A 56,206-nucleotide genomic window follows, 5' to 3' on the forward strand; every position below is an offset into this window, starting at 1 on the left:
AATGGGTGTGTGACAACCTCATTCTGGCACAACTGATGCCGTAGGGGGCCGTCCACCCCATCAGATAAGCCAAACACTCCGCTGTTGGATGGGCCCCGGCTCTGCAGCGCACCGCCGAAGAGACGCTGCGCTGCGTCCGGGGCACGAGATCGCAGCGTTAGCACACACCTGTGACCAAGCCGTCATTGCGAGCGCAGCGAAGCAATCCAGACTATCTTCGCGGAAAGACTCTGGATTGCTTCGCTGCGCTCGCAATGACGACGGAGAGAGCCAGCCCTATCCCGCCGCGCTTGCGACCTTCGTCTGCTGTGCAGGCACCTCCGTCGTCGCGATCAATCGTTTCAGCTCGGGGATGCAGGAGCCGCAATTGGTGCCGGCCTTGAGCTTGGCGCCGATCTCGGCGGCGGTGCGCGCGCCGCTCGCGATGCTGTCGCAGATGGTGCCGCGGCCGACGCCGAAGCAGGCGCAGACGATGGGACCGGTCGAGGCCGCGCCCTCGCCGGACTTGCCCGACAGCAGCATGCGGCGCTGCTCGTCGGTGACCTGATCGGCCACGAACAGGCTCTTCACCACCTCCCAGTCGCCGGCATCGTGGGCGGGACCGACGAACAGGCAGGTCTCGATGCGGTCGCCTGCGAACGAAGCCGCGCGAAAAACCCCGCCGCCGAAATCGCGATATTCGGCAACGTCCTCGCCGGCGACGCTCTCGAGCCAGGCGGGCCAGCGGGCGAGATCGGCATTGTCGGCGAAAAGATAGCCGAAGCCGCCGCTGACGGTGACGCGCGTCCACAACAGGTTTTGCGGCAGATCGAGCTGCTTGCGCGACAATGCGAAACCGCGGAAGACGAATTCGTAAGGCGCGATCGCGGCCGGCGTCGCCTTGGCTTCCGGCTGTCCCGAGAACGGATCGGTGAACGGTGCTACCATCGCCCCGACGCGGCCGTGCGAGGCGTTCATCGCGCTCCAGTGGATCGGCACGAACAGGGTGCCGCGCTGCTGCCGCTCACTGACGACGACCTTCAGGATGCACTGGCCGTAATCGGTGGTGATGCGGGCATAGCCGTCATGCGCGATGCCGTACTTGCCGGCGTCGTCGGGATGGATCTCGACGAACGGCTCGGGCAGATGCGCGCCCAGCCGCTGGCTCAGCCCGGTGCGCGTCATGGTGTGCCACTGGTCGCGGATGCGTCCGGTGTTGAGCCTCAGGGGACGCGACGGGCCGGTCTCGCCGCGCAGCACCGGCACCTCCGGCGCAATGAAGCGGCCCTTGCCGTCATTGGTGAAGAAGCCGCCTTGCGCGAAGAAGCGCTCGCCGGGCATCCCGCCTTCGCGCACCGGCCACTGCACCGGCTTCAGCGCATCGAACCCTTCGTCCGACAGCGAGGTCAGCGCGCCGATGTCGAAATCGCGGCTGCCATTGTTCTCGAAGGCCGAGAGCGCGGCGTGCTCGCGGAAGATGTCGGCGGCCGATTTGTAATTGAAACTGTCGCCGAAGCCGAGGCGCTTTGCGGTCTCGCTCAGGATCCACCAATCGGGACGCGCCTCGCCCGGCGCCGGCAGGAACGCGCGCTGGCGCGAGATGCGCCGCTCGGAATTGGTCACCGTGCCCGACTTCTCGCCCCAGGCCAGCGCCGGCAGCAGCACGTGCGGGCCGGCCTCGACCGTGTCGTTGGAGAGCACGTTCTCGGAGACGACGAACAGCTCGAGCTTCTTCAGGGCATCGCGCACCATGTCGGCATCGGGCAACGATACCGCGGGGTTGGTGCCCATCACCCAGAGCGCCTTGACCTCGCCGCGGTTGATGGCCTCGAACAGCTGCACCGCCTTCAGGCCTTCATGGGTCGCGATGCGCGGCGCCTTCCAGAACCGTCTGACGCGGTCGATGTCGGGCGGCGTGAAGCCCATATGTGCGGCGAGCATGTTGGCGAGGCCGCCGACCTCGCGGCCGCCCATCGCGTTGGGCTGGCCGGTGAGCGAGAACGGCGAGGCGCCCGGCTTGCCGATGCGCCCCGTGGCGAGATGGCAATTCAGGATGGCGTTGACCTTGTCGGTGCCCTGCGCCGACTGGTTGACGCCTTGCGAATAGAGCGTGACGACCTTCTCGGTGTCGCGGAACATCTTGAAGAAGGCGGCGACGTCCGGCTCGGAGAGCCCCGTGGCCAGCGCGGTCGCGGTGACGCTGCCGGCGATGTGGCGCGCGCGCGACAGCGCATCGTCGAAGCCAGACGTGTTCTGCGCGATATAGTCCTGGTCCAGCACGCCATTGTCGGCGAGATGCACGAACAGGCCGGAGAACAGCGCGGTGTCGGTGCCGGGCCTGAGGCCGAGGAACAGATCGACGTCGGTGGCGGTGTCGGTGCGGCGCGGATCGATCACGATCATGCGGGCGCCGCGCTGCTGCCTGTTCTTCAGCATGCGCTGGAACAGCACCGGATGGCACCAGGCCGCGTTCGAGCCGACGAAGACGAGCAGATCGGCCTGGTCGAGATCCTCGTAGCAGCCCGGCACGGTGTCGGCGCCGAAGGCACGGCGATGGCCCGCGACCGAGGACGACATGCAGAGCCGCGAATTGGTGTCGACGTTGGCGGTGCCGACAAACCCCTTCATCAGCTTGTTGGCGACGTAATAGTCCTCCGTCAGCAGCTGGCCGGAGAGATAGAACGCGACCGCGTCGGCGCCGTCGCGCGCCACGATGTGCTGCATGCGATGGGCGACATGGTCGAGCGCATCGCTCCAGGCGACGCGCTCGAGCACGCCCTTGCAGCGGATCATGGGATAGAGCAGCCGCCCTTCCAGCCCGACGGTCTCGCCGAGCGCGGAGCCCTTCGAGCACAGCCGGCCGAAATTGGCGGGATGATCGGGGTCGCCCGCGATCGCCGCGCCACCCCTCCCGTCGGGCGTTGCCAGCACGCCGCAACCGACGCCGCAATAAGGACATGTCGTCTTGGTGGTGCGGAGATTTGGATCGATCGCCGCCATGTCACGCCGCTTTCGAAGGCTGCGCCAGTGCGCGGCCGAACATCATGTCGGTGCGGATCGCCGCGACCTTGTCGCGATTGCGGATCAGTTCGAGATACCAGAGCGCATCGAGCGTATCGCCGATCAGCACCGCGCCGGTGAGCCGGCCGTCGGCGATGACGAGCTTCTTGTAGGTGCCGCGTCTGCGGTCCGACAGCACGAGACTCTCGCTGCCCTCCCCGCCCATGAAGTCGCCGGCGGAGAACACGCTGACGCCGGAGACCTTCAGATTGGTCGAGACCACGCTGCCCTGATAGGCGACGGGCCGGCCGGCCAGATGCCGCGCCAGCACGCGCGCCTGCTCATAGGCCGGCTCGACCAGGCCGTAGCAGGTGCCGCGATGCTCGGCACATTCGCCGAGCGCAAAGGTGTCGGACGAGGAGGTCTGCATCACGTCGTTGACGACCACGCCGCGGTTGACCGCAATCCCCGCCTCTTTCGCCAGCGCGACGTTCGGCTTGATGCCGGCGGCGAAGATCACCGCATCGGCCGCGATGCGGCTGCCGTCGGCGAGCTCGACGGCCTGGACATGGCCGTCGCCGTGGATGCAGGCCGTCGCGGCATTGAGCATGACGCGAATGCCCTTGCGCTCGACCAGCGTCTTGAGCAGGTCGGCCGCGGGCCCGTCGAGCTGACGCTCCATCAGCCGGTCCATCAGGTGCAGCAGCGTCACCGGCGCGCCGGCCTTGGCAAGACCGTACGCCGCTTCGAGCCCGAGCAAGCCGCCGCCGACAACGACGACGCGCTTCTTCGCCGCGGCCAGCGTCAGCAGCAGGTCGACGTCGCGGGTGTCGCGAAACGTGTGCACGCCGGCAAGATCGGCGCCCGGCACATTGAGCCGCAGCGGCGTCGATCCCGTGGCGAGCACGAGCTTGGAATATTCCATGCTCTCTTCGCCCGCGATCTTGAGCTCGCGGCGGCCGACATCGATCTCGGTGACGCGATAGCCGTAGCGGACCGTGACGCCGCGGTTTCGCCACCAATCGGCCGGCCGCAGCTCGATCTCGTGCGAGCCGGTCTCGCCGGCCAGCACGGAGGACAGCAGCACGCGATTGTAAGCGAGCCGCGGCTCTTCGCCGATCACGGCGACCGCATAGCGGCCGAGCGCGGTCTTGGCGAGCTCGTCGACCAGACGCGCGGCCGCCATACCGTTACCGACGATGACCAGCGGTTCACTCACAACGCATCTCCTATTCGGCGGCCTGCGCCTGCGCGCCGTAGGCCTCGGAAATCATGTAGCCGGACAGCACGCCGTAGGCGTCGGTCCAGGCTGCAGCGAGCTCGGGCGTCCAGGCCTCGCCAAGGCCCTTCTCGAGGGTCCACAGCAAGGTCGCGCCGACCACGGGGTAGTGCTCGGTCTTGGCGCCATAATCGACGTGACGCTTGGCGAGCGCGGAAGCCGCGGGAAGAATCGACTCCAGGTTCGACAGGCCGCCGACCACGGCGGCGAGCATGCCCATCAGCTTCTTGCGCTGCTCGGTCATGTCCTCGGGAAACATCGCACGCACGGACGGCGCCACCTCGAACAGGCGGTCGTAGAACAGCACCGCGGCGGCTTCCGAAATCGGGGCGACCTTGGCGAAGCTCTGCTGAATGAGGGTAACCTGCTCGGGCGTCATCATGTTCTCCTGTCTGTTTCGGTCTGCCTTCGTCCGCGCCATTGCGGAAAAAGTTCATGGATCAAACGTCATCAGAGAGACTTCTCCCCGCGTACGGGGAGAAGCGACATTCGTGCCAGTTTGTCGTGCTCACACACGCGCCTCGGCGAGGCTTGGGGCGCCTTCACCCTGCGGGCTGCGACGCAGGTAGAACCACCAGGTCAGAGCGAGGCAGGAGCCGTAGAAGCCGAGATAGATCGCGAGCGCGAGCTGCGGCCCGCCGGTCATGGCGATCGACTTGCCGAAGCCGCTCGGGATCAGATAGCCGCCGACGGCGCCGACCGCGCCGATGAAGCCAACGGCCGCGCCACTCTCGATGCTCGCGGTCTTCAGGGCAGCGCTGCGTGCCGCATCGCCCTTGCCGCGCACCTTGAACAGGTTCTCCTCGCGGAAGATCGAGGGGATCATGCGGTAGGTCGAGCCGTTGCCGATGCCCGTCGTCACGAACAGGATCAGAAACATCGAGAGGAAGCCGATGAAATCCTTGTGCCCGACGAAGTAGAGCGCGCCGACCGTGGCGCCCGCCATCAGGATGAAATTCCAGAACGTGATGATGGAGCCGCCGACCCGGTCCGCGAGCCAGCCGCCGAGCGGACGCGACAGCGAGCCGACCAGCGGGCCGAGGAAGGCGATCGAAATCGTCACGGTGGGGAATTGCGTCTTGAGCAGCAGCGGAAACGCCGCCGAATAGCCGATGAAGGACCCGAACGTGCCGATATAGAGATAGGCCATGATCCAGGTGTGCTTGCGCTTGACGATCGCGAGCTGGTTCTTCACCGATGATTTCGCCGTGGTCAGATTGTTCATGAAGAACACTGCGCCGAACACCGCGATGCCGATCGGCAGCACCCACATCAGGCCGGCATTCTGCAGGAAGATGCCGTCAACGGGCGTTGCCTGGAACAGGTTGAAGACGGCGAGCGTCATCAGGATCGGGGTCAGGAGCTGCACGCTGGAGACGCCGATATTGCCGCCGGCCGCGTTGAGGCCGAGCGCCCATCCCTTCATCCGGTCAGGAAAGAAGAAGGAGATGTTGGTCATGCTGGAGGCGAAATTGCCGCCGCCGAGACCCGCGGTCGATGCGACCAGCAGCATGAGCCAGAACGGCGTATCGGGCTGGCTGACGAAGTAGGCAAGCGACAAGGTCGGGATGAACAGAATCGCCGCGCTGAAGATGGTCCAGTTGCGGCCGCCGAACGTCGTCACCGCGAAAGTGTAGGGAAAGCGCATGAAGGCGCCGATCAGGCCCGGCACGGCGACGAGCTGGAACAGCTGGTCGGTGGTGTAGTGGAAGCCGGCCTGCGGCAGCTTGGTGGTGACGATGCTCCAGATCAGCCAGACCGAGAAGCCGATATGTTCGGCCACGATGGACCAGATCAGGTTGCGCCGCGCGATCGACTTGCCGGTATTGTTCCAGAACGCCTCGTCCTCGGGGCGCCAATCTGAAATCCAGCTGGAGTTCAGGGTCGGATTCTTCGTCATTGCGTATCCCTTCCAGGCTCACCGCTGCGTCGTTGCAGGCTCTGCCTCCGGCCACGGAGGCGCGCTCCGAGGCTTCACCCCCGGTGGCGAGTTCACGATGCTGATTGATGATGTTGAGGGACGTCGTCGTTGGCGTCGCGCAAAGACGCTTCAATTTCCGTGCCAGTTGCGCGCACGCAGGAAACACAGGGATTTCAGGGTGTTATTCGTATTGCCCGAATTGTTTGCAGGGCGTTTCCGCACGCTAAATTTGCGATTCGCTCAATCCCTGTGCGACGCACAGGGATTGAGCTTGATGTCGATTAATTAGGCGCGGGCATATCTCGCGTGAACGCGTGATTTACGCGGCCTCGACGAAGCGATGACGCTCGTAGAGGAATTCGAGCACGCGCTGGCGGCACTTCAGATAGGTGGCGTTGGTCGCGAGGTCGAGCCGCTTGCGCGGCCGCGCCAGCGGCACCTCCAGCACCTCGCCGATGCGCGCGCTCGGTCCGTTGGTCATCATCACGATGCGGTCGGACAGGAGCACGGCTTCGTCGACGTCGTGGGTGATCATCAGGATGGTGTTGCCGAGCTTCTGGTGCAGCGCCATCACCGAGTCCTGCAGGTGGGCGCGGGTCAGCGCGTCGAGCGCGCCGAACGGCTCGTCCAGCAGCAGCACCTTCGGCTCCATGGCCAGCGCCCGCGCGATGCCGACGCGCTGCTTCATGCCGCCGGAGATTTCCGAAGGACGCTTGTCCCTGGCATGGGCCATCTGCACGAGGTTGAGATTGTGCATCACCCAGGCGTCGCGCTCGGCACGGGACTTGGTCTTGGCGAAGACCTTGTCGACGCCGAGCCTGACGTTCTCGTAGACGGTCAGCCACGGCAGCAGGCTGTGGTTCTGGAACACCACGGCGCGATCGGGCCCCGGCGAGTTCACCTCGCGGTTCTCCAGCAGCACGCCGCCCGTGGTGGCGCCGGTCAGCCCCGCGATGATGTTGAGCAGGGTCGACTTGCCGCAGCCGGAATGGCCGATGATCGAGACGTATTCGCCCTTCTCGATCGTCAGGTTGATGTCCTTCAACACCTCCGTGGTGGCGGCTCCGCGGGTGAACACCTTGTCGATGTGGTCGAGCTTCAGATAGGCGGTCATGTCCCCTCTCCTCAGTTCTGCGCGGTGCCGCGGGTGACGACCTTGCCGAGGCCCGCGATCAGGCGGTCCAGCACGAAGCCGACGATGCCGACATAGAACAGCGCAAGGACGATCTCGCTGATATGCGAGGAGTTCCAGGCGTCCCAGATGAAGAAGCCGATGCCGACGCCGCCGATCAGCATTTCGGCGGCGACGATCGCAAGCCAGGACAGGCCGATGCCGATGCGCAGGCCCGTGAAGATGTACGGCGCCGCCGCCGGGATCATGATCTTGGAGAAGAACTCGAGCGGGTTGAGCTGCACCACCGCGGCGACGTTGCGATAGTCCTGCGGGATGTTGCGGATGCCGACCGCGGTGTTGATGATGATCGGCCAGATCGAGGTGATGAAGATGACGAAGATCGCGCTAGGCTGGCCGTCGCGGAAGGCCGCGAGCGAGAGCGGCAGCCAGGCCAGCGGCGGAATGGTGCGCAGCACCTGGAACAGCGGATCGAGCCCGCGCATGGCCCAGACCGACTGCCCGACCAGCACGCCGAGCCCGATGCCGGCGATCGCCGAGAGCGAGTAGCCGAAGGCGACGCGCTGGAGGCTGGCGGAGAGATGCCAGAACAGCCCCTTGTCGATGCCGCCATGGTCGAAGAACGGATCGAAGATCAGCTCCTTGGTGTCCTTGAAGACTCTCGACGGCGGCGGCAATGCCGAGCCGGCCCTCCGGCAGACCAGCTCCCACACCAGCGTCAGCAGCGCGATCACGACCAGCGGCGGGATCACGCGCACGGCCGTCTCACGTGCGATGCGAGCGTAAACTTCGGCGCGCGGGGGACGCTTCGGCGTCAGCGCGACGACGGGCGCACTTGTTGCGGCAGGCGTCGCGGTCTCAACCTCGATCTTCGTGGCAGTCATGTTCATCGCTATCTCTCTCCGGCGTGGCAAGGACGATGCGGCCGCCCCTAAAGGCGGCCGCAGGGCTCCATCAGACTTCGACGCGCTTGATCGCCAGCGACTTCAGATAGGCGGCCGGATTTTCCGGATCGAACACCTTGCCGTCGAAGAAGGTCTCCTTGCCGCGCGAGGTGGAGGCCGGAATGTCGGCGGCGGCGACGCCAAGGGTCTTTGCCGCGTCCTTCCAGAGGTCCTCGCGGTTGACCTTGGCGATCAGCGCCTTGCTGTCGAAACCAGCCTCGTATTTGCCCCAGCGGATGTCCTCGGTCATGAACCAGAGATCGTGGCTCTGGAACGGATAGGAGGCATGGTCGCGCCAGTACTTCATGATGTGCGGCGAGTTCTCGACCACCTTGCCGGGGATGCCGTAGTCGAACTTGCCCTTGGCGCGGTCGGCGATGTCCTCGACCGGGCAGTTGATCCACTGGCGCTTCGCCATGATGGTGGCGAGCTCTTCCTTGTTCTCCATCTTGTCGGCCCATTGCTGGGCCTCCATCACGGCCATCAGGATCGCCTTTGCGGCCTTCGGGTTCTTGTCGACCCAGGCCGCGCGCATGCCGAACGACTTTTCGGGATGCTTGCTCCAGATCTCGCCGGTGTTGACGGCGGTATAGCCGATGCCCTGGTGGACGAGCTGACCGGGCCAGGGCTCGCCGACGCAGAAGGCGTCCATGGTGCCGACCTTCATGTTCGCCACCATCTGGGGCGGCGGCACGGTGATGGTCTCGACGTCCTTGTCGGGGTCGATGCCGCCGGCTGCAAGCCAGTAGCGGATCCAGAGGTCATGCGTGCCGCCCGGGAAGGTCATCGCGACCTTGGCCGACTTGCCTTCGGCCTTCTTCTTCTCGAACGCGGCCTTGAGCACCGAGGCATCCGCGCCGACCTTGAGGCCGGCATATTCCTTGGCGACCGAGATGCACTGGGCATCGAGATTGAGCCGCGCCAGGATGTACATCGGCGTCGGCTGGTTGTTCTGCGTCACCTTGCCGGCCGAGATCAGATACGGCATCGGGGTGAGGATATGCGCGCCGTCGATGCCGTTGCCTTCGGAGCCGAGCACGAGGTTGTCGCGCGTGGTGCCCCAGGACGCCTGCTTCTGCACGTCGGTGTCGGGCACGCCGTGCTTGGCGAACAGGCCCTTGTCCTTGGCGACGAACAGCGGGCCGGCATCGGAGAGCGCGATGAAGCCGAGCTTGGCGCCCTTGACCTCGGGGCCTGCGTCCTGCGCGAAGGCGCCGGCGGGGAAATTCAGTTTAGCGGCGGCAAGAAGTGCGGCGGTCGAGCCGGTGGCCTTCAACAATTGCCGGCGGCTGAGGCCGGTCGTTTCCGAGGGCCGGCGGATGCGCTTGGTCATAGGCAGTGTCGTCCTTTGGCGTCGTTGCGGAATGATTTGCGGCTGTGCGCGCGAGCTGCCCGTCCGTCCGGTTGCGCCGTCCTTGGCGCGTGCGAACGCACGACGGGGGGACCCCCGTCTGGTGGCGTCAGCAAATCGGATGAGATGTCTCGCGGGACGGCTTCAATGGCGTCGGGCTGAACGTATTCAAGCTTCATGCCAAGCTTGCCGCCGCAAAAACCTATTATTATTCAATATATTATAACGGCCGCGCCAAACTGCCGCAGGCCGGTTCCGCATGCGAAATTTGCGATTTGCTCATTCCTTGTGCGACGCACAAAGCTTGTGCACCAGCTCAATCAAGAGGCCGCGAGGGCGGCAGAACGAGATCAGGCAGAGCGGGATTGCATTGAAATTGCTCTCTATTTCTGGCGCGCCGTAGCGGCACGCAACTTGCTTCACAATTGCCGTCAACGACGACTGCGGCTTGGCCGCATTGATGCAGCCTGTGGCGGCTGCGTCCCGGAAGCTCACCTGCTTCGCGGTCTCCCGGCTTCAGAGTCCTCGTGACGCGATTCCCAAAGCTTCCAGACTTTCCATAGCCCTCGTGCGCGGCAGGCAGCCCGCACGACCGATGACGTTCAGCCGCGCTCTCGCCAGGGCGCGTGTCGATCTCACTTACGAAGCAAAAGGAACCATTGATGTCGTATCTCGCGCCTTCGGAATTCGTCACCAAGATGGTGGATGCGGGCGAGTCCAAGATCTTCATGTCCACCCGGGATACCATCATCCGCGCCTACATGGCCGGAGCCATCCTGGCCCTCGCGGCTTGGTTCGCCGTCACGATCAACGTCAACACCGGCCAGCCGCTGGTCGGCGCGCTGTTGTTCCCCGTCGGCTTCGTCATGCTCTATCTCCTCGGCTTCGACCTGCTGACCGGCGTGTTCGTGCTCTCGCCGCTCGCGCTGATCGACAAGCGCCCGGGCGTCACGCTCGGTGGCGTGCTGCGCAATTGGGGCCTCGTCTTCGTCGGCAATTTCGCCGGCGCCTTCACCGTGGCCTTCATGATGGCCTTCGTCACGACGTTCGGCTTCACGCAAGCCCCCGACAAGGTCGGCGCGGCCATCGGCAATATCGGCGAAGGCCGAACGCTGGGTTATGCCGCGCACGGCGCGGCCGGCATGGCGACGCTGTTCCTGCGCGGCATGCTCTGCAACTGGATGGTCTCGACCGGCGTCGTCGGCGCCATGATCTCGACCTCTGTCCCCGGCAAGGTCATCGCGATGTGGATGCCCATCCTGGTGTTCTTCTACATGGTGTTCGAGCATTCCGTCGTGAACATGTTCCTGTTCCCGTCGGGCCTGCTGCTCGGCGCGAAGTTCTCGATCATGGACTATCTGATCTGGAACGAGATCCCGACCGTGCTCGGCAACCTCGTCGGCGGCCTCGCCTTCACCGGCATGACCCTCTATGCCACCCACGTCATGACCCTGCCGAAGCGCCAGGCGGAGAAGGCTGCAAAGCCCCGCGTCGCCGCCTGATCACACGCACCTCAACACGAGAGCCTCGCCCGTATAGGGTGAGGCTCTCTTTGCCTTGGTGGCGACGATGACCCGCGGACTCCTGATTTCGGTCGGCCAGCACTCCGACAAGGGCCGCAAGCCCGTCAACCAGGACTTTCACGGCGTCCTCATTCCCGAGGAGCCGCTGCTCAGCCTGAAGGGCATCGCGGCCGTCCTCGCCGACGGCATTTCCTCGAGCACGGTGAGCCAGATCGCCAGCGAGTCGGCGGTCAAGAGCTTCCTGATGGACTATTACTGCACGTCGGAATCCTGGACGGTGAAGACCTCCGCCCGCCGCGTGCTGGAGGCAACCAATTCCTGGCTGCATGCGCAGACGCGCAAGAGCCAATATGCCTATGACCGCGACAAGGGCTATGTCTGCACGCTCAGCGCCATGGTCATCAAGGCGGCGACCGCGCACATCTTCCATGTCGGCGACTGCCGCATCTACCGCCTCGCCGGCAAGGCGCTGGAGCAGCTGACCGACGATCACCGCATCATCGTATCGTCGGAGCAGACCTATCTCGGCCGCGCGCTCGGTATTAATCCCCAGCTCGAGATCGACTACCAGACGGTCGAGATCCAGGTCGGCGACACCTTCCTGCTGGCGACGGACGGTGCCTACGAGTTCGTCGATGCGCGTTTCGTCACGAGTGCCATCAACGAGCACGCAGCCGAGCTCGACGGCGCGGCGAAGGCGATCGTGGAGGAAGCCTATCGGCGCGGCAGCGACGACAACATCACGATCCAGATTCTGCGGATCGACGCGGTGCCGGAAGAAACCGGCGTTTTCGATCGGACCTCGTCGCTGCCACTCCCGCCTCTTTTGGAGCCGCGCGCGATGTTCGACGGCCACCGGATCATCCGCGAGATCCATGGCAGCAGCCGCAGCCACATCTATCTCGCCGTCGATGCGGAGACCGAGGAAACGGTCGCGCTCAAGATTCCGTCGATCGACCTGCGCGACAACCAGGCCTATCTGAAACGTTTCCTGATGGAAGAATGGATCGCGCGGCGGATCGACAGTCCGTACGTGCTCAAGCCGCGATCGCGATCGACGCGGCGCAATTACCTCTACGTCGCGACCGAGTTCGTCGAGGGCCAAACGCTGCGGCAGTGGATGCTCGACAATCCGCGTCCCGATCTGGAGACGGTGCGCAGGATCATCGAGCAGATCGCCAGTGGGCTTCGCGCCTTCCACCGCATGGAGATGCTGCACCAGGACCTTAGGCCCGACAACGTCCTGATCGACAAGACCGGCACCGCCAAAATCATCGACTTCGGATCGGTGAGGGTCGCAGGCGTTGCCGAAGCCGCGCCGAGAGCGGCCGACGCGGAAATTCTCGGCACGGTTCAATATACGGCACCGGAATATTTCCTTGGGCAGGGCGGCTCGCCCCGGTCCGACATGTTCTCGCTGGCCGCCATCTGCTACCAGATGCTGACCGGGCATCTGCCCTACGGCGCCCAGCTTGCGAAAATCCGCGGACGATCGGACGCGTGGAAATTGCGATATCGCCCTGCGATCGACGCCGAGCGCGGCATCCCGGGCTGGATCGACGGCGCGCTCAGGAAAGCGCTGCATCCCGATCCCTACAAGCGCCACGAGGACATGTCCGAGTTCGTCTTCGAGCTCAGAAATCCCAATCCGGCCTATCTGAACACGCGCATCACGCCCCTCCTCGAGCGCAATCCGCTGATGTTCTGGAAACTGACCTCGGCCGCGCTCGCCTGCGCTGTCGTCGTGCTGCTGGCGCTGCTGCACGCGCGCTGAGGCGTGGAGAGATCCGTAAGCTCCTGATTTCGAGAGGAAGTCACTTGGACTGCGGGACGCCTCCGAAGAGGCGATCCCGCAGATTGATGGTCGTTGTGACGATCAGAGCTTGCCTTCCGCGAGCAGTTCGCGGGTCCGCTTCAGCGTCGACAGCAGAGCGGCCTTGTAGCCCTTGTCGCTGTCGAACTGCGCCTGCTCGGCCTGCTCCTCTGGCCCGAACGGTGTCTTGTCGCGCAGGCCGGTGTAGCAATAGAACCGCAATTGCAGCGCTCCCGCTTCATCTTCGAACAGCTCGTTGATGATCGCGCCTTCGCGCGGACCGGCGGCCTGAAAGAAGGTCACCTTGCGCTCAGGCTCAAAGCTGACGATTTCGCGCAGATCGTCGCCTGCGATCGTGGCTTCGCGCACGATGTGTGTCGCGCTCTCCTCCACGACCTCGCAGTGAGTGCAGAGATCGGGCGGAAGGAACAGGCGGGCATCGCGTGCCTTGAGAACCAGGCCGCGCCAGACTTGCGCGCGGCTCAGTGGCGTCTCGCCTTGCGGATTCACCGGAACGGTAGCGGTCGAATAGATCATGATGCAATTCCTTGACGTGATCGGGGAATGCCGCTGCCCTCAGGCGGAGGCCGTGATCTCGGAGACGAAGTCCCGGTAGGAGCGCAAAGGGCGGCCCAGCATCTCGGTCAGACGCTCGACGTCGCCGGCATCGGGTATCATCCCCTCCGTGAGAAAGCGCTCGCTCATCAGGCGCATGTCGAAGGCCATCCAGCTCGGCATGAACTGCCTCAGATTCTTTTCGAAGCCAGCAGTGTCGTCGCCCGGGTAGACGATCGTGCGGCCCAGCACCTCGGACCAGATGGCGGCGGCCTTCGCGCCGGTCAGCTCATCGGGACCGACGAGATTGAGGCGTGCGAGCGGAAGCGGCGTTGCAGCCCGTTCGCGCCGAATGAGCTCGATCGCGGCGATCTCGCCGATGTCGCGTGCGTCGATCATCGCGAGGCCCTTGCTGCCGATCGGCATCGGATAGATGCCATAACCGAGCACGACGTCCTTGATCGTGAGATCGTTGTTCATGAAGTAGGCCGGGCGCAGGATGGTGGCGTTGAAGCCCATCTGCTCGATCATGCGCTCGACACCGAACTTGCCGGCAAAGTGCGGCACGTTGACGTAGCGATCGCTGTGGATCACCGACAGGTAGACGACCCGCTCGACGCCGGCCTCCCGGGCGACGTTGAGCGCAACCAGCGCTTGGGTGAATTCATCCGCGACGACTCCGTTGAGCAGAAACAGGGTCGAGACTCCCGTGAAGGCGCCGCGCAGCGCGTCGACGTCGGGGAGGTCGCCCTGCACGACGGTGACCTCTGCAGGCAGGTTCGCCTTCGCGGGATCGCGGACGAGCGCGCGCAGGTCGGCGCCGCGCTTGACGAGTTGTTCGACGACGTGGCGGCCAACGGTGCCGGTGGCGCCGGTAACGAGGATGGTCATGGGGGTTACTCCGGGTTGGGTTTGAAGACACCCCGAAACTAGTGATCCACAATCGGTCCGATAGACGGTATATTTGGACAGACCGTCTCACTGGTGGAACACATGGATCTCCTCGCCCTCGCCGATTTCAATCTGGTCGCCCGACATGGCGGGTTCGGACGCGCCGCGCGTGCCGCGGGTCGTCCGAAGGCTACCTTGTCCCGCCGGGTCGCGGAGCTCGAAGCGGCGCTCAACCTGCGCCTGTTCGAACGCGGCGCGCGCACCTTGAAACTCACCCAGGAAGGACGCGCACTTTACGAGCGGACCGGGACGTTGCTGACCGAGCTCGACGAGACCGCCGCAGCAATCGCTTCGGGAGGCGACAGGCCGCGCGGCAAGTTGCGCATCAGCGCACCCTTGCTGTTCTCTCAGATCGCCATGGGGAAGCTGGCTGCCGCCTTCGCCCTGAAATATCCGGAGGTCCGCCTGGAAATAACGACGGAAGACCGGGCCGTCGACATGGTCGAGGAAGGTTATGACCTCGTCATTCGAGTCGGTCCCGATCCGGATGAGAGCCTCGTAGGTCGCATCTTCCTGCGCGACCGGCTGGTGGTCGTGGCGAGCCCGCGCCTGAAACGACCAAAGGACAAGCTCGCAGTACCCGCCGTCGTCCGCGGGACGGGTGACCGGAGTGTCGCCTGGAACGTGACGGGGCATGCTGGTCGATTGCGTTTTGCAGTCGATCCAGTGCTCAGCCTGGCATCCCTGATCATGGTCCGTGACGCGGTCAGAGCCGGCGTCGGTGCTGGATGCCTTCCCCTGTCCCTCGTCAGTCCCGATCTATCCGTTGGCACGTTGAGCCATTGGGGTGACATCGACGCCTCTGAGATCCAGCTGTGGGCGCTCTACCCGTCGCGGCGATTGCTGAGCGCACGTGTTTCCGCCTTCCTCGACTTCCTGAAGGAAGCCTTTCCAAAGGGCACGCCCGAGGAGCTTGCCGCCTATGTCGAAAGATAGTCGCTGCGCGCGCCGATTTGCTGACCCTCACGCCGGCTCCGCCGCCTTCGTCCCCAGCGGCTTCGGCGCCGTGCCGCCGCCGGGCTTGAGGTGGAATTCGTAAGTCATCAGATGCCACCGCCCGTTCGCCTTGGTGCCGTCGGGCATTGCGAGGTCATTGCGCGGCTCGACCTTGGCGACGAGATCGTCCTTCACGCCGAACACCACGTCGGAATCGAGATATTCGTCGCCGTCCATGAAGACGTGGGTGATCAGCGGCTCATAGCCCTTGGCATTGACAAGGAAGTGCACGTGGGCCGGGCGCATCGGGTGGCGGCCGGTCTGCACGATCATCTCGCCGACGGGACCATCGGTCGGGATCGGATAGCTGCACGGCAGGATGGTGCGGAAGAAGAAGCGCCCATCGTCATCGGTGATGAAGCGCGCGCGTGCCGAGGCGCCGACCTCGTCATAGTTCGGCTTCTGGGAATCGTAGAAGCCGTCATCATCGGCGTGCCAGACGTCGACGGGAACGTTCGCAAGCGGCTTGCCCTGCAAATCGGTGACGCGGCTCTGCACGAACATCCGCTCGCCGGTCTGGTTGTTGGGCGAGATGTCGGTGCCATGCGCAGTCACCTTGTGCTCGCCGACATAGAACGGACCGAGCACCGTGGTCTGCGTGGCACCGTCGCGATCCCTGTGATTGACCGCATCGACCAGCATGGAGACGCCGAGCACGTCGGACAAGAGGATGAATTCCTGGCGGGTGTCGGTGCATTTCTGCCCCGTCCGGGTCAGGAAATCGATCGCGTGTTCCCATTCCTCGAAGGTGAGACCGGTCTTGCTCACGTAATCGTGCAGCGACTTCACCAATTCCTGCAGCAGGAATTTCGCGCGCGTATCAGGGGTCTGGTCGAAGCTTTTGACGACGGCTTCGGTGAGGTCGGTCTCGTTGAACTGGGTCATGGTGCGTTTGCCCTCGCGTTTTTATCGTTGGCCCGGTCGGGCGTTCCCGACCGGACACTACACCACTCGGCAGCCCCGCGTTAAGCGCGACCGGCTTGGAATGGGCCCGCCATTTGGCTATCACGGTTCTCGAGAAACGCCCCGGAGGAACTGATGCTCGCCCCCACCCCCGCCTCGCCCGAATCCGTCGGCATGTCCAAGGCTGCGCTCGACCGCGTCGATGCGCATCTCAAGCGCCGGTACATCGATGCCGGCCGTTTCCCGGGCACGCATCTTCTGGTCTACCGCCGCGGCAAGGTCGCGCACAGCTCGGTGCAGGGCTTTGCCGACGTCGAGCGCAAGGTGGCGGTGAAGGACGATACGATCTATCGCATCTATTCCATGACCAAGCCGCTCACCAGCGTCGCCTTCATGATGCTGGTCGAGGAAGGCCTCGTCGCGATCGACGAGCCCGTCGCCAAATACATTCCGGAGTGGAAGGATCTCGGCGTGTTCGTCGCCGGCACCTATCCGGCGTTCCTGACCCGGCCGCCATCCCGGCCGATGCTGATCGTCGACCTCTTGCGCCACACGTCTGGACTAACCTACGGCTTCCAGCAACGCTCCAACGTCGATGCTGCCTATCGCACCGAGAAGATCGGCGAGGTCGAGAAATCCGGCACGCTGCAGAGCATGATCGAGGGCCTGGCAAAGATCCCGCTGGAGTTCTCGCCGGGCGAGTCCTGGAACTATTCCGTCGCAACCGACGTGATCGGCTATCTCGTCGGAAAGATCTCGGGGATGCCGTTCGAGCAATTCCTCAAATCGCGCATCCTCGATCCGCTCGGCATGACCGACACCGACTTCCACGTGCCCGCCTTGAAAGCGCATCGCTTCGCGGCCTGCTATTCGGCGGATCCGGGCGGCGGCATGACCTTCCATGCCGGCCAGCGCCGCGAGGGGCTGACACTTCAGGACGATCCGACAACGAGCTCGTTCCTGTCGCCGCCCTCGTTCATCTCCGGCGGCGGCGGGCTGTGCTCGACGGTCGCCGACTATCTCACCTTCTGCCGCGCGCTGCTCAATGGCGGCGAGCTCGGCGGCGTCAGGCTGATCGGGCCGAAGACGCTGGCGCTGATGACGACCAACCACATTCCGGGTGGCCGTGCGCTGCCGGAGGTCTCGCGCTCGCTGTTCTCGGAAGCGACCTATAACGGCATCGGTTTCGGTCTCGGCTTCGCCGTCACCATGCGCCCGGCCGAGACGCTGATCGCCGGCAGCCCCGGCGAATACAATTGGGGCGGCGCCGCCACAACCTCGTTCTGGATCGATCCGGCCGAGGAGCTGATCACGATCTTCATGACCCAGGTGCTGCCGTCGAGCGCTTACCCGCTCCGCCGCGAGCTGCGCAGCATGGTCTACGCCGCAATCACCGAGAGCAACCTGTAACCAATCACGGCCGATCCCGCGGCTGCCGGCCGCGGGATCGCACGATCAAGCGCTCATTTGAGCATCTCCGGCACGATCAGGCGCGGCAGGAACAGCGAGACGCTGGGCCAGACGATGAGCGCCGCCAGCACGAGCAGCATCGGGATCAGCATGATCATCGTGTCCTTCAGGGCATAGCGCAGCCGCACGCCGGCGATCGAGCAGGCGATCATCAGACAGAGGCCATAGGGCGGCGTCACCAGCCCGAAGGCCAGCGACACGATGGAGATGATCGCGAACTGAACCGGATGGAGATCGACCGACTTGGCGAGCGGCTCCAGCACGGTCCCGACGATGATGATCGCCGGGATGGCGTCGAGGAAGCAGCCCACCACCAGAAAGCAAAAGGCGATGAAGAAGCCCGCCGTGACCGTGCCCATGCCCCAGGTCGAGACATTCGCCAAAAGTTCCTGCGGGATCTTGTAGTAGGCCAGCAACCAGCCGAACGCGCTCGCCGTGCCCACGCAGAACAGCGCCACGCCGGCAAGGCGGCCGGTGTCGAGCAAGGCCTTGTACAATTCGCGCAGGCCTGTCTCGCGATAGAAGAATGCGGAGAGCGCTACGGAATAGAGCACCGCGACGCAGGCGGATTCGGTCGCGGTGAACCAGCCGAGCAGAATGCCGCCGACGATGATGAACGGCGTCATCAGCGCCGGTATCGACCGCCAGATGGCGCATCGCATCTCGACCCAGGTCGACTTCGGATATGTCGGATAGCCGCGGCGTACCGCGTAGACGTGCACAGTCGCCATCTGCGCGCCCGCGATCAAAAGGCCCGGCACGATGCCGGCCAGATACATCGCCGCGATCGAGGTCGAGATCAGCCCGCCCCAGACGATCATCAGGATCGACGGCGGGATGATGACGGCAAGCACCGCCGATACCGCCGTGATAGCGATGGAGAACGAAAGGTCGTAGCCCTCCTTGCTCTGCGCATCGATGAAGATCTTGGACTGGCTCGCCGCATCCGCGGTGGACGAGCCCGAGATGCCCGCAAAGAACACCGACAGCACGACGTTGATCTGCGCCAGCGATCCCGGCCAATGCCCGACCATCGAGCGCGACAGCTCCACCAGGCGGTCGGTGATGCCGCCGATGCTCATCAGGTTCGCCGTCAGGAGGAAGAACGGCACCGCGAGCAGGATGAACGAATTGTAGGCGTTGAAGGTTTCCTGCGCGAGCATCATCAGCGACAGGCGCGGCTCGATCAGAAGGATCGGCACGCAGGCCAGGCCGAGCGCGAAGGCGACCGGCACGCGCACGATGAGCAGGCCGATGAAGACCCCGAACAGCACCATCGCGGCCTGTCCGGCAGAAAGTACAGTGCCGCTCATTTCTGTGCCCCGACCAGAATGCGCATTTCATCAATGATCTGTTCGCCCGCAAACACGATCCACGTCACGCCGGCCACCGGCCAGGCGACGTGGATCAGCCAGAGCGGCAAATCGGCCAGCTCCGACGTTCTGTTCCAGGCGAAGCGTGTGAATTCGATTCCGGCCAACACGAACACGAGGGCCAGTGCCAGCACGCCGAGCCGCGCGATGATCCGCACCGCGGCCTCCGAGCGCCGCGACAAATCCGGCCACACGTCGACCTCGAAATGCTGCGCCTCGCGGATGCCCACCATGGCGCCAATCATGATCGTCCAGACGAACAGGAAGCGCGCCATCTCCTCGGTCCAGATGTAGGAGGGAATGAACGGCGTGTAGCGCGAGACGATTTGCAAGGTGACGGGGATGACGAGGATGCCGACGCAGGCGGCGAGCAGGAATTCCAGCAATTTCGCATAGGCCGCGGTGACGCGACGCCACAGCGACGGCGTGGACGGGAGGTGCATTTCGGACATTGGAGCTCCGTACGGCGCTCATCCGCCACGTCCGGGCAGGAAGCGGGGCCTGCCCGGCATGCTGTCGGCGGACGGGGCGGCCTCAGACGACGTTGATCTTGTCGAAAATGCCTTCCGCGCCGATCTCCTTGGCGTAGGTGGCCATGACGGGGTCGGCGAGCTTCTTCATGGCGTCGCGCTCCTCGAACGGAACGCGCTTGAGCTTGCCGGCCTTCTCCAGCGTGTCGAGCTTGACGACCTCCTCGCTGGACTCGAGCTGGCGGCCGTAATCGCCGGCCTCCTTGCCCGCCTTCATGATCGCGTCCTGCAGATCCTTGGGCAGGGTCTTCAGCGTCTTCACCGAGAAGCAGATCGGCCGGATCGACACGGCGTGCTGTGTCAGGTTGAGATGCGGGGCCACTTCGTAGAACTTCATCGCCTCGACGCCGGCCGCCTCGTTCTCGCCGGCCGAAATGACGCCGTTCTGGATCGCGTTGTAGATCTCGTTATAGGCGATCACGGTTGGGCTCATGCCGACGGCCGCGAAGGTCTTCGACCAGATCGGCGCGCCCTGCACACGGACCTTGAGGCCTTTGAGATCGGCGAGGTTCTTGAGCGGCTTGTTGGCGAAGATGTTGCGGATGCCGCCGCCGGCATAGCCGATCAGAACGACTTCGGCCTTGGCCGCGACCTCGTCGGCGATCGGTGCCAGGATGTTGGCTTCGACCACCTTGTTCATGTGCTCGATGCCCTTGAACACGAAGGGCGCATCGATGAACGGGGCCGCCTTGGCGAAGGTCGACATGTGGGCCGGCGAGACGATGCCGTAATCGACCGCCTTGCCCTGCGACATGTACTCGAAATACTGCTTCTCGAGGCCGAGCGAGGAGTTCCTGTGCAGGGTGAAGTTGACGGGCTTGCCGTAATATTTCTTCACCAGCTCCTCGAACCGCAGCAGGGCCCGGTTGAAGGCATGATCGTCATTGAACTGCACGGCACCGTTCAGCGTGATCGGAGCTTGCGCCCTCAGGATCGACGGCATGCCAATGGCAGCTGCCGCAGTGGTTGCGCCGATCCCAGCGAGAAATGACCTTCGCTTCATCGTCTCCCCTCCCTTTGATGCTCCAGCCCTGTCGCCGGGCCGTGAGCGCAGCCGTTATGCGGCTTGTGAGAGGCAAGCGTATGAAAAACCTCGACGGGACGGAAGTGATTTCGCGTACGTTGCCGGCCCTCATCGTCGCGGCGCTGTTCCGGCACGACCTGCTGCACTGCAACGGACGCTCCGGCCGGCGCGCTCAGAAGGCAGCCGTGCGGACCTGTGCGCTGCACGCAATAGGACCGCGCGGCTCCTCGAAGCCTAATGCAAATGACCGATCAGATAGATGCCGCCGCCGATCACGATGATCGCCGGCACGGCCCACAGAATCAACACTGGCATCACGCTCCTCCTTAGTTGGACGTGCAGACCTTGACCGTCTTCATGCCGCTCTCAGCCTCAGTGCGCGTCTTGTAGATCGTGCCCGAGGGGCTGACGACGGTCATGGACGTGTCCGTCGGCTTCTTGTCGACGATGGTGCACTTCTTGGTCTTGACGTCCTGGACGACGTAGAACTCGTCGGCCGCGAACGCCGGCAGGGACAGCGCAGCAACCATCAGTGCTGCGGACGCTATTCTCAACTTCATGTTCTCCTCCTCCAGTTCGCAGGGCTCGTTGCCTGCTGATTCCGGAACGGGAAAAACAGGCAATTTGTTCCTTTTCGCAGGGAACGCCACCCGCGATGAGATGTTGGTGCGGCGCTATTCACCTCAGAGGAGAACCAGGATGAAGAAGCTGTTTTTGCTGTCCGCCGCGGCAGCGTTGATCTCGACCGGCGCTTTTGCGCAATCCACCGTGGTGACCACCACGGGAACCGGCCACGCGGCCGCGGTTCAGATCGAGCCGCAATACAGGACCAAGATCAAATCCTACGTCACCGAACATCGCATCCGCCCGGTCACGACGAAGGAGAAGATCATCGTCGGCGCGACGGTGCCGAGCGACGTCGAGCTCGAGGCGGTTCCGTCCGATTGGGGCCCGTCGCTGACGAAGTATCGCTACGTCTATTCGGGAGAGCGCGTGATGCTGGTCGATCCCGGCTCACGCACCGTCGTGCAGGAAATCGACTGATCTGGACGGGAGAGCGGCCATCTCGGCGGCGGCCGCCCTCCCCGAGTTGATCGCGTGACGTCGATCTGTCCGGAAAACCGCGTCGCGCGGTTTTCCGGATCATGGTCTAGACCGTCGAGATGCCGTCGATCGGGCTGATGTCCCCGACGAAACGCAGCAGATCGGCCATCGTGAACTCGCCCGGCACCTGCGAGGGCAGCGTCGGCTTCCAGTTCTTGCCCTTGAGCCAGAGATACGACTGGTGGTCGCCATGGACGAGGCCGACGAAGACCTCGGCGAGCAGGGTCGCGCCGACCGGCCCGAGCCTTTCACCGCCGCCCCGCTGCTCCGCCTCCTTGAGGATGTAGTACCAGAGCGGGGTGTGCTCGTGCAGGCCGTGCTTCTTCGCCACCGCGCCGTCGGTCCCCTTGGAGATTTCGGCCGGCGTCAGCGGGTTCTTGATCTTCATGGCCTTGGCGACGTCCTGCCCGGAGGGCAGGCCCAACAGCACGCCGCGCTTGAGATTGCGGAACGGCAGGCTGCCGCCGTCGCCGGGCAAGGTGTGGAGTTGCGGCACCACGAACGGGTCGATCTTGCGCGACGGATTGAACGTCACGCCGGCAGGATTGTTCGGCAGCACCTGATAGAAGCGCCGCCAGTCGATGATCCAGTTGCTCGAAAGCACCGGAAGCTGAATCGGGTTTGGCGCCAGATCGCCGATGATGCCGCCCGACAGCCCGGTGAACCTGAACAGCAGATCCAGGGTTGCCGGAGTGAGGCCGCCGGGCGTGAAGATCCGGTTGTGGCTATAGACCTGGCGCACCATGCTGTGGCCGAGACGGTAGACGGCGGCTGAAAACTCGACGGGCATGTAGGGTGTCTTCTTGAAGCGGTAGAAACGCCGCCCCTGCTCGAGAATCTTCGCGACGATCCCCTTCTCGGTGATCCGCTCCACGAAATCGTGCAGGACCATCCATTGGTAGTGCCAGGTCACGATCCGGCGCGCTTCCTCGAAGATCTCGCCCGCCGGCTTGCCGGACGCTGCGAGCTGATCGCAGACCTTGTTGTGAAACTTCAGCATCGCAAGATGGGTTTGCGCGACGAGCAGGTTCTCGTCGTTGCGGTGATCGCCGATCAGGGCAAACCCCTCGGGATTGCGCGGCAGGTCGTTGCGATGATCGCCCGTGATGGCATCGACGTTGACGGTCTTGCCGATCAGCAGCTTGGGGCCCGGTGTCTTGCCGGTGTCGGTCGCCGAATTGCGCGCGTACAGATGACGGCTTCCGTCGGGACCGAGACCATAGATGCTGTCGAGATCGAGCGCGGGCGTGCGAAAATTCGTGACCGCCGTCGGATCGGCTTCCTTCTCGCCGAAGGAGGTCAGATCCAGCGTGATATCATGATCGACGAATTGCCCGAGATAGGTGAAACCCGCCGGGACATTGGGATTGTTTCCGGCGGCGTCGCCGGGGGCGGGATCCTTCATCGCGTCGGCGAGCTCATGCAGCGGACCGTCGTCGACAGCCAGCGGCTCCAGGGTCGGAAACATCCTGCCAAACATGCCCGGATCGTCGTGTCCGGAAAGCGTATCCAGAAATTGTCGCGTCGGTTGACGTCCGGCCTTGCCATGACCGGGATGAACATTCACGTCGGTTCCCATCGCTTGCTCCTGCTCAAAATGCTGTAGGGGAGAGGGGCGCCGAAGATGCCGATTGGTTTAAAATTCTCGTTTCAGTATACGTTCAGAAGAATTGCCCCTCAGGGTGTAGTACGACGAAACATTACCACAGATTGCATTCTATGGATGTGTCCTACCGCGAGGCTTTTTGCCCCACCGACGACACAGGCTTTTGATCGCCCGCAGCTCGAGCAGGAAAGACTAAGGCGCGATCGACCGCCGGCCCAATCGGGCTTCAGCGTTTGGCAGCGAACCGCGACCAGATCTCAGCGTCGGTGTAGAAGTCCACGCCGCCATCGAGATCTCTCACCAGCCATTCGCCGAGATAGACGATCTGAGTGCCGCTGCGCCGCTCGTGCCGAAGCTCGAATTTTCCGTCGGCATCCTTCTGCAGCGAGCAATTCGACTGAACCCAGCTCGGCCACTCCTGCAACGGTTGCCCCAAAAATTGCCAGGCAACCAAAGCCGCGTTGTCCGACAAGGGTTCTAAGCGCAATGTCTTGGTCACGTGATCTCCACCATGCGAGTTTGTCCCCGATGCAAACGTCTCGGGACCGGAAAGGTTTGGAAACGTCGTTCCCTGACAGCATGCCTGACGGGTTCCAACGGTTCCTCTACTTTTTCGTCCGTGAAAACCCGGTCCCCTCGCGCCCTAACCGATCGTCTGCAGCGCCGGAAACGTCTCCAGCAGCCAGATGCTCACATTCGAGACCGCGCCCGTGAGAAAGCCGATGCCGGTGATCACCATCAAAGCGCCCATGGCGCGCTCGACATTGACGAGGTGGCCCTTCATGCGCGCGAACAGCGCGGAGAACTGCTCGATCATCAGCGCGGCGATCAGGAACGGAATGCCGAGGCCCGCGGAATAGACCGCGAGCAGGCCGGCGCCCTTCGTCACCGTGGCTTCCGCCGCGGCGATCGAGAGGATCGCGGCGAGGATCGGGCCGATGCAGGGCGTCCAGCCGAAGGCGAATGCGAGACCCATGATATAGGCGCCCCACAGGCCGACCGGTTTGGGGATCGGCAGCCGCCCCTCGCGCATCAGAAGGCCGATGCGCGTCAGGCCGAGGAAGTGCAGGCCCATGACGATGATGACGATACCGGCGAGGATCGACAGCTCCGCCGACCAGGCCCGGATCAGCCCGCCGATCAGCGAAGCGCTGGCGCCGAGCGCCACGAAGACGGTGGAGAAGCCGAGCACGAACAGGAGCGCCGACATCATGATCGCGCGCTTGGAGACCGCGGCCGGCTCGTCGCTCTCGACATGCTCGATCGTGGCGCCCGTGAGGTAGATCAGATAGGGCGGAACCAGAGGCAGGACGCAAGGCGAGAGGAAGCTGACGAGGCCGGCAATCAGCGCCGCCGGGATCGAAACATTTTGCATGATGCAGTCGGAGCCATCTCAGGCCCCGGTACGGCGCGCAGGGAACGCGCCCGGCCCGGAGCCGAACCGGCTCTGGTGTAGCCGATGCCGGAGAATGCGCAACAGAGGCGCACAGAACCAAGGCTCCTCCCGATGCCCTCCGTGATCACAGATGCGGCATCGGGACGCGCACAAACCTCGCCAAAAGCGGGATTCGGCGGCGCGGCTACTTCACCACGCGGAGCAGCGGACGCCGGGGCTGGTCCTGCGTCTGCTTGGAAGGGGGCGGCGGCTCGCTCGCAGCGCTCCGCAGCATTTCGTCGCACAGCGCCTTGAGATCGGCACTGTCGATTCCTTTCAGTTTCATCCTGACATCGAGGATGACGATGGACAGCATCTCGGCCGACTCACGGCTGTTGCACGCATTGAGAACCCTGCGGCACTCCTCGAGCGTTTCCAGCACCGACTGCAACTGTTCGTCTGAATGCGACACCGGCGTTCTTTCCGTTAATTCGGCCTGCGAGACGTATCGCTCACGCCCCCTTCGGCCCCATGGAAAACAAAAGATAGCACGAGGCGACTGCGCCTTCGAACCTGATTTCAGTGTGTTTCTGCTGTGGAACCGTGCTTCCGGCCGCGATCGCCATGCGGCACCATTGGCGATCGCCGAAATGCTGGGGGAGCAAACGCTTGAGGCGGTGCGATCGATCCATGAATCGATCCATGAGGGGCGACAGCATGGACTGGCGCGCAAAACCATTCATTGCGGACAGCGCCGGCAATCCCGCAGCCATTTTGCGGCTCGCAACGGAACTCACGCCATACCCCTCAGTCGAGCCGATAGTCTCGCCCGAATCCCAACTCATGGCAGCATCCAAATACCGCCCTCAGGTAGTAAGGATGACGTTCAAAACTCGTCGTTCCCCAACCCGTCGTGGTTGTGGTTTGCTCCAGATTCTGCCAGTTTAGCTTTCCAAAGGAAATTGTATGCACTCCTTGGCGGAAAGGGGCGTTCCGCTGGCGGAACGCCCAAAGACAAATCTCAGCGGCCTCTCGGATTGGGACACCGCCCGCATATTTTTGGAAGTCGTCCGAAGCGGAAGTTTTCGCTCGGCGGCGGAGCGCCTGTCGCTGTCGATCAACGCCGTGCGGCGCCGGATCGATGATTTCGAACGCCAGACCGGCACCACGTTATTCACCCGCGACGTCCACGGCACCCATCTGACCGATGAGGGCGCCCTGGTGGTGTCCGCCGTCGAGCGCATGGAGGCGGCCACCTTCGACGTGCTGCGCGCCAGCGATTCTATGGCCAACGCCCTGTCCGGCGAGGTCCGCGTCGCCGTCACCGAGGGGCTCGGCACATTCTGGCTGGCCCCGCGCCTGGTCGAATTCCAGCAGGCCTATCCGAAGATCCTGGTCGACCTGCATTGCGCGATGCGCTCGGCCGACGTCTCGCGCCACGAGGCCGACGTCGCCATCCATCTGTCCCGTCCCTCGGCGCTCGACATCAAGCTGGTGCGGCTCGGCCGCATGCATCTGATGTTCTGGGCCTCCGAGAAATACATCGAAAAGCATGGCGCGCCGCGCTCGGCGGCGGAATTGATCAAGCATCGTCTGGTGCTGCAATTCGCCGACCAGCTCGCCGCCAAGGAATCTTTCGAGAGCTTCTTCCCGGGCGTGTCCGAACGTGACCTTCTGGTCATGAAGACCAACGTCTCGAGCGCCAATTACTGGGCGGTCGCGAATGGCGCCGGCATCGGCGTCTTCCCGAGCTACGCCATCGCGCTTGGCGGGAAGTTGATTCCACTGGAGGTCGAGCTGAACCGACCGCTGGATATCTGGCTGTCCTACCACCCCGGTAGCGGCCGGATCCCGCGCGTACGACACATGATTGACTGGCTGATCGAGGCTTTCAATCCGGCCCGCTTCCCGTGGTTTAAGGAAGAGTTCGTGCACCCGCATGAATTCAAGGACTCGTATATGGGCGAACCCCTGACCCAGCTCTTCGGGGGATTTTCAACCGAAGAACAAAGGTGAAAACAGAGATGAAAGCAGCGGCGAAAAGAATGAAGCAGCGCAGCGCGGGCAAGCCGGACATCGAGCTTGGCAAGCGGATTCGTCTGCGGCGCGTCGAGATGAAGATCTCGCAGGCCGAGCTCGGTGAGAAGCTCGGCGTCAGCTTCCAGCAGGTGCAGAAATACGAGAAGGGCGTCAATCGCGTCGGTGCGGCCCGGCTTCAGCAGATCGCCTCCGCCCTCGATGTGCCCGTGACCTTCTTCTACGACGGTGACAACAAGGCCCGCGAAGTCGAGAGCCTGCTCTTCCTCGACTCGGCCTTCAGCCTCCGCCTGCTGCGCGCCTACAGCAAGATCAAGGATCAGACGGTGCAGCGTCAGCTCGTCTCGCTGATGGAATCGATCGCGGCGAACGAGAGCTGAGGCCGATCGACGGTCCGGCCTTCACGGCCGACGTTCAATCCGCCGCGTCACGGGGACGCGGCCGGATTGCACGAGATCGGCCGAAAGATGTCTGCGCGCAACTGCGCGCGGCCTGTCTCGGGGCGCCTTGGCCGCCCCTTTTTCTTGGCAATCTTTCTTCGAAGTTTCCGCCCCCGTCGAATGTCGTGCGCCATGCAATCGCAGCACGGCCGGATGCAGGCTCTGCTCTTCCGCGCCGGTTGACCGCGGCGCCGCCTGCGCCGCACATTGCGCCTCGCCACCGAGCAGCGAGCGCGCGATGCCAGACACTTTCAGCATGACCGAAAAACCCTACGCCGACGGCAAGATGCTCACGCACACGGCCGACGGCGTCGGCGTGATCACCTTCAACAATCCCGACAAGCGCAACGCGATGTCGCTGGAGATGTGGGAGGGATTTGGCGAGGCGCTGACCGCCTTGCGCGACGACGACAAGGTGCGCGTCGTGATCCTGCGCGGCGCCGGCGGCAAGGCGTTCGTCTCGGGCGCCGACATCAGCCAGTTCGAGAAGGTCAGGCACAACGCGGCGGCGTCCGAGCAATACGCCAAGCGCAGCGCCGCCCAGCGCGCCCTCCTCGCCGACTATCCCAAGCCGACCATCGCCTGCATCGACGGTTATTGCCTCGGCGGCGGCATGCAGGTCGCGATGCTCGCCGACATCCGCCTCGCCTCGCAGGACAGCCAGTTCGGCATTCCCGCGGCCCGGCTTGGCATCGCCTATGGCTATGACGGCTTGAAGCACCTGGTATCGCTGGTTGGCCCGTCCTGGGCGCGGCTCCTGATGTACACGGGCATGCGCATCGATGCCGCCGAGGCGCTGCGCATCGGCCTCGTCGAGCGCGTGTTCCCGCAAGGCGAGCTCTGGGGCGAGACCATGGCGATTGCCGAGACGATCGCGCAGAATGCTCCGCTCGCGATCAAGGCGGCCAAGATCACCATCGCGCAGGTCTTGAAAGACGAGAGCGCACGCGACATCGACGCGATCAAGGCGATCGGCAATGCCTGCATGGACTCGGATGATTTCCGGGAAGGCCGCCAGGCCTTCATGGCAAAGCGCAAGCCGCAGTTTCAGGGCCGCTGAAGCTGAACCGACATTCAGGAAGATTAAATTCCGCGCGCGGCCCAGTCGCCATAGCAACCAGTTGATCTCCCGCAAGTTCTCCCGCCACCAACGAGGGAGATTGCGATGAAACTCAGAATTGCTTTTCTTGCGCTGGCTGCGGTGGGTGGTGTGTCGCTCGCGTCGGGACCGGCGCTTGCGGCAATGCCGAACGGCATCCCGCAGGCCGACAAGATCGCAAGCGGTCCGGCTGCGAATATCGATCAGGTCCGCATGGTCTGCAACGCTTGGGGCCGCTGCTGGTGGCGACCAAACTATTACGGTGCCTATGGCTATTACGGCCCACGCCGTTTCTACGGGTCACGGCCATATGGCTATTACGGCCACCGCCACTGGCGTCGTTGGTAAATGACGTAGGGCCCCGAGGACCGCTTTCGCGCGCGCGTCGACTACAGCGCCGCAAGTACCGCCTTCGTGATATCAGCCGTGCCGTTGCTGCCGCCGAATTCCATTGGCTTGATGCCGCCGGCATAGACCTGGTCCACCGCACGCTCGATCGTCTCGCCGGCCTCCGCGGCGCTCTCGACGCCGTGCTTGTCGGCGAGCCAATCCAGCATCATCGCAGCGGACAGGATCATGCCGGTGGGATTGGCCTTGCCCTGCCCCATGATGTCAGGCGCCGTGCCGTGGCAGGGCTGGAACACCGCGTACTTGTCGCCGATGTCGGCCGACGGCGCCATGCCGAGGCCGCCGATCAGGCTCGCGGTGATGTCGGAGACGATGTCGCCGAACATGTTCTCCATCACCATCACGTCGAAATCCCAGGGACGCTTGACCAGCATCGCCGAGCAGGCATCGACATAGAGCCGGTCGGTCTTCACCTCGGGATGCTTCTTCTCGATCTCGTCGAAGATGCCGCGGAAGAACGCAAAGGCCTTGAACACGTTCGCCTTGTCGACGCAGGTGAGCGCACCGGGCTTGCCGCGCGCCTTGCGCCGCTCGGCGAGGCGGAACGAGAACTCGAACAGGCGCTCGGAGGTTTTGCGCGTGATCACCATGGTCTCGCGCGCGTCCTCATGGGTGACGACGCCCTTGCCCATCGAGGCGAACAGTCCTTCGGTGGACTCCCGGATCACGACGAGATCGATGCCGCGCTGGTCCGCGCCGACGATCGGGCTCGGCACGCCCGGAATGAGCCGCGCCGGACGCACGCCGGCATAGAGATCGAAGATGAAACGCAGCTCGATCTGCGGCGCGATCTCGGTATTGTCGGGGTAGCGCACCGATGGCAGGCCGCAGGCGCCCAGCAGGATCGCGTCAGCCTCCTCGCAGAGCTTGATGGTGCTATCCGGCATCGACTTGCCGGTCGCGAGATAATGGTTGGCGCCGGCCGGAGCCTCGGAGAAGCGGAAGCCGAAGCCGGATTTTTCGCCGACCTTGCGCAGCACCTCGAGCGCCGGCGCCATGACCTCCGGACCAATGCCGTCACCGGCGAGCACGGCAATGTGGAAGGCGTTGTTTGCGGACATGGAAGCCTCGAGGAAGGAGTTGGCCAAGTCGTCATTGCGAGCGAAGCGAAGCAATCCAGAATCTTTCCGCGGAGGCAGCCTGGATTGCTTCGTCGCTTCGCTCCTCGCAATGACGACGGAGAGAGCGTTGGTTATGGCGTCAGCACCGTACGCCCGACCACCGCACCCTGCTGCAATTGCAGCAGCGCGTCGTTGGCCTTGGCGAGCGGTTGCCGCGTCACCGGGATCGGCGGCACCCTCTTGGACCGCACGAGGTCGAGCAGCTCCTGCGTTTCGCGCAGGTTTCCGACATAACTGCCCTGGATCGTCACCGCCTTGATCGGAATCAGCGGCAGCGCCCAGGTCGCACCGCCGCCGAACAGGCCGACGATGACGAGCTTGCCGCCTTTGGTCAGGCAATCGAAGCCGAGCTGCGTCGTAGCGGAGTTGCCGACGAGGTCGATCACGGCGCGGATCGGCCCGCCGGCCTTCTTGGCAAGCTGCTCCAGCGCATCCGGCGCCTTGGGATCGACGGTTGAGAGCGCACCGGCCTTCTCCGCGGCCTCGCGCTTCCGGGCGTCGATATCGACCATGATCGCGCCCTTGCCGCCCATCGCTTTCAGCAGCGACAGCGCCATCAGGCCGAGACCGCCGGCGCCGAACATCACGATCGGCGTGTCGAAATGCTGCTCGACCTTCTTCAGCGCGCTGTAGGTGGTGACGCCGGAGCAGGCATAGGGCGCGGTCGTCGCGGGATCGAGGCCCTTCAGATTGAGCAGGTAGCGCGGATGCGGCACCAGCATGTGATCGGAATAGCCGCCGTCGCAATAGACCCCGAGCGAGCGCGGCGTCAGGCACATGTTCTCGTCACCGGCGAGGCACGTGGCACATTTGCCGCAGCCGATCCAGGGATAGACTAGGCCGACATCGCCGACCTTCAGGTCGCCCTGGTCGGTCGGCTTCACGTCCGGGCCGAAGGCGAGGACCTCGCCGACGGTCTCGTGGCCCATGGTCAGCGGCAGGTTGATGCCGCGGTCCTTCAACGAGAGCGGCTTGCGGCCATGGCCGAGATCGTAGCCGCCTTCCCAGATGTGGAGGTCGCTGTGGCAGACACCGGCGGCCTTCACCTTGATCAGCACCTGCGTGCCCGCGGGCTGCGGCGTCGCCTCGTCGAACTCCTGCAGCGGCGCCTTGAAATCGGCAACCTTGAAACTCTTCATCGGCGTCCTCCGGCATGCTTCTTGTTGTCGCGCTACCATGCCACGGTCGGCGCGGCGAGACAAACCGGTCTTAGTTCAAGCCAGCGGATGGTGGCAAGCCGCGAACTGGCCGGGAGCGAGTTCGCGCAACTCCGGTATCTCCGCGCTGCAACGCTGGTCGGCCCGCGGGCAGCGGGTGCGGAAGCGGCAGCCGGATGGCGGCGCAATCGGCGACGGCGGCTCGCCGGCCGCCACACTTTCGGCGGAACGCACGTCCGGATCCGGCACCGGGATCGCCTGCAACAGCAGCGCGGTGTAGGGATGCGCAGGCCGCGCGAACAACTGCTCGGAAGGGCCGACCTCGCAGAGCCGGCCGAGATACATCACCGCGACGCGATCGCTGACCGCTTTGACCACCGCGAGGTCATGGGCGATGAACAGCAGCGTCAGGCCGAAGCGCGCCTTCATCTCCTCCAGCAGGTTGAGGATCTGCGCGCGAATGGAGGCGTCGAGGGCCGAGACCGGCTCGTCGCAGACGATGAATTCAGGGTTGAGCACCAGCGACCGCGCGATACAGATACGCTGGCACTGGCCGCCGGAGAATTCGTGCGGCAGGCGGTTCGCCACGAGATCGGGGTCGAGCCCGACCGCGGAGAGCACCTCGTGAACGCGCCGTTTGCGCTCGGCGGCATCCTTGACGCCAGCGATGATCAGCGGCTCGGCGACGATGTCGCCGATGCGCCGGCGCGGGTTGAGCGAGGCGATCGGGTCCTGAAAGATCAGCTGCACGCGGCGGCGCATCCTGCGCAGCGCATCGCCGTCCATCGCGGTGAGGTCCGCGCCGTCGAACATCACGCGGCCGGACTTGGCGCGGCGCAGTTGCAGCACCGCGCGACCGAGCGTCGACTTGCCGCAGCCGGATTCGCCGACCAGTCCCAGCGTCTCGCCGCGCGCGACCTCGAGGCTGACACCGGAGACGGCATGAACAATCTTGTTGCCGAGGCCATATTCGACGACGAGATTGTCGACGTTCAGAAGCGGCGCGGGGCGCACAGCAAGCTGCATCATGCCTCGATCCCCTCCGTCATCCGGATCGGGTGGAAGCAGGCATAGACATGCCCCGGCATCTCAGCACTCGTCAGGACCGGTTTGGCCTCATGACAGCGCCCGGTGGCATAATTGCAGCGCGGCGCGAAGGAGCAGCCCTTCAGCGGCCGCGTCGGATCGGGGGGACGGCCCGAGATCGCCGGCAGCGGCGTATGCGGCGCGGCATCCAGCTTTGGGATCGCCGCCAGCAGCGCCTCGGTGTAGGGCATGTGCATGCGCTTGAACAAGGCTTGCGTCGGCGCGCGCTCCACCACCCGGCCCGCATACATCACCGCGACCTCGTCGGCGCGGCCGGCGACGACGCCGAGATCGTGGGTGATGATGATCATCGCCATGTGGCGGCGGCGCTGCTCGCGCGCGAGCAGATCGAGGATCTGCGCCTGGATGGTGACGTCGAGCGCGGTGGTCGGCTCGTCCGCGATCAGGAGCTTCGGCTCGCAGGACAGTGCGATCGCAATCGCGATGCGCTGGCGCATGCCGCCGGAGCATTGATGCGGATATTGCGCGAGCCGCTGCTCCGGCGCGGGAATGCCGACGGCGGCGAGCAGCTCGATGCTGCGCGCCTTCGCGGCGGGGGCGTCGAGCTCGAGGTGCTCCTGGATCGTCTCCATCAGCTGCGTGCCGATGGTGAGCACCGGGTTGAGCGAGGTCATGGGGTCCTGGAACACGACCGCGAGATCGCGTCCGCGCAAGCGCCGCAGGCTTTCAGGCTCGAGCCGCACCAGATCCTGTCCGTCGAACATCACCCGGCCCGTCAGCTTCGCCTTCTTCGGCAGCAGCTGCAGCACGGCGCGCGAGAGCATGGTCTTGCCGCAGCCGGATTCGCCGACGATCCCGAGCGTGCGGCCGGCCTGCAGCGAAAGGTCGACGTGATCGACGGCACGCAAATTTCCGCGCGGGGTCGGCAGCTCGACCGCGACATCCTCGATGGTCAAGAGCGGCGCGCTCACAGTGCCCCCTGACGTGGGTCGGTGAGGGCCCGCAAGGTGTCGCCGACGAGGTTGAAGGCCAGCACGGTGAGGAACAGTCCGGCCGCCGGCAGGAAGGCGAGGCGCGGCGCGACGTCGAGGCTGTCGCGTCCCTCGCCGATCATGCTGCCCCAGCTCGCCATCGGCGGCGGCACGCCGAGGCCGAGAAAGGACAGCGCGCCCTCGACCACGATGGTGACGGCGACGCCGAGCAGGAAGAAGGCGAGCAGCGGCAGGATGACGTTCGGCAGCAGCTCGCGCAGGAGGATGCGCGCATGGCTGGCGCCGAGCGCCTCGGCCGCGATCACGAACTCGCGCCGCGCCAGTGTCAGCGTCGCCGCGCGCGCCACGCGCATGAAGGCGGGAATGCCGAGCACGCCAAGGACCATTGTCAGGTTGGGGACCGACTGCCCGAGATAGGCGACCACCGCGAGCGCGAAGATCAGCGGCGGAAAGGCGAGCAGGACGTCCATGCTGCCGACCACCAACGTCTCGAACCGGCCACGGAAATAACCGGCCAGCAGGCCGAGCGCGCCGCCGACGACGAAGCCGATCATGGGCGCGATCAGCCCGACCGCCAGCGACACCCGCGCGCCAAAGATCAGCCGGGCGAGCTCGTCGCGGCCGAGCCCGTCAGTGCCGAGCCAATGCTCGCCGGAGAAGCCGGCGCGCCGTTCCAGCATGTCCATGTCGACAGGGTTCTGCAGCGGCAGCACCGGCGCCAGGATCGCGAGCGAAAGGATGATCGTAAGCCAGGCGCTTGCGATCCAGAACAACGGGCCGAGCTTGCGCTTGCGGCCGACCGGCGCAGCCACCTCCTCGTCCTGGATCGACAGCTCAAGCGTGGCCATGGCGGATCCTCGGATCGAGCACGGCGTAGAGCATGTCGACGATGAAGTTGACGATGACGAAGCCGCAGGCGACCAGCAGCACCACGCCCTGGAGGATGACGAGGTCGCGGGTGTAGATCGCCCCGACCAGCAGCCGGCCGATACCGGGCAGCGCGAAGATCGATTCCACGATCAGCGTGCCGCCGAGCAGGCGGCCGATATTGATGCCCGTCACCGTCACCAAAGTCAGCGACGAAGGCTTGAGCGCATGCACGAACAGGATGCGCGATGGCGTGAGGCCCTTTGCTTTCGCGAGCGCGATATAATCCTCCTGCAGGGTCGCGATCATGTCGGAGCGCAGCACCCGCATGATCCCCGGCCATTCCGCCAGCGCCAATGTCAGCGCCGGCAGCACGAAGAAGCGCAAATTGGCCAGCGGTGCCTCGGTGAACGGCACATAGCCGGTCGCCGGCAGCCAGCGCAGCTCGACCGCAAACAGATAGATCAGCAGGATCGCGGTCAGGAACGACGGCATTGACAGCATCGCGAACGCGCTGCCGGTCATGAAGCGGTCGAACGCGCCGCCGGCGCGCGCGGCACAGGCGATCGCGACGGGAACGCCGATCAGGAGCCCGATGAACTCGGCCATCAGCATCAGCTGCAGCGAGACCGGGATGCGCTCGGCGACCGCCTGCAGCACCGTCTGCCCGGTGCGGAACGAGCGGCCGAGATCGCCCTGCAGCAAATGGCCAAGCCAGCTCAGGTAACGCCACCACAACGGCTGATCGAGCCCCATGTCACGGCGCAGCGCCGCGACATTTTCCGGCGTTGCCTGGTCGCCGAGGATGACGAGCGCGAGATCGCCCGGCAGCAGCGAGGCGATCAGGAACGTGAGCAACGAGACGGCGAGCAGCACCGGCAGCATGCCGAGCAGCCGGCGAACGACGAAGTTCAGCATTGCGCCGTCATTCCAGCCAGGTGGTCGAGACGTCGATCACGCCGTTGTAGATCTTGGGAAAACCCTTCAACTTGGCGCTCGACAGCGCGTAGTTAAGTGTTCTGGAAGGTCCAGAACCAGATCGCCTCCTTGTTGATCAGGCGGCTGATGGCGCAGTAATCCTCGGTGCGCTGGGTGATGTCGGCGGTGACGCGTGCGTGGTCCAGAAGCCTGTCGAGCTCGGGATCGGAGAAGCCGGCGAGCGCCAGCGGGCTGCCGCTGCGGAAGTTCGCGTACATCTGTGGATCGGGATCGGCGAGATCGACGATGCGCCACGGCGTCAGCTGGAACTGGCGGGTGAAGGCGCGCGTCGGAATCGTGGCCTGGTCGACCTGCTCGATCTCCATGTTGGCGCCGACGCGTTTCCAGAACTGCTGCAGCACCTGGCCGATCATGCGGCCTCGGGGCGTTGCGGTCACCAGCATCTTGAACTCGACCGGCTTGCCGTATTCCTTGATCAGCGCCTTGGCCTTCTCGACCTCGAACGGCAGCGCCCCGTCGTCCTTGCACTTGACCCAGGAGCCGTCGCCGTAGGGATTGCTCGCAGGCCGGCTCAGGCCGTTGCTGATCGCCTGCGACATCTTCGGACGGTCGATCGCCATCACCAGTGCCTGCCGCACCCGGACGTCGTCGAATGGCGCCACCTTGGTGTTGAAGGCGTAGACCTGCGCGCCCGAGCCCTTGTAGGTGTGCACCGTGAGCTTGGGGTCTTTCTGCGCCTTCATGATGTTGTCGGCGTCGTTCTCGTCGTCCCAGATGATGTCGGCCTCGCCCGATTGCAGCGAGGCGAAACGAGACTGCGCGTCAGGCAAAGGCTTCAGGATGATGCGGTCGAGATAGGGACGGCCCTTGTCCCAGTAATTGGGGTTCTTCTCCAGCACCATGCGGTCGCCGGCGGTCCATGATTTCAGGATATAGGGGCCAGTGCCGACGGGATTGCGATTGTAATCGTCGCCCTTGGTCTTCCAGGCCGTCGGCGAATGCACGACATTGTTCTGACTCTGGATGGTGTTCGTCGCCGGCAGGTTCACGGAAGGATCCGTGAGATTATAGACGATTGTGTATTCGTCGGGCGCCAGCACCTCCTTGACGTTGGTGATGTAGAAGGCGCAGCGGCACTTGTTGGCGGGGTCCTTCTGCCGGTCGAAATTCTCCTTGAAGGCCTGCGCATTGAATGGCGTGCCGTCATGGAATTTCACGCCTTCGCGAAGCTTGAAGGTCCAGCTCTTGTAATCGTCGGAATGGGTCCAGGACACCGCGAGCTTCGGGGCGGCCTCGCCCTTGTCATTCAGCGTTGTGAGCGTGTCGAAGATCGCGGCGGCAGCGGTGAAGGTCGAGGTGTCGTAGACGCCGACCTTGAGCGGATCGAAGCCTGAAATCTCCAGCTCCTGACCGACGGTGATGCTGCCGCCCGATTTCTGCGCCTGTACTGGCGTTGCCAGTGCAAATGCCGCAACGAGGAAAATAGGCACGCGCTTGCGTGCCACGGCCGCCGCGTTCGTCATGGTTCCTCCCGGGATCCCGCGTCCGATGTTTCGGATCGTTGAATGACTCGGACGCGAGCTTGGCGACAAATGCTCGCCTCGGCAAGAGGAACCAACGAGAGTTCAAACGCCGCATGTGGTGGCGATGCGACTCAGGATGTCGCGGCTGTTTTGCCTGGCGGAATTGATACGCCGCTCGCAAGGCCGATCTCCTCGCGCAACGCGCTTGTGTGCTCGCCGAGCACGGACACGGTCTTGGCCGGCGTCGTGTCAGCCGCCGACATCCGAAACGGCAGGTTGAGCACCTGGAACGAGCCGCCCTCGTCCCGCACCTCGGTGAGCGCCCGGCGATGTGCAAGCTGCGGATCGGCCAAGGCCTCGGACACGCTGCGATAGGCCGAGGCCGGCACGCCGGCAGCACCAAGCACGCGCAGGCATGCAGCGGTCGAAAGCTGCCGCGACCAGATTTCGACGCCGTCCATCAGCTCGGCCCAGTTCTCGCGGCGCGCGGCATAGGTGGCGAAGCGCGGATCGGAGACCCAGTCGGGGCGGCCGATCACCCCCATCAAGGCCTGGAACGTCTTCTCGCTGGCGATCGTGATCATGACGTAGCCGCTTGCCGTCTCGGTCGGTCCGAACATCGGGCGTGGCGGCGGCGCCACCGTGAATTGCGAGCTCTGCAACTCGGTCAGCGTCAGCGACAGCATCGTCTCCAGCATGGAGACGTCGATGTGCTGGCCAACACCGGTCACGGTGCGCTGATAGAGCGCGGACGCGATCGCGCCGAAACCGTAGGTGCCGGTGACGACGTCGGCGTGGTAGATGCCGCAATAGTCCGGGCGGTTGCGGCCCGGCTGGTAGGCAAGATGCGCCATGTCGTAGCCTGAGGCCGCGTGGATCACCGGGGCGTAGGCCGGCAGCTCGGCCGAGGGGCCGGTCTGACCATAACCCGAGATCGAGCAGTAGATCAGCCTCGGGTTGACCTGACGCAGGCTGTCGTAGTCGAGCCGAAGGCGGCGCATCACGCCGGGACGGAAGTTCTCGACCAGAATGTCCGATGTCGCGGCCAGCCGGCGCACCGCCTCCTTGCCATCCTCGGACTTGAGGTCGAGGACCACGCTCTTCTTGCCGACATTGAGCTGGCCGAACGCGGTGCTGCAGCCGTTGCGCAAGGGAGGCCGGGTCCGCATCGTCTCCCCGCCGTCGGTCTCGATCTTGATGATCTCGGCGCCCATGTCGGCCAGCATCCGCGTGCAATGGGGCCCGGCGATCGTGGTCGAAAAATCCAGTACCCGCAGGCCTGCGAAGGCCTTTGTCGTCGTCCCCTCATGCTTATCTGCTAGCTGCATGCCTGCCTGCGTCCTCGGAACTCTTTGGAACCGTCGAAGTTCTTTGTTGTTGATGCGGCGACCCTAGAGGGCGGCGGCTGAGTAGGAAAGTGTTTACCGAACAGACGTGCCGCGTGGGCGGGCTTTGGAATTCCAGCACAACTGGACCCGTTCTTGCATAGCAGCAAGCGGGGTCTGAAGAGGGCGGCTGTTCTTGAGGGTCTTGTTCGTCACCACAGAGATGGACGACTTCGTCCGCGTTGGCGGACTGGGCGCGGTTTCCGCCGCCCTCCCGCGCGCACTTCGCTCCTTCGCCGATATCCGGATCATGCTGCCCGGCTATCGCGACATCATCGAGCAACTCACGCATATTCAGATCGTTGGCCGCTGTCCTGCATTCGCGGAGATGCCGGCCTGCTCGCTCGGCCGTGCCGCGACCAAGGACGGCCTGCCGGTCTATGTGCTGTTGTGCTCGCAGCTCTACGACCGGCCCGGCAACCCCTATGGCGATGAGTTCGGGCGCGACTGGCCCGACAACGACATCCGCTTCGCGCGCTTCGCCTCGGCGGCGGCTGAGCTGGCCATGGGCAAGCTGGACAAGAATTGGGCAGCAGACCTGATCCATGCCAATGACTGGCAGGCCTCGCTCGTGCCGGCTTACCTTGCCTGGCGCGGCGCCAAGCTGCCGTCGATCCTGACCATTCATAACCTCGCCTATCAGGGGCTCTTCCCGAAGGACTCGCTGCGGCGGATCGGCGCACCGGAGAGCTCCTTCCACATCGACGGCGTCGAGTTCTACGATCAGGTCTCCTTTCTCAAGGCAGGCCTCGTCTACGCGTCGCACCTCACCACGGTCAGCGGCACCTACGCGCGGGAGATCACCACGGCCGAGTTCGGCTGTGGCCTGGAGGGCCTGCTCCGCCTGCGCTCGGACGCCGCCGAGCTCACCGGCATCCTCAACGGCATCGACGAGAGCTGGGACCCGCGCTCCTGCGCCCAGCTCGCCCAGCAATTCGGCGCCGGCGATTGGATCGGCAAGAAGGCGAACGCGGACTACGTCCGCAAGCAGTTCGGGCTGGCGGTCTCGCGCGGGCCGATGTTCGGCATCGTCGCGCGTCTCGTGCATCAGAAGGGCATCGACCTCGTTCTGTCGGCGGCGGACGAGATCGTCGACGCCGGCGGGCAGATCGTGGTCACCGGCTCCGGCGAGCCGGCGCTCGAGCAGGCCCTGATCGACGCGCACCGCCGTCGCCCCGACGCAATCGGGGTCGCGATCGGCTTCAACGAGGCCCAGGCGCGGCGCATCTTCGCCGGCAGCGACTTCACCTTGATGCCGTCGCGGTTCGAGCCGTGCGGGCTCAGCCAGATGTACGCCCAGCGCTTCGGCTCGCTGCCGATCGGTCACCAGACCGGCGGCCTCGCCGAGACCATCAGCGACGGCGAGACCGGATTCCTGTTCTCGAAGCCCTCGCGCGAGTCCTTCCTCGGCGGCGTGCGGCGCGCCTTCTCGGCCTTCATGGCCCACGACCAGCTCGATACGATGCGCCGCAGCGCCATGGGACGCTCGTTCTCCTGGAGCATCTCGGCCGGCAGCTACAGCGCGCTGTATAGGAAGCTGGCGTCGGTGTGAGGCTGAGGCGTTTCCGCATACTCCGTCATTGCGAGGAGCGAAGCGACGAAGCAATCCAGATTCTTTCCGCGGAGGGACTCTGGATTGCTTCGCTGCGCTCGCAATGACGAGAAGGAGAAAGTCGCGCGCCTCACTCCGCTCTCGTGCCCCGGACGCAGCGCAGCGCGTCGCCCTTGCGACGTGGTGCGCTGCTGAGCCGGGGCCCATAGTGCGCCGGAGCTCGTCGCCTCTGGGTCCCGGCTCTGCGCTGCAACGCTCCACGCGTTGCAGCTTGTCCGGGACACGCCGGGAGCGCTCAGCGACGCACGTCCATCTGCGGCCGGCCGATCCAGGCGCGGTTGAGACACCGTGTCATCCAGTCGGGCTGCGCTTCGCCCCGCAGCCGCGCCTGCGCCTCCTGGTAGGGGCCGACATAGCGCAGCCTGTCAGGCAATTTCGGATAGGTGCGCCTGATCCACCGCAGTGCGTTGTCGGCGGATCGGATTCCGCGCGCGTCGAGCTCAAAGCCGAAGCCGGCACGCAAGCGCTCCGGCAGCATGCTCGCGGTGAGCGCGCGATACCATTGCGGTGGCCGCAACCACGGGCGGGCGCCGCTGAATATCTGCGCGGCGATCTCGCGTGCTGCGCTGCCGACCGTCAGCGTCTCCGACTGCGCCATCGCCGCGGTATAGGCGGCGAAGCCGGACCAGTTCGCCGGCAAATCATCCCCCGTCAATCCGAACAGGGCGCCGTACAGCCTGGCCTCGCACCAATAGCGATCGCGCTCCTCCGCCGAGAGTGGCGGCAGCACCAGATCATGTGCCATGAGCGCGGTCTCGACCAGCGTCGCATGGACCCAGCGCAGCGCGGGGATGTCGTTGGCGCAGTAGCGCGAGCCGGCCACGAACGGACCCACGGTCTCGGGCATTTCGCCGACGATCATGCTGTGACGCCGATGCAGCTGCCGGGACGACAGCAGCGCCCGGTCCAGCGAGCCGAACACCATCGTGAAGACGATGTCGAAGGTGCGATGGAAGCGGCCGATCGGATCGGCAAGGGTGCGCGAATGCTCGGCGATCGCCGCCGCCACCCATGGATGGGCCAGCTGCAGCAGCAGCGCACGGCCGGCGCCGAGAAAGATCACGGCCTCCCGGTCGATCTGCCAGGTCAGCGAGGCCGGACCGAATACGCCCGCGACCGGTCCCGCCGCGTTCGCACGCAGCGTATCGAGCGACTCCTCCAGATCTTTCTCGGCTACCAATTGCAGGCCTCGCGACGAAGACACGGCGACCATACTCCGGACCGCGCGCCTGCGAAATCGTCGTCGTGCGAAGCTATGACGGACAGAGCCCTCACTCCGCCGCCATCGGCATCTCGTCCAGATGCTCGTGCAGCACAACGCCGGCGAGCGGATCGAATTCGCCGATCCAGGGCTTGCGCGCCAGCACCGACTTCGTGTGCGCATAGCCGGCGTGCCAGCGCCGCGTGATCCCGGACGGACTGAAGTCGATATCCTTGGTATGGGTCTCGTGCTCGAGCTGCGGCGCCAGCAGCCGCACCACATGCATGCGGGTCGGGCAGCCGTAGCTCGTCAGCTCCGTCACCGCGGGATCGTTGCGCTCGCTCTCGGGCAGCCGCGCCGCGAGCTGATTGATGACGTGGCGCAGGCGATGGGCCTGCTGCTGGCGCGCGATCTGGCTCGCGATGCGGCTGGAATATTGCACGTCCTTGTGCCGGTTCAGCACCTCCGCCATCGTGGTCGGCTCCGGCCCGACCGGATTCCACAGATGCACGGAGAAGATCAGCGAGTCCCTGCGCGGATTGTCGTCGAACACCGCTTCGGTCGGCGTGTTCGACAGGATGCCACCGTCCCAATAGAGCTCGCCGTCGATGCGCACGGCGGGGAAGGCCGGCGGCAGCGCGCCCGAAGCCATCACATGCTTCACCGTCAGCTCGCCGTCGCGGCTGTCGAAATAGCGCATTTCGCTGATGCCGACGTGAGCCGCACCGACCGTCAGGCGCGGCGCGCAGCGGTTGGCGAGATCGAAATCGACGAGCTCGCCCAGCGTCTTCTCCAGCGGCGCGGTCGAATAATAGCCGGCGTGATCGGCGCCCAGCGGATAGGAATCGCCGGCATGGGCCAGCGGATTGGGCCGGAAGAAACCGGCAATGCCGTGGGTCACGGTCGACCAATAGGCCAGTTTCTCGTTGAAGCCGGGAAACGCGGCGCGCCAGTCCCAGACCGGCTGCTGCTCCATCCGCTTCCAGAACTCCCGCAAGCGCGCGAGCCGGTGCTCGGGCGCGTTGCCGGCGATGAGGCTCGCATTGATCGCACCGATCGAGGTGCCGATGATCCAATCCGGCTCGATGCCGGCTTCGTGCAAGGCCTGGTAGACCCCGGCGTGGTACGAGCCGAGCGCGCCGCCGCCCTGAAGCACGAGCACGACCTGACCCGGCAGGTCGAACTTCTTGTGCTGCGAATTGTCCTGCGTGCCCATGTCTCGCTCCTGGTGAGCCTATGCTTGCCATTCGTCAGGCGTAAGCTGATTGTGACGTTCTGCCGTTCTCGCCCCGCGTCGGGCCTTTTGGAAATGCCGGTTGGCTTCCATTACCATAGGCGGGCGCTATCGGCACGGGATGTCATTCCCGGCCCTGATCGGCTAGATTTCCGGTCGATTTTTGCTGGGAGCCGATCCATGGAAATGCACCAGGTCCGCTATTTCCTCGCGGTGGCGCAGCTCTTGAACTTCACGCGCGCGGCCGAAGAGTGCAACGTGACGCAGCCGTCGCTGACGCGCGCGATCAAGCAGCTCGAGGCCGAGCTTGGCGGCGATCTGTTCCGCCGCGAACGCCCCGCCGCACAATTGACCGAGCTTGGCCAGCGCATGCATCCGCTTCTGAAGCAGTGCTATGACGCGGCCATCGGCGCCCGCTCGCTCGCCTCCTCGTTCAGGAGCGGAGAGGTCGGCGCGCTCCGCATTGCGCTGACGCATTCGATCGACCTCGCTTTGCTGATTCCCCATCTCAACGAGATCAAGCGGCAGTTCAACCGGCTCGAATTCCGCTTCCTGCGCGGCTCGGGCCGGGAGGTCGGCGACTTCCTGAAGAAGGGCGAAGCCGAGCTCGGCGTCGCGGCCGAGATCGACGAGGCCTGGGACCGGCTGGATGTCTGGCCGCTGTTCACCGAGAGCTTCGAGCTCGTCGTCGGCGACGGGCACCGCCTGGCCGGCCGCAGCTCGGTCGAGCTGGACGATCTGCGATCGGAGCTGCTGCTGAGCCGAACCTTCTGCGAGCACGCGCGCCGCATCTCCGCGAGCCTGCGCGAGCACGGCATCGACATCGAACAGGGTCATGAGGTCTCGAACGAACGCGATTTGATCGAGCTGGTCGAGGCCGAGATGGGCATCGCCATGGTGCCGCACACCTCACCCGTGCCGGAACGGCTGACCCGCGCCGCAGTCACGGGGCTGGACACCCGCCGCACCGTCAACCTCTATGGGGTCGCCGGCCGGCAACGCACCGCCGTGGGCAACGCCGTGATGCGCATGCTGCGCGGCGCCGACTGGCGCGAGATCGCGGGATAGCGCCGGCGCTCAATTCTCCCGGCTCGCGCGCTCCAGCGCTTCGATCAGATCGTCGATCTCCATGCGCTTGCGGAAATCAGGATCGACGAAACGGGCTTTCACGATGCCGTCGCGCCCGACCACGAACACGGCCGGGATCGGCAGCATCCAGCCGTCATTGCCGTGGAATTTCGCCATGTCCTGATAGGACAGCAACTGCTGGATCTCGGCGCCGAGCCAGATCGCGAGGCTGAGCGACAGCGCATAGCCGTTGTCGAGATCCGTCAGGATCGGAAATGGCGCGCCGGATTCGGCCTTGAGCTGCCCGGTATATTCCTGCGTCTCCGGCATGATCGCGACGACCTGCGCTCCCATCGCCTTGATGCGGTCCACCGACTGGACCACGGCACGGACATTGAGCCGGCAATAGGGACACCAGTGGCCGCGGAAGAACATCACCGCGACGGGGCCGCGCGCCTGCAGCGAGGGCAGCGACACGAGACGCCCACCCTCGTCCGGCAGCATGAACGGCGGCATCGGATCGCCCGGCCGCGGTGCGGTCTCGCCACCACCGTTGCCGTTCAATCGCGCGACCAGGCGATCCACCGCCTCGCCATAGGCCGGAAAGACCTTGCGGCTGGCATCGGCATAGGCGCGGAGCTGTTCGTTCAGCGTGCCGTCCATGTCGCGGCAGCGCTGGAACGCGAGCCTGAGCTGTTCGGCGTCGGCTGGCGAGAGAAACGTCATCTTGCTGCTCCGGCATCCCTGAGAGCGAAATATTAGTTTCCCGGTTCGCCCGCCCGCAAGGGGCGACCGCAATCGGGCGCGCTGGCATCGGACGCCGGATGCCGCGAAAGCGGAAATGCCGATGCCCAATCGGTTCGATAGCTGCCGCCTATCGGCATAGCGCCGGGCTATCGCATCGAAAGCAAGCCGGCATTTCAAGATGAAGAGGGTCTCGGGCGAAGCTCCTGCCATCGCCCGCGGCCATCAGGGTTGCGGCCAACAGAGGAGACTTTCCATGTCTAGCCATCTCACAATGCCGCGCGTGGTTTGGACCGGCGTTGCCGTTCTCGGCGTGCTGACGTTTGCGACGCCGGTTTTCGCCGGCGATTGTCCGGCCGGCAAGACCAAGCCGAACGCGCAGCAGATGGTCGACTACAAGCCCGTCGGCGTCACCGACGTGACGCTCGGCGCGATCGATCTCGGCAAGCAGCCCGCCCATATCGAGGGCCGCGAGCTGCGCTTCCGCAAGCTGACCATCGAGCCCGGCGGCATCGTGCCCTGGCACAGCCATGACGACCGCCCCGCCCTGATCTTCGTGCAGCAGGGCGAGATCGTCGAATACGCCTCCAACTGCGTCGACCCCATCGTGCACAAGGCCGGCGACATCCGCCCCGAAGTCTACGGCACCTCGCATTGGTGGAAGAATCTCGGCAAGGAGACCGTCATTCTCTATGTCGGCGACGTCCGCAAGGATCCCAACGACCATCACATGTGACAGCCTTTGGTGTCCCGCCATTCCGGGGCGCGAAGCGAACTCTGGTGCGCTGTTGCGCACCTGAGAATCTCGAGATTCCGGGTCTGGTGCTCCAGGCCGCTTTGCGGTCCCGCGCGCACCAGCCCGGAATGACAGATCAACGGACAATCATGCCATGACCGATCTTTCCGCGTCGATCAAACCGGCCGCGATGCCAATGGAGGCGCACTCCCCTGGCCTCGCGCTGCGCTCGCTCGTGATCGGCCTCACCGCCTTCCTGACGGTCGTCGATCTCTTCGCGACGCAGGCGATCCTGCCCTCGCTGACGCGGCACTACGACGTCACGCCCGCGGCAATGGGCTTTGCCGTCAACGCCAGCACGTTCGGCATGGCCGCGGCCAGCCTCGTGGTGGGCTTCTTCAGCCCGCATATCGACCGGCGAACCGGCATCCTGCTGAGCCTGGCCCTGCTTGCGATCCCCACCAGCCTGCTGGCTGTCGCGCCCAATCTTGCGGTCTTCACCACCTTGCGGGTCGTGCAGGGCCTGTGCATGGCGTCGGCCTTCGCGCTCACCCTCGCCTATCTCGGCGAGCAATGCAGCGCCATGGACGCCGGCGGCGCGTTTGCCGCCTACATCACCGGCAATGTCGCCAGCAATCTCGTCGGCCGGCTGATCTCGGCCGCATTGGCCGATGGCCTCGGCCTCGCCTGGAACTTCTATTTCTTCGCGGCGCTCAATCTTGCCGGCGCGGCGCTGGTCTATCTCACAGTCAACCGCGTGCGGCCGATGCATGCGATAATGCCGGCGGCTTCGCCGCTTGCCGCCACCATCGCGCATTGGCGCAATCCGCAGCTGCGCGCCGCTTTCGGCATCGGCTTCTGCATCCTGTTCGCCTTCATCGGTACCTTCACCTACGTCAATTTCGTGCTGGTGCGGCCGCCGCTGTCGCTCGGCATGATGGATCTCGGCCTCGTCTATTTCGTCTTCCTGCCCTCTGTCGTCACGACGCTTCTGGCCGGCAAGGTAGCCGCGCGGCTGGGAACGCGGCCCACGATCTGGAGCGCGCTCGCCGTCGCCGGGCTCGGCTTGCCCTTGATGCTGGCGCCGCATCTCGGCGAGGTGCTCGCCGGCATGGTCCTGGTCGGCGTCGGCACGTTCTTCGCGCAGGCCGCCGCCACCGGCTTCGTCGGACAGGCCGCAGCCGACAATCGCGGCATCGCCAGCGGGGCTTATCTCGCGTGCTACTTCTGCGGCGGGCTGGTCGGCACGGCCGTGCTCGGCCGCCTGTTCGACAGCTTCGGCTGGCAAGCCAGCATCTGGGGTGTCGGGGCCGCCCTCGCGCTGGCGGGCTTGCTCACTTTCGCCCTGAAACGCTAGCGTTTCGCCGGCGCTTCCTCCGGCGGCTCGTCGTCGGCAATGGCGCGCCAGGCGGCGCCGTCGAGATCGTCGTACTGGCCGCTCCTGAGCGACCACAGGAAAGCGACGAGACCGGCACCTCCGAGCATCAAGGCCAGCGGGACCAGAATGACCAGGATCTCCATCACACGATCTCCCGTGAGGTGCTGCGGGCGCGCAGCGAGTTCAGCATCACCAGGATCGACGATCCGCTCATGGCGGCGGCCGCGATCAGGGGCGTTACGACGCCGCTGATCGCAACCGGCACCGCGAGCACATTGTAACCGATCGCAAGCCAGAGGTTCTGCCGCATCAAATGCAGCGCCTTGCGCGAAGCGTCGATGGCGGCGACGACGGGGGCCAGCGGCCGGCCGAGGAAGACGAGATCGGCGGTGGCCTGGCTGAGATGCGCGGCCGAGATCGGGGACATCGAGACATGGGCCGCCGCGAGCGAGGGCGCATCGTTCATGCCATCGCCGACCATCAGCACTTTCGCGCCACGTTGTTTCAGTTGCTCGATACGCGCGATCTTGTCCGCCGGGGTGACGCCGGCGCGCCATTCGGGAATGCCGAGGGCATGCGCCGCCGCCTTCACCGCGGGCTCGCGGTCGCCGGACAAGATCTCGATGCCGATGTTGCGCTCCTTCAGCGCTGCGATCACGGCCTGCGCATCGGGGCGCAGGCCCTGGCGAACCGAGAGGACGAACCTTTCCCTGCCCTTGCTGAACGCGACGATGGAGGCTTCGGAATCGACCATGAGGCTGCCGATCAGCGTCTCGGCATCGCAGAAAGAGGGGCGACCGAGGCGAAGCTCGACGCCATCCACGGTCGCACGGACGCCCTGCCCGGCCTCCTCGACCGCGCCGACAACAGGCGATCTGGCACCGGCAGCCTGCGCGACCGCGGCGGCCACCGGATGATGGCTCGACAGCGCGAGGCGCCCGGCGAGCTCGAAGATGTCGGCGGGGATATCGGCCGCGTTCATCACTTCGAGGTCGGGCAGCGTCAGCGTGCCGGTCTTGTCGAAGATGACGTGGTCGGCTTCCGCCAGCCGCTCGATCGCATCGCCCGCATTGAGCAGCACACCCGCCCTAAACATCGCGCCCGAGGCCACCGTCTGCACGGTCGGGATCGCGAGCCCGAGCGCGCAGGGACAGGTGATGATCAGCACGGCAACGCCGGTCACGATAGCATCATGCCAGGAGGTACCCGCGATGACCCAGCCGAGGATGGTCAAAAGCGCGGTCGCATGCACCACCGGCGCGTAGAGCCGCGAGGCTCGATCGGCGAGGCGCATGTAGCGCGAGCGCGCCTGGAGCGCGTTGTCGAGCAGCCGCGTGATCTCGGCGAGCAGCGTCGCCTCGGAGGCGGCCGAGACCCGCACCCGCAAGCTGCCGGAGATGTTCATCGATCCCGCATAGACCGGCGTGCCCTGCTCGGCCGTGACATAGAGCGTCTCGCCGGTGATCAGGCTCTGGTCGATCTCCGAACGCCCTTCGATCACGGTGCCGTCGACCGCGCAGCGCTCGCCGGGCCTGAGCAGCACGATGTCGCCGGGATGGATCGCCGCCACCGGCACCTGCGAGATCTCGTCGGGCCCGATGAACTTCGCGGCCGTCTCCGCCTTCAGCGCCGCGAGATTGCCGGCGACCGCGCGGGTCCGCCGTCGCATGTTCTGGTCGAGGAAGCGGCCGACCAGCAGGAAGGTCAGCAGCATGATCGCCGCATCGAAATAGGCATGCTCGGCGTGATGGATCGTCTCGACCACGGACATGCCGAGCGCCAGGATCACGCCGATCGAGATCGGCACGTCCATGTTGGTGGTCTTGGCCGAAAGCGCGCGCCAAGCCGAGCGGAAGAACGGCTGGCCGGCATAGGCCGCCGCCGGCAGCGCGATCAGCGCCGACAGCCAGTGGAAGAAGTCGCGCTGCTCCGGCAGCATGTCCGAGACGTTGCCCGACCACACCGGGATCGACAGCATCATCACGTTCATGGTGGCAAAGGCCGCAACCCCGAGGCAGCGCAGCAGGAAGCGGGATTCGGCAACCTCGGTCGCTTCCGCGCTCTCGGTCTCGAACGGATAGGCCTTGTACCCGAGCTCTTCGAGCCGGTCGATGAAGCGGTCGGGCCCGAGCGTGCCCGCCTTCCATTCCAGCGCGACCCGGCGGTCGGTGAGGTTGACGCGGGCCAGCGTGACGTCGGGGATGGCCGAGAGCCCGCGTTCGATCTTGGCCATGCAGCCGGCGCAGTGAACGCCCTCGACGGCGAGATCGATGTGCCGGAGGCCCTCGCCCGCGTCGCGAACATAGTGAGAGAAATCGCGCGTGACCTGCATGACGGAATCCTTCAGTTCAGGATCACGCGGTTGCGCGACATGAACACGCGCGTCCCCCGCGCTTCGCCCTCGATCACCAGGTCCCATTGCCCCGGCGCGACGGACGCCGCATTGCCGCGATAGAGACCGCCGCCGGCTTCGCTGAGCTCGACGGCGAGGTCGGCGCGCTTGTCGGTCGGCCGCTCCAGCCGGCCGCCGAATTTCAGCCCGGAGATCGGTTGGCCGCCGGCATCACGGGCTTCGACCTGGACCGAGGCGCCGCCGTCGTTGCGGCGCTCGATATGGGCGTTGACCTTCCATTTGCGCGCGGCCTGGTCTTGCGCCGCCGAGATCTCGTGCTCATAGGTCAGGCCCGCGGCATAGGGGCTGTCGACGTCGGTGCCGGGCAGCGTCGCGATCGCGAGCTTCATCATGGTGACGTTGACGCCGATCACGAGGCCGAAGAAAGCGACCAGCATCAGGAAGACTTTGGTTCCGGTCAGCGGCTTGGAAGCCATGGCAGTCTCCTGATTCTCAAGGCGAGACGAAATTGTCGGTGGCGGAAGCGACGACGCCGAGCCCGATGTCCGTGACGTGGAAGTGGACCGGAATCGACTTCTCCGGATTGTTGTCGGCCGGCGCGGTGACGAGAAGCCGCAGCTCGCTCGTCGCATCGCGCGGGATCACGATCATCGGTCGGTCCGGCGTCACCGAATCGACGCCGACGACGTGAACGGTCGAATTGACCGGCCCATTGGCGTCGATCGCGATGACGCGGTCATAGCCGCTCTTGTTCAGGAGCCGCACCGTATAGGCGTTGCGGATCGAGCCGTCGCTGAGCTTGACCGCGACCGGGTTGCGGTCGTGCAGCACGTTGACGTCGAGCAGGCTGCGGGTCGCCAGCGTATAGATCATGATGCCGCCGACCGCCGCGATGATCGCGCTGTAGACGACGGTGCGGGCGCGGACGATCCGGTAGATCGGCGCCTTGCCCTCCTGGCGCCGGTGGATGTTGATGTCGTTGTCGTAGCCGATCAGCCGCTTCGGCCGGCCGATCTTCGTCATCACGTTGTCGCAGGCATCGATGCAGAGCCCGCACTGGATGCATTCCATCTGCGGTCCGTTGCGGATGTCGATGCCGGTCGGGCAGACCGCCACGCACTGGTAGCAGTCGACGCAATCGCCGACCTGTTGGCCGAGCGCGCGCAGCTCGGCGGCCTTCTTCACCGAGGTGCGCTTCTCGCCACGGTCATAGCGATAGGTGACGTTGAGCGCCCATTCGTCGGTGAGCGCGGCCTGGATTCGCGGCCAGGGGCACATATAGGTGCAGACCTGCTCGCGCATGTAGCCGGCGAGGATGTAGGTCGTCGCGGTGAGGATGCCGATCCAGATATAGGCGATCATCGGCGCCTGGAAGGTGACGAGCTCCTTCACCAGGGTCGGCGCGTCGTTGAAGTAGAGCACCCAGGCGCCGCCGGTCCACCAGGCGATCAAGAGCCAGATCGAATGCTTGAGCACGATTTCGGAGATGCGCTCGAGCTTCATCGGATCGCTCGCGGCATCCTTCTTCATGCGCTCGCGCCGGTCGCCCTCGATCAGGCGCTCGACCGCATAGAACAGGTCGGTCCACACCGTCTGCGGACAGAGGTAGCCGCACCAGATCCGGCCGCCGATGGAGTTCATCAGGAACAGCGCCACCGCCGCGACGATCAACAGGCCGGTGAAGTAGTAGACCTCCTGCGGCCACAGCTCGATGAAGAAGAAATAGAAGCGGCTGTTGGGAAGATCGATCAACACCGCCTGGCTCGGCGCGCCGAGACCGCGATTCCAGCGCACGAAGGGCAGGAAATAATAGACGCCGAGGCAGAACGCCATCAGGCCCCATTTGATCCGGCGGAATGTACCGGACACGCTCTGGGGATAGACCTTCTTGCGGGCTGCGTAGAGTGGCCCGTAGTCATCGTCCGATGTGAGGTCTTTCGGGTTCACGGTCTTGTTCATCGCCAAAACTTTTCAAGAGGTGCGATTAAACCTAGACCCGACACCGCCGCATCAGTTGATCCAGCGCAAACGGAGGCACTTTTGTTTGCCTCCGTTTGCTGCCGGTCCCGCTATTTTCCGCCGCCCAACGAGTGGACGTAGACCGCCATCGCCTTGATGGTGGCGGGATCGAGCCGGCCTTCCCAGGCCGGCATCACGCCAGCGCGGCCCTGGCTGACGGTCTCGATCAGGCTCGCCTCGTCGGAGCCGTAGAGCCAGATCTTGTCGGTCAGATCAGGTGCGCCCATCTCCTGGTTGCCCTTGGCGGCGTCGCCATGGCAGGCGGCGCAATTCTCCGCGAAGATCTTCTGGCCCTTGGCGGCGTCATAGCCGTTGCGGGTCGACAGGCCCGAGAGCGACCGCACGTAATTGGCGACCGTGACGATCTCGTCGCCCTTCAGCACGCCGTCCTTGCCGAAGGCGAGCATCTGGCCCTCATGGGTCTTGGTGTGGCCGGAACGCGCGCCGAACTGGATGGTCTGCATGATCTGGTCGAGCGTGCCGCCCCACAGCCAGTCGTCGTCGTTCAGGTTCGGGTAACCCTTGGCGCCGGCACCGCCGGAACCGTGGCACGGCGCGCAATTGTCGCCGAACACGGTCTTGCCCTTGGCGCGAGCGAGCGCCAGCAGAGCCGGGTCCTTCTCGATGTCGACGAGCGAGGCCGTGCCCAGCGCCGCCATCTTGTCACCCCGGATCTTCTCGAGGTTGGCAAGCTCGACGGCGACGTCGGCGCGCGAGGAGTAGCCGAACAGGCCGGTGGTATTGCTTTGGATCAGCGGCCAGGCCGGATAGACGATCCAATAGCCGATCGCCCAGACGATGGTCAGGTAGAAGCAGATCACCCACCACCGCGGCAGCGGCGTGTTGAGCTCCTTGATGCCGTCCCACTCGTGCCCGGTCGTGGACTTGCCCGACACGGAATCGATGTCGCTAGAATGATCGGTCATGATTTCTCACTCCTCCCGCAAGGGCAGGTGCGCTGCCTCGTCGAACGCAGCCTTGTTACGGGGCCAAAATGCGTAGGCGATGATCGCGAGAAAGATCGCGACGAACGCCGGGGTCCAGATCGTCGTCACGAGATCGGACGCAAGATTATGGACGGTCAGGATGGCTTTCATCGTTCATGCCTTCTCAGCGAAGATTGGCTTTCTCGTTGTAGATCTTGAAGTCGACCAGCGTGCCGAGCATCTGCAGGTACGCGACGAGCGCGTCCATCTCGGTCGGCGTGCCGGTCTTGCCGTCGAAATTGCGTACGACGGCCTTGGCGTAGCGCTTGGTGAAGGCGTCGGTGCCGGCATTGTCCGGATCTGCCTGGGCCTTCAGGTCGGCGGCGGCATTGGCGACCTGTTCGTCGCTATAGGGGACCCCGACGGTCTTGAGCGCGCGCATGTCGCCGGCGATCGCATCCGGGTCGACCTCGGCCTTGCTCAGGAACGGATAGCCGGGCATCACCGACTGCGGCACGATCGCGCGCGGGTTGGTCAGATGGGTGACGTGCCATTCGTCGGAATATTTGGCGCCGACGCGGGCGAGATCCGGACCGGTGCGCTTGGAGCCCCACTGGAACGGGTGGTCGTACATGCTCTCGGCGGCGAGCGAGAAGTGGCCGTAGCGCTCGACCTCGTCGCGCAGGGGCCGGACCATCTGCGAGTGGCAGAGATAGCAGCCCTCGCGGACGTAGACGTTACGTCCGGCGAGCTCGAGCGGCGTGTAGGGCCTGACCCCGTCGACCTTCTCGATCGTGCTCTTGAGGTAGAACAGCGGGGTGATCTCGACGAGACCACCGACCGCGATCACCAGCAGGATGCCGACGATCAGGATGATCGAGTTCTTTTCGAAGATTTGGTGGCGTGTCCAGAACGACATTGCTTGAGCTCCTCATTCCGCCGGCTGAAGAGCGACGGGCATCTGGACTTCCTGTTCGCCGACGCGAACCGTCATCCAGAGATTGTAGGCCATGATCAGCGAGCCGATCAGGAACAGGCCGCCGCCTGCGGCGCGGATGATGTAGAAGGGATGCATCGCCTCGACGGTCTCGATGAAGGAATATTCGAGGAAGCCGAGCGAAGTGTAGGCGCGCCACATCAGGCCCTGCAGGATGCCGGACACCCACATCGCCGAGATGTAGAGAACGATGCCGAGGGTGGCGATCCAGAAGTGCCAGTTGACGAGCTTGAGGCTGTAGAGACCCTTGCGATTCCAGGCCCACGGCACCAGGCAGTAGAGCGCTCCGAAGGAGACGAAGCCGACCCAGCCGAGCGCGCCGGAATGCACGTGGCCGATGGTCCAGTCGGTGTAGTGGCTGAGCGAGTTGACCACCTTGATCGACATCATCGGGCCTTCGAAGGTCGACATGCCGTAGAAGGCGACGGAGACGACGAGCATGCGCAGCACGGGATCGGTGCGGAGCTTGTCCCAGGCACCCGACAGCGTCATCAGGCCGTTGATCATGCCGCCCCAGGAGGGCATCCACAGCATGATCGAGAAGGTCATGCCGAGCGTCTGCGTCCAGTCGGGCAGCGCCGTGTAGTGCAGATGGTGCGGGCCGGCCCAGATATAGAGGAAGATCAGCGCCCAGAAGTGGATGATCGACAGCCGATAGGAATAGATCGGCCGTTCGGCGCGCTTCGGGATGAAGTAGTACATGATGGCAAGGAAGCCGGCGGTCAGGAAGAAGCCGACCGCGTTGTGGCCGTACCACCACTGGAACATGGCGTCCTGAATGCCGCCCCAGGCGATGTAGGACTTGGAGCCGAACACGGAGACGGGCAGCGCGGGATTGTTGCCGAGATGCAGCACCGCGATCGTCACGATGAAAGCGAGATAGAACCAGTTCGCGACGAAGATGTGCGGTTCCTTGCGCTTGATGACGGTGACGAGGAAGACGAGCAGATAGACCACCCAGACGATGGTCAGCCACAGGTCGGCGTACCATTCCGGCTCGGCATATTCCTTCGACTGGGTGACGCCGAGCAGATAGCCGGTGCCGGCGATCAGAATGAAGAAGTTGTAGCCCACCACGACGAACCACGGCGCGAGGTCGCCGGCAAGGCGCGCGCGGCAGGACTTCTGCACCACGTAGAAGGAGGTCGCGATCAACACGTTGCCGCCGAAGGCGAAGATCACGGCGGAGGTGTGCAGCGGCCGCAGGCGGCCGAAGCTGGTCCAGGGCAGATCGAAGTTCAGCGCCGGCCAGGCCAGCTGCGAGGCGATGATGAGACCGACGAGGAATCCGGCAATGCCCCAGAACATCGCCATGAAGGCGGAGAACTTGATCGGCCCCATGTTGTAGTTGGGTCGGCCGTTGATCTCCGCCGGCGGCAGCGCCGCCGGCCGTTCGAAGTAGCGGTTGACGATGAAGAACACCGCAGCCACGCTCGCCGCCGCGCTGAGCGCGGCGTGGAATGCGAAGGGCGCATCGAGCGCCTTGGCCGAGGCGATCACGCAGAGGAAAGCGGTGACTGCGAATACGACAGCCAGGCCGCTTTCACCTGACGTCATGGATTTTGAGATGGAGGGCTGGCTCATGCGGATTCTCTCTGAACGAACACGCTGCCAGAAACCACATCGACCCTCGCGGGGAATTGATTGAAATCAAGATGGATGGATTTCTGTTGATGTGAGCCAGCTGCCAGGGGTCGGTTTCCGCGAGTCCAGAATCGTAGGGTGGGCAAAGGCGCCCTTGCGCCGTGCCCACCATCTATCCGACACCGCGACAGAAATGGTGGGCACGCTTCGCTTTGCCCACCCTACGACTGCGGCCATGCTTCGAGACTCTCCGTGAAATCACGGAGTTGGAACGGAAGGATCCGGACGTCACTCCCGCGCCGTCGCCTTGAGCGCCGCGATGACGTCCTCGCGCGCGATGATGCCGACCAGCTTCTCTATGCCGTCGAGCACGATGATGCTCCTGATGCGGTGCTCGACCATGATCTGGAGCACGCGTGTCAGCCGCGTGTCGGGGCTGACATAGATGAACTCGGGCGTCATGACGTCGCCGATCTTGCGGCTCATCAGGTCGTCGTAGCGCGGCAACATCTGGCTCGGCGTGAATGCAAAGCACTTCAGGATGTCGAACTTGGTGACGATGCCGACCACCTGCCCGTCGTCTTCGACCGGATAGGAGTTGAAATCGTCGGTCTCGAACATCTCGCTGAGCTGGAACAAGTCGAGGCCGCGCTGCACCGTCTTGACGTTGCGCGTCATGTAGCCGTCGACGGTCTGTTCAAGAAATTGATACACGGCGCGTCCTCCTCGATTCCTCAATTGGCCGGCCGGTGGTCAGTGCGACAGCAGCACGCTGCGGGCGGTTTGCGTCACCAGATACTGGGTGACGCCTCCGAGGATCAGTTCGCGAAATCTCGAATGACCATAGGCGCCCGCGACGATCAGGCCGGCGCCGACGTCACCGGCGACCTTCTCCAACCGCGCAGCAGGGGTTTCGTTTCCTGCAGCCTCCAGGACCCGCGCAGTCGCGGTGACGCCGTGACGGCCGAGCCAGGTGGCAACGTCGCTGACGCCGGCCATCGCGGCCGAACGATCGTCACCCCGCTCTGGGATTGCAACGATGGTGACGTCCTTCGCCTTGTGCAGCATCGGCAGCGCGCCCGCCACCGCCCGCCGCGCCTCCGGCGTGTCCTTCCACGCCACCAGCACGTTGCGCAGGTCGAGCCAGTCGGCCCGGTCGGGAACGACGAGCAGCGGGCGGCCGGCCTGCATCACCAGGTCCTTGGGGCTCGCCAGCGAGAAAGCATCGGAGAAGGCCGGGCTCTGCCCACCGCTGACGACGATGTCGGCGCAACGCGCCTGCGCCGCGACGAAGCGCGCCGGATAGTCCATGGCGCTGCGCCACTCCGCATGCCCGCCGCGATTTTTCACGGCCGCGCGGAATTCTGCTTCGAGGCCGGCGAGCCGCCGCTTGATCGAAGCTTCGCCGTCGTCGATCAGCGCTTGCGCCTCGGCGCCGTCGGTGAAATAGAGCGGCGGGGCGAATTGCGCTGCGGCGACACCGATGATGGCCGCCTCGAATCGTTCGGCGAGCTCGCCTGCGACCTGAAGACGCGCTTCGTTGCGCTGCTCGCACGCCAGGCTGACCATGACGGTCGCGTATGTCATCGGATATCTCCAGCATTGCAGAATTTTTTCGAATCCTAGACCTGCTGCCGCGCAACAGGCTGAGATAGATCAAATCCGACGCTGCTGGTGGCCCGCTCTCCGTGCAATCGGAAATCCGCCAGTGGATTCAACGTCCGCGCTTGCCTCCGGGCAAGCCTTGGGCGACATTCCCGGAGCGGTAAAGGCATCCTGCCGGCCCGCCGAGAATGGGAGCAGAGCTTGGCGCCGACCCGCGTGATCCATCCGGCAGACGATGGTCGGGGCGAGCATTTCCGGGTCCGCATCGAGGGATTCGGGGTCGGCACCTGGGACCTCGACCTGCAGACCCGAGAACTCGAATGGTCGGACATGGCCAGGCGGCTGTTTGGCCTGCAGCCGGACCAGGCCGTCAGCTACGATCTGTTTCTTTCGCTCTTGGAGCCGGGCGATCGGGACCACCTTCTGAAGGCGATCGGGCGCGCCTCGGAAGGCGGCGGGGGTCTCGACCTGTCCTTCAAGATCGGCGGCGCGTCCGGCAACGGTCAATGGATCCGGGCCAGGGCCGGCGTGATCCGGGACGATGCGGGCACGCCGCGTCACCTCAGCGGGATATTCCTCGACATCAACGAGGAGAAGCAGCTCGAGGAGGCTCTGCGCTCCCAGGAGAATCATCTTCGCTCGATTCTCGAAACGGTGCCCGACGCCATGATCGTCATCGATTCACGCGGCATCATGCAGCTCTTCAGCAGCGCCGCGGAGCGGCTGTTCGGCTACAGCAGGCAGGAAGCGATCGGGCGGAACGTGAGCATTCTCATGCCGGAGCCCGATCAGTCGCGGCACGACAGCTATCTCGCGCGTTATCTCAGGACCAATGATCCGCACATCATCGGCATCGGCCGGATCGTGACGGGCAAACGCCGCGACGGCACGACGTTCCCGATGCA

At 64.8% G+C, this 56,206-nt stretch carries 55 protein-coding genes (1 of these 55 cut by a window edge); 14 read left to right on the top strand and 41 right to left on the bottom strand.

All coding sequences use genetic code 11. From position 1 onward, the window contains the following. Window positions 1-276: 276 nt before the first annotated feature. The 8 genes from XI05_RS14780 to XI05_RS14815 form a co-directional block, all read right to left on the bottom strand. Window positions 277-2,979: a nitrate reductase gene (locus tag XI05_RS14780; RefSeq protein WP_271502680.1), complete on the bottom strand. Its 2,703-nt coding sequence runs from the start codon at window positions 2,977-2,979 to the stop codon at window positions 277-279. 1 nt (window position 2,980) lies between these two features. Next, window positions 2,981-4,198, bottom strand: a complete 1,218-nt coding sequence (locus tag XI05_RS14785) for an NAD(P)/FAD-dependent oxidoreductase (RefSeq protein ID WP_271502683.1) — start codon at window positions 4,196-4,198, stop codon at window positions 2,981-2,983. A 10-nt stretch (window positions 4,199-4,208) separates the two neighbouring features. Then, the gene (locus XI05_RS14790) at window positions 4,209-4,637 is read right to left on the bottom strand and encodes a globin family protein (RefSeq protein ID WP_271502686.1); all 429 of its coding nucleotides are present in this window, start codon (window positions 4,635-4,637) and stop codon (window positions 4,209-4,211) included. A 129-nt stretch (window positions 4,638-4,766) separates the two neighbouring features. Then, window positions 4,767-6,158, bottom strand: coding sequence for an MFS transporter (locus tag XI05_RS14795; protein ID WP_271502689.1), 1,392 nt, complete (start codon window positions 6,156-6,158; stop codon window positions 4,767-4,769). Between the two features lie 340 nt (window positions 6,159-6,498). Further along, the gene (locus XI05_RS14800; RefSeq protein WP_172783961.1) at window positions 6,499-7,293 is read right to left on the bottom strand and encodes an ABC transporter ATP-binding protein; all 795 of its coding nucleotides are present in this window, start codon (window positions 7,291-7,293) and stop codon (window positions 6,499-6,501) included. Window positions 7,294-7,304: 11 nt separating this feature from the next. Further along, complete coding sequence (gene ntrB, locus XI05_RS14805; RefSeq protein ID WP_271502692.1) at window positions 7,305-8,201, bottom strand: nitrate ABC transporter permease; 897 nt, start codon at window positions 8,199-8,201, stop codon at window positions 7,305-7,307. A gap of 64 nt (window positions 8,202-8,265) precedes the next feature. Further along, window positions 8,266-9,588, bottom strand: a complete 1,323-nt coding sequence (locus XI05_RS14810) for a CmpA/NrtA family ABC transporter substrate-binding protein (RefSeq protein WP_212254784.1) — start codon at window positions 9,586-9,588, stop codon at window positions 8,266-8,268. A 297-nt stretch (window positions 9,589-9,885) separates the two neighbouring features. Further along, on the bottom strand, window positions 9,886-10,101 hold the full coding sequence (locus XI05_RS14815) for a hypothetical protein (protein WP_271502695.1): 216 nt from the start codon (window positions 10,099-10,101) through the stop codon (window positions 9,886-9,888). A 167-nt stretch (window positions 10,102-10,268) separates the two neighbouring features. Between XI05_RS14815 and XI05_RS14820 the strand changes: the two genes are divergently transcribed. Both XI05_RS14820 and XI05_RS14825 read left to right on the top strand, forming a co-directional pair. Continuing rightward, the gene (locus tag XI05_RS14820; RefSeq protein WP_271502698.1) at window positions 10,269-11,108 is read left to right on the top strand and encodes a formate/nitrite transporter family protein; all 840 of its coding nucleotides are present in this window, start codon (window positions 10,269-10,271) and stop codon (window positions 11,106-11,108) included. Window positions 11,109-11,175: 67 nt separating this feature from the next. Continuing rightward, complete coding sequence (locus XI05_RS14825; protein ID WP_271502701.1) at window positions 11,176-12,903, top strand: bifunctional protein-serine/threonine kinase/phosphatase; 1,728 nt, start codon at window positions 11,176-11,178, stop codon at window positions 12,901-12,903. 102 nt (window positions 12,904-13,005) lie between these two features. Here the strand turns inward: XI05_RS14825 and XI05_RS14830 are convergent, their stop codons facing one another. Both XI05_RS14830 and XI05_RS14835 read right to left on the bottom strand, forming a co-directional pair. Next, window positions 13,006-13,479 (bottom strand): SRPBCC family protein, encoded by a 474-nt coding sequence (locus tag XI05_RS14830; protein ID WP_271502704.1) that lies wholly within the window; start codon window positions 13,477-13,479, stop codon window positions 13,006-13,008. A 39-nt stretch (window positions 13,480-13,518) separates the two neighbouring features. After that, on the bottom strand, window positions 13,519-14,388 hold the full coding sequence (locus tag XI05_RS14835) for an SDR family oxidoreductase (protein WP_271502706.1): 870 nt from the start codon (window positions 14,386-14,388) through the stop codon (window positions 13,519-13,521). Window positions 14,389-14,490: 102 nt separating this feature from the next. Between XI05_RS14835 and XI05_RS14840 the strand changes: the two genes are divergently transcribed. Then, entirely contained in the window at window positions 14,491-15,384 is an 894-nt protein-coding gene (locus tag XI05_RS14840; RefSeq protein ID WP_271502709.1) for a LysR family transcriptional regulator, read from the top strand. Between the two features lie 27 nt (window positions 15,385-15,411). Here the strand turns inward: XI05_RS14840 and XI05_RS14845 are convergent, their stop codons facing one another. Then, window positions 15,412-16,329, bottom strand: a complete 918-nt coding sequence (locus XI05_RS14845) for a dioxygenase family protein (protein ID WP_271502712.1) — start codon at window positions 16,327-16,329, stop codon at window positions 15,412-15,414. 153 nt (window positions 16,330-16,482) lie between these two features. Between XI05_RS14845 and XI05_RS14850 the strand changes: the two genes are divergently transcribed. Beyond that, a complete protein-coding gene (locus tag XI05_RS14850) occupies window positions 16,483-17,757 on the top strand; it encodes a serine hydrolase domain-containing protein (protein WP_271502715.1) in 1,275 nt (424 codons plus the stop codon). A 53-nt stretch (window positions 17,758-17,810) separates the two neighbouring features. Here XI05_RS14850 and XI05_RS14855 read toward each other — a convergent pair whose 3' ends face one another. From XI05_RS14855 to XI05_RS14870, 4 genes are all read right to left on the bottom strand, one after another. Further along, window positions 17,811-19,130, bottom strand: a complete 1,320-nt coding sequence (locus XI05_RS14855; protein ID WP_212254779.1) for a TRAP transporter large permease — start codon at window positions 19,128-19,130, stop codon at window positions 17,811-17,813. Further along, on the bottom strand, window positions 19,127-19,642 hold the full coding sequence (locus tag XI05_RS14860; protein ID WP_212254778.1) for a TRAP transporter small permease: 516 nt from the start codon (window positions 19,640-19,642) through the stop codon (window positions 19,127-19,129). Before XI05_RS14860 ends, XI05_RS14855 begins: the two co-directional genes overlap by 4 nt. Window positions 19,643-19,724: 82 nt before the next feature. Beyond that, on the bottom strand, window positions 19,725-20,723 hold the full coding sequence (locus XI05_RS14865; protein ID WP_271502718.1) for a TRAP transporter substrate-binding protein: 999 nt from the start codon (window positions 20,721-20,723) through the stop codon (window positions 19,725-19,727). Window positions 20,724-21,070: 347 nt separating this feature from the next. Then, the gene (locus XI05_RS14870) at window positions 21,071-21,304 is read right to left on the bottom strand and encodes a hypothetical protein (protein ID WP_172783947.1); all 234 of its coding nucleotides are present in this window, start codon (window positions 21,302-21,304) and stop codon (window positions 21,071-21,073) included. A gap of 139 nt (window positions 21,305-21,443) precedes the next feature. Between XI05_RS14870 and XI05_RS14875 the strand changes: the two genes are divergently transcribed. After that, window positions 21,444-21,788 carry a DUF1236 domain-containing protein gene (locus XI05_RS14875; protein ID WP_212254776.1) on the top strand — a complete coding sequence of 115 codons (345 nt, stop codon included), beginning with the start codon at window positions 21,444-21,446 and terminating at the stop codon, window positions 21,786-21,788. A 106-nt stretch (window positions 21,789-21,894) separates the two neighbouring features. Here XI05_RS14875 and XI05_RS14880 read toward each other — a convergent pair whose 3' ends face one another. The 5 genes from XI05_RS14880 to XI05_RS14900 all read right to left on the bottom strand — a co-directional run bounded on the left by XI05_RS14880 (window position 21,895) and on the right by XI05_RS14900 (window position 25,674). Continuing rightward, window positions 21,895-23,427, bottom strand: coding sequence for a peroxidase family protein (locus XI05_RS14880; protein ID WP_271502726.1), 1,533 nt, complete (start codon window positions 23,425-23,427; stop codon window positions 21,895-21,897). Between the two features lie 253 nt (window positions 23,428-23,680). Then, window positions 23,681-23,953, bottom strand: coding sequence for a hypothetical protein (locus XI05_RS14885; protein WP_036025895.1), 273 nt, complete (start codon window positions 23,951-23,953; stop codon window positions 23,681-23,683). Between the two features lie 144 nt (window positions 23,954-24,097). Further along, on the bottom strand, window positions 24,098-24,829 hold the full coding sequence (locus XI05_RS14890; protein ID WP_271502729.1) for a cytochrome c biogenesis CcdA family protein: 732 nt from the start codon (window positions 24,827-24,829) through the stop codon (window positions 24,098-24,100). A gap of 205 nt (window positions 24,830-25,034) precedes the next feature. Beyond that, a complete protein-coding gene (locus XI05_RS14895) occupies window positions 25,035-25,301 on the bottom strand; it encodes a hypothetical protein (protein WP_025034806.1) in 267 nt (88 codons plus the stop codon). Between the two features lie 40 nt (window positions 25,302-25,341). Further along, complete coding sequence (locus XI05_RS14900) at window positions 25,342-25,674, bottom strand: hypothetical protein (RefSeq protein WP_271502732.1); 333 nt, start codon at window positions 25,672-25,674, stop codon at window positions 25,342-25,344. Between the two features lie 121 nt (window positions 25,675-25,795). On the opposite strand from XI05_RS14900, the gene XI05_RS14905 reads away from it, so the two are divergent. The 4 genes from XI05_RS14905 to XI05_RS14920 all read left to right on the top strand — a co-directional run bounded on the left by XI05_RS14905 (window position 25,796) and on the right by XI05_RS14920 (window position 28,753). After that, window positions 25,796-26,845 carry a LysR family transcriptional regulator gene (locus XI05_RS14905; RefSeq protein WP_271502735.1) on the top strand — a complete coding sequence of 350 codons (1,050 nt, stop codon included), beginning with the start codon at window positions 25,796-25,798 and terminating at the stop codon, window positions 26,843-26,845. Between the two features lie 29 nt (window positions 26,846-26,874). Further along, window positions 26,875-27,246 (top strand): helix-turn-helix domain-containing protein, encoded by a 372-nt coding sequence (locus XI05_RS14910; protein WP_020608151.1) that lies wholly within the window; start codon window positions 26,875-26,877, stop codon window positions 27,244-27,246. A gap of 298 nt (window positions 27,247-27,544) precedes the next feature. Then, the gene (locus XI05_RS14915) at window positions 27,545-28,366 is read left to right on the top strand and encodes an enoyl-CoA hydratase (protein ID WP_271502737.1); all 822 of its coding nucleotides are present in this window, start codon (window positions 27,545-27,547) and stop codon (window positions 28,364-28,366) included. A gap of 105 nt (window positions 28,367-28,471) precedes the next feature. Then, window positions 28,472-28,753, top strand: coding sequence for a hypothetical protein (locus tag XI05_RS14920; RefSeq protein WP_271502740.1), 282 nt, complete (start codon window positions 28,472-28,474; stop codon window positions 28,751-28,753). Window positions 28,754-28,794: 41 nt separating this feature from the next. On the opposite strand, the gene XI05_RS14925 is transcribed toward XI05_RS14920, so the two are convergent. The 8 genes from XI05_RS14925 to XI05_RS14960 form a co-directional block, all read right to left on the bottom strand. Next, entirely contained in the window at window positions 28,795-29,874 is a 1,080-nt protein-coding gene (locus XI05_RS14925; protein ID WP_271502743.1) for an isocitrate/isopropylmalate dehydrogenase family protein, read from the bottom strand. A gap of 131 nt (window positions 29,875-30,005) precedes the next feature. Next, window positions 30,006-31,073 (bottom strand): alcohol dehydrogenase, encoded by a 1,068-nt coding sequence (locus XI05_RS14930; RefSeq protein WP_271502746.1) that lies wholly within the window; start codon window positions 31,071-31,073, stop codon window positions 30,006-30,008. 75 nt (window positions 31,074-31,148) lie between these two features. Beyond that, a complete protein-coding gene (locus XI05_RS14935; RefSeq protein WP_271502749.1) occupies window positions 31,149-32,120 on the bottom strand; it encodes an ABC transporter ATP-binding protein in 972 nt (323 codons plus the stop codon). Beyond that, on the bottom strand, window positions 32,117-33,109 hold the full coding sequence (locus tag XI05_RS14940; RefSeq protein ID WP_271502751.1) for an ABC transporter ATP-binding protein: 993 nt from the start codon (window positions 33,107-33,109) through the stop codon (window positions 32,117-32,119). The genes XI05_RS14935 and XI05_RS14940 overlap by 4 nt, the downstream gene beginning before the upstream one ends. Next, window positions 33,106-33,978 (bottom strand): ABC transporter permease, encoded by an 873-nt coding sequence (locus tag XI05_RS14945; protein ID WP_271502754.1) that lies wholly within the window; start codon window positions 33,976-33,978, stop codon window positions 33,106-33,108. The genes XI05_RS14940 and XI05_RS14945 overlap by 4 nt, the downstream gene beginning before the upstream one ends. Beyond that, entirely contained in the window at window positions 33,965-34,915 is a 951-nt protein-coding gene (locus XI05_RS14950) for an ABC transporter permease (protein ID WP_271502757.1), read from the bottom strand. Before XI05_RS14950 ends, XI05_RS14945 begins: the two co-directional genes overlap by 14 nt. 92 nt (window positions 34,916-35,007) lie before the next feature. Continuing rightward, window positions 35,008-36,459, bottom strand: a complete 1,452-nt coding sequence (locus XI05_RS14955) for an ABC transporter substrate-binding protein (protein ID WP_271502760.1) — start codon at window positions 36,457-36,459, stop codon at window positions 35,008-35,010. Window positions 36,460-36,590: 131 nt separating this feature from the next. After that, a complete protein-coding gene (locus tag XI05_RS14960) occupies window positions 36,591-37,787 on the bottom strand; it encodes a CaiB/BaiF CoA transferase family protein (protein WP_271502765.1) in 1,197 nt (398 codons plus the stop codon). A gap of 193 nt (window positions 37,788-37,980) precedes the next feature. On the opposite strand from XI05_RS14960, the gene glgA reads away from it, so the two are divergent. Then, window positions 37,981-39,396, top strand: a complete 1,416-nt coding sequence (glgA, locus tag XI05_RS14965; RefSeq protein WP_271502767.1) for a glycogen synthase GlgA — start codon at window positions 37,981-37,983, stop codon at window positions 39,394-39,396. Between the two features lie 295 nt (window positions 39,397-39,691). Here glgA and XI05_RS14970 read toward each other — a convergent pair whose 3' ends face one another. Further along, window positions 39,692-40,636 (bottom strand): oxygenase MpaB family protein, encoded by a 945-nt coding sequence (locus XI05_RS14970; protein ID WP_271502769.1) that lies wholly within the window; start codon window positions 40,634-40,636, stop codon window positions 39,692-39,694. Between the two features lie 91 nt (window positions 40,637-40,727). Next, window positions 40,728-41,873 carry a patatin-like phospholipase family protein gene (locus XI05_RS14975; RefSeq protein ID WP_271502771.1) on the bottom strand — a complete coding sequence of 382 codons (1,146 nt, stop codon included), beginning with the start codon at window positions 41,871-41,873 and terminating at the stop codon, window positions 40,728-40,730. A gap of 198 nt (window positions 41,874-42,071) precedes the next feature. Here XI05_RS14975 and XI05_RS14980 point away from each other — a divergent pair, with 198 nt between their 5' ends. Beyond that, a complete protein-coding gene (locus XI05_RS14980) occupies window positions 42,072-42,959 on the top strand; it encodes a LysR family transcriptional regulator (protein ID WP_271502774.1) in 888 nt (295 codons plus the stop codon). A gap of 9 nt (window positions 42,960-42,968) precedes the next feature. On the opposite strand, the gene XI05_RS14985 is transcribed toward XI05_RS14980, so the two are convergent. Next, window positions 42,969-43,685, bottom strand: coding sequence for a peroxiredoxin-like family protein (locus XI05_RS14985; protein ID WP_271502777.1), 717 nt, complete (start codon window positions 43,683-43,685; stop codon window positions 42,969-42,971). Window positions 43,686-43,959: 274 nt separating this feature from the next. On the opposite strand from XI05_RS14985, the gene XI05_RS14990 reads away from it, so the two are divergent. Beyond that, window positions 43,960-44,439 (top strand): cupin domain-containing protein, encoded by a 480-nt coding sequence (locus tag XI05_RS14990; protein ID WP_271502780.1) that lies wholly within the window; start codon window positions 43,960-43,962, stop codon window positions 44,437-44,439. Between the two features lie 154 nt (window positions 44,440-44,593). Further along, the gene (locus tag XI05_RS14995) at window positions 44,594-45,796 is read left to right on the top strand and encodes an MFS transporter (RefSeq protein WP_271502783.1); all 1,203 of its coding nucleotides are present in this window, start codon (window positions 44,594-44,596) and stop codon (window positions 45,794-45,796) included. Here the strand turns inward: XI05_RS14995 and ccoS are convergent. The 10 genes from ccoS to XI05_RS15045 form a co-directional block, all read right to left on the bottom strand. Beyond that, on the bottom strand, window positions 45,793-45,960 hold the full coding sequence (gene ccoS, locus XI05_RS15000; protein ID WP_271502786.1) for a cbb3-type cytochrome oxidase assembly protein CcoS: 168 nt from the start codon (window positions 45,958-45,960) through the stop codon (window positions 45,793-45,795). The genes XI05_RS14995 and ccoS overlap by 4 nt on opposite strands. Continuing rightward, window positions 45,960-48,149 carry a cation-translocating P-type ATPase gene (locus XI05_RS15005; protein ID WP_271502789.1) on the bottom strand — a complete coding sequence of 730 codons (2,190 nt, stop codon included), beginning with the start codon at window positions 48,147-48,149 and terminating at the stop codon, window positions 45,960-45,962. Before XI05_RS15005 ends, ccoS begins: the two co-directional genes overlap by 1 nt. An 11-nt stretch (window positions 48,150-48,160) precedes the next feature. Then, a complete protein-coding gene (locus XI05_RS15010) occupies window positions 48,161-48,646 on the bottom strand; it encodes a FixH family protein (protein ID WP_271502792.1) in 486 nt (161 codons plus the stop codon). Window positions 48,647-48,662: 16 nt separating this feature from the next. Continuing rightward, window positions 48,663-50,129 (bottom strand): cytochrome c oxidase accessory protein CcoG, encoded by a 1,467-nt coding sequence (ccoG, locus tag XI05_RS15015; RefSeq protein ID WP_271502794.1) that lies wholly within the window; start codon window positions 50,127-50,129, stop codon window positions 48,663-48,665. Window positions 50,130-50,239: 110 nt separating this feature from the next. Continuing rightward, entirely contained in the window at window positions 50,240-51,115 is an 876-nt protein-coding gene (gene ccoP, locus XI05_RS15020; protein ID WP_271502797.1) for a cytochrome-c oxidase, cbb3-type subunit III, read from the bottom strand. A gap of 6 nt (window positions 51,116-51,121) precedes the next feature. Beyond that, on the bottom strand, window positions 51,122-51,286 hold the full coding sequence (locus XI05_RS15025; protein WP_271502800.1) for a cbb3-type cytochrome oxidase subunit 3: 165 nt from the start codon (window positions 51,284-51,286) through the stop codon (window positions 51,122-51,124). A 13-nt stretch (window positions 51,287-51,299) separates the two neighbouring features. After that, window positions 51,300-52,034 (bottom strand): cytochrome-c oxidase, cbb3-type subunit II, encoded by a 735-nt coding sequence (ccoO, locus tag XI05_RS15030; RefSeq protein ID WP_172783918.1) that lies wholly within the window; start codon window positions 52,032-52,034, stop codon window positions 51,300-51,302. A 12-nt stretch (window positions 52,035-52,046) separates the two neighbouring features. Next, a complete protein-coding gene (gene ccoN, locus XI05_RS15035; RefSeq protein ID WP_271502803.1) occupies window positions 52,047-53,696 on the bottom strand; it encodes a cytochrome-c oxidase, cbb3-type subunit I in 1,650 nt (549 codons plus the stop codon). A 288-nt stretch (window positions 53,697-53,984) separates the two neighbouring features. Next, a complete protein-coding gene (locus XI05_RS15040; protein WP_172783916.1) occupies window positions 53,985-54,410 on the bottom strand; it encodes a CBS domain-containing protein in 426 nt (141 codons plus the stop codon). A 39-nt stretch (window positions 54,411-54,449) separates the two neighbouring features. Further along, window positions 54,450-55,283 (bottom strand): universal stress protein, encoded by an 834-nt coding sequence (locus XI05_RS15045; RefSeq protein WP_271502806.1) that lies wholly within the window; start codon window positions 55,281-55,283, stop codon window positions 54,450-54,452. Window positions 55,284-55,502: 219 nt separating this feature from the next. On the opposite strand from XI05_RS15045, the gene fixL reads away from it, so the two are divergent. Continuing rightward, window positions 55,503-56,206, top strand: the 5' portion of a protein-coding gene (gene fixL / locus XI05_RS15050) for a sensor protein FixL (protein WP_271502808.1). The gene runs 814 nt beyond the window's last position; only the first 704 of its 1,518 coding nucleotides appear in the window; its start codon is at window positions 55,503-55,505; its stop codon lies beyond the right edge, outside the window.

The sequence above is a fragment of the Bradyrhizobium sp. CCBAU 11357 genome, assembly GCF_028128865.1.
Lineage (GTDB): Bacteria > Pseudomonadota > Alphaproteobacteria > Rhizobiales > Xanthobacteraceae > Bradyrhizobium.

Coding starts and splice junctions, on each gene's coding strand:
- XI05_RS14845 (WP_271502712.1), bottom strand. CDS start 16,329: ATGACCCAGTTCAACGAGACCGACCTCACCGAAGCCGTCGTCAAAAGC.
- XI05_RS14945 (WP_271502754.1), bottom strand. CDS start 33,978: ATGGCCACGCTTGAGCTGTCGATCCAGGACGAGGAGGTGGCTGCGCCG.
- ccoG (WP_271502794.1), bottom strand. CDS start 50,129: ATGAACAAGACCGTGAACCCGAAAGACCTCACATCGGACGATGACTAC.
- XI05_RS14840 (WP_271502709.1), top strand. CDS start 14,491: ATGGATCTCCTCGCCCTCGCCGATTTCAATCTGGTCGCCCGACATGGC.
- XI05_RS14810 (WP_212254784.1), bottom strand. CDS start 9,588: ATGACCAAGCGCATCCGCCGGCCCTCGGAAACGACCGGCCTCAGCCGC.
- XI05_RS15025 (WP_271502800.1), bottom strand. CDS start 51,286: ATGAAAGCCATCCTGACCGTCCATAATCTTGCGTCCGATCTCGTGACG.
- ccoN (WP_271502803.1), bottom strand. CDS start 53,696: ATGAGCCAGCCCTCCATCTCAAAATCCATGACGTCAGGTGAAAGCGGC.
- XI05_RS14980 (WP_271502774.1), top strand. CDS start 42,072: ATGGAAATGCACCAGGTCCGCTATTTCCTCGCGGTGGCGCAGCTCTTG.
- XI05_RS14820 (WP_271502698.1), top strand. CDS start 10,269: ATGTCGTATCTCGCGCCTTCGGAATTCGTCACCAAGATGGTGGATGCG.
- XI05_RS14995 (WP_271502783.1), top strand. CDS start 44,594: ATGACCGATCTTTCCGCGTCGATCAAACCGGCCGCGATGCCAATGGAG.
- XI05_RS14890 (WP_271502729.1), bottom strand. CDS start 24,829: ATGCAAAATGTTTCGATCCCGGCGGCGCTGATTGCCGGCCTCGTCAGC.
- XI05_RS14950 (WP_271502757.1), bottom strand. CDS start 34,915: ATGCTGAACTTCGTCGTTCGCCGGCTGCTCGGCATGCTGCCGGTGCTG.
- XI05_RS14880 (WP_271502726.1), bottom strand. CDS start 23,427: ATGGGAACCGACGTGAATGTTCATCCCGGTCATGGCAAGGCCGGACGT.
- XI05_RS15010 (WP_271502792.1), bottom strand. CDS start 48,646: ATGGCTTCCAAGCCGCTGACCGGAACCAAAGTCTTCCTGATGCTGGTC.
- XI05_RS14930 (WP_271502746.1), bottom strand. CDS start 31,073: ATGAAGAGTTTCAAGGTTGCCGATTTCAAGGCGCCGCTGCAGGAGTTC.
- XI05_RS14795 (WP_271502689.1), bottom strand. CDS start 6,158: ATGACGAAGAATCCGACCCTGAACTCCAGCTGGATTTCAGATTGGCGC.
- ccoO (WP_172783918.1), bottom strand. CDS start 52,034: ATGTCGTTCTGGACACGCCACCAAATCTTCGAAAAGAACTCGATCATC.
- XI05_RS14960 (WP_271502765.1), bottom strand. CDS start 37,787: ATGCAGCTAGCAGATAAGCATGAGGGGACGACGACAAAGGCCTTCGCA.
- XI05_RS14850 (WP_271502715.1), top strand. CDS start 16,483: ATGCTCGCCCCCACCCCCGCCTCGCCCGAATCCGTCGGCATGTCCAAG.
- XI05_RS14990 (WP_271502780.1), top strand. CDS start 43,960: ATGTCTAGCCATCTCACAATGCCGCGCGTGGTTTGGACCGGCGTTGCC.
- XI05_RS14780 (WP_271502680.1), bottom strand. CDS start 2,979: ATGGCGGCGATCGATCCAAATCTCCGCACCACCAAGACGACATGTCCT.
- ccoP (WP_271502797.1), bottom strand. CDS start 51,115: ATGACCGATCATTCTAGCGACATCGATTCCGTGTCGGGCAAGTCCACG.
- XI05_RS14975 (WP_271502771.1), bottom strand. CDS start 41,873: ATGGGCACGCAGGACAATTCGCAGCACAAGAAGTTCGACCTGCCGGGT.
- ccoS (WP_271502786.1), bottom strand. CDS start 45,960: ATGGAGATCCTGGTCATTCTGGTCCCGCTGGCCTTGATGCTCGGAGGT.
- XI05_RS14825 (WP_271502701.1), top strand. CDS start 11,176: ATGACCCGCGGACTCCTGATTTCGGTCGGCCAGCACTCCGACAAGGGC.
- XI05_RS14900 (WP_271502732.1), bottom strand. CDS start 25,674: ATGAGTTGGGATTCGGGCGAGACTATCGGCTCGACTGAGGGGTATGGC.
- XI05_RS14790 (WP_271502686.1), bottom strand. CDS start 4,637: ATGACGCCCGAGCAGGTTACCCTCATTCAGCAGAGCTTCGCCAAGGTC.
- XI05_RS14800 (WP_172783961.1), bottom strand. CDS start 7,293: ATGACCGCCTATCTGAAGCTCGACCACATCGACAAGGTGTTCACCCGC.
- XI05_RS14915 (WP_271502737.1), top strand. CDS start 27,545: ATGCCAGACACTTTCAGCATGACCGAAAAACCCTACGCCGACGGCAAG.
- XI05_RS14860 (WP_212254778.1), bottom strand. CDS start 19,642: ATGTCCGAAATGCACCTCCCGTCCACGCCGTCGCTGTGGCGTCGCGTC.
- XI05_RS14935 (WP_271502749.1), bottom strand. CDS start 32,120: ATGATGCAGCTTGCTGTGCGCCCCGCGCCGCTTCTGAACGTCGACAAT.
- XI05_RS14830 (WP_271502704.1), bottom strand. CDS start 13,479: ATGATCTATTCGACCGCTACCGTTCCGGTGAATCCGCAAGGCGAGACG.
- XI05_RS14920 (WP_271502740.1), top strand. CDS start 28,472: ATGAAACTCAGAATTGCTTTTCTTGCGCTGGCTGCGGTGGGTGGTGTG.
- XI05_RS14905 (WP_271502735.1), top strand. CDS start 25,796: ATGCACTCCTTGGCGGAAAGGGGCGTTCCGCTGGCGGAACGCCCAAAG.
- XI05_RS14955 (WP_271502760.1), bottom strand. CDS start 36,459: ATGACGAACGCGGCGGCCGTGGCACGCAAGCGCGTGCCTATTTTCCTC.
- XI05_RS14875 (WP_212254776.1), top strand. CDS start 21,444: ATGAAGAAGCTGTTTTTGCTGTCCGCCGCGGCAGCGTTGATCTCGACC.
- XI05_RS14910 (WP_020608151.1), top strand. CDS start 26,875: ATGAAGCAGCGCAGCGCGGGCAAGCCGGACATCGAGCTTGGCAAGCGG.
- ntrB (WP_271502692.1), bottom strand. CDS start 8,201: ATGAACATGACTGCCACGAAGATCGAGGTTGAGACCGCGACGCCTGCC.
- XI05_RS14835 (WP_271502706.1), bottom strand. CDS start 14,388: ATGACCATCCTCGTTACCGGCGCCACCGGCACCGTTGGCCGCCACGTC.
- XI05_RS14855 (WP_212254779.1), bottom strand. CDS start 19,130: ATGAGCGGCACTGTACTTTCTGCCGGACAGGCCGCGATGGTGCTGTTC.
- XI05_RS14865 (WP_271502718.1), bottom strand. CDS start 20,723: ATGAAGCGAAGGTCATTTCTCGCTGGGATCGGCGCAACCACTGCGGCA.
- XI05_RS14870 (WP_172783947.1), bottom strand. CDS start 21,304: ATGAAGTTGAGAATAGCGTCCGCAGCACTGATGGTTGCTGCGCTGTCC.
- XI05_RS15005 (WP_271502789.1), bottom strand. CDS start 48,149: ATGCAGGTCACGCGCGATTTCTCTCACTATGTTCGCGACGCGGGCGAG.
- XI05_RS14925 (WP_271502743.1), bottom strand. CDS start 29,874: ATGTCCGCAAACAACGCCTTCCACATTGCCGTGCTCGCCGGTGACGGC.
- XI05_RS14985 (WP_271502777.1), bottom strand. CDS start 43,685: ATGACGTTTCTCTCGCCAGCCGACGCCGAACAGCTCAGGCTCGCGTTC.
- XI05_RS15045 (WP_271502806.1), bottom strand. CDS start 55,283: ATGACATACGCGACCGTCATGGTCAGCCTGGCGTGCGAGCAGCGCAAC.